Annotated in this window: 53 protein-coding genes and 1 riboswitch (2 of these 54 only partly in view); of the genes, 28 read left to right on the top strand and 25 right to left on the bottom strand. The window is 40.4% G+C overall.

Annotation, left to right across the window (positions count from 1 at the left end; genetic code table 11):
- A protein-coding gene (locus ACH11B_RS18930; protein WP_013666676.1) for a response regulator transcription factor crosses the window boundary here: on the top strand, positions 1-194 show its 3' portion. 481 nt of this gene lie to the left of the window's left edge; 194 of the gene's 675 nt are visible here — the last part of the coding sequence; its start codon lies beyond the left edge, outside the window; the stop codon is at positions 192-194.
- A 7-nt stretch (positions 195-201) separates the two neighbouring features.
- Here the strand turns inward: ACH11B_RS18930 and ACH11B_RS18925 are convergent, their stop codons facing one another.
- Together ACH11B_RS18925 and ACH11B_RS18920 are read right to left on the bottom strand one after the other, a co-directional pair.
- The gene (locus ACH11B_RS18925; RefSeq protein WP_377609023.1) at positions 202-936 is read right to left on the bottom strand and encodes a LytR/AlgR family response regulator transcription factor; all 735 of its coding nucleotides are present in this window, start codon (positions 934-936) and stop codon (positions 202-204) included.
- Positions 933-1,985 (bottom strand): sensor histidine kinase, encoded by a 1,053-nt coding sequence (locus ACH11B_RS18920; protein ID WP_377609025.1) that lies wholly within the window; start codon positions 1,983-1,985, stop codon positions 933-935. Before ACH11B_RS18920 ends, ACH11B_RS18925 begins: the two co-directional genes overlap by 4 nt.
- 248 nt (positions 1,986-2,233) lie before the next feature.
- Here ACH11B_RS18920 and ACH11B_RS18915 point away from each other — a divergent pair, with 248 nt between their 5' ends.
- The 4 genes from ACH11B_RS18915 to ACH11B_RS18900 are packed head-to-tail and all read left to right on the top strand — an operon-like array spanning position 2,234 to position 6,760.
- Positions 2,234-3,568, top strand: coding sequence for a TolC family protein (locus tag ACH11B_RS18915; RefSeq protein ID WP_377609027.1), 1,335 nt, complete (start codon positions 2,234-2,236; stop codon positions 3,566-3,568).
- A 23-nt stretch (positions 3,569-3,591) separates the two neighbouring features.
- Entirely contained in the window at positions 3,592-4,764 is a 1,173-nt protein-coding gene (locus tag ACH11B_RS18910; RefSeq protein WP_013666672.1) for an efflux RND transporter periplasmic adaptor subunit, read from the top strand.
- Positions 4,764-5,510 carry an ABC transporter ATP-binding protein gene (locus ACH11B_RS18905; protein ID WP_013666671.1) on the top strand — a complete coding sequence of 249 codons (747 nt, stop codon included), beginning with the start codon at positions 4,764-4,766 and terminating at the stop codon, positions 5,508-5,510. The genes ACH11B_RS18910 and ACH11B_RS18905 overlap by 1 nt, the downstream gene beginning before the upstream one ends.
- A gap of 23 nt (positions 5,511-5,533) precedes the next feature.
- A complete protein-coding gene (locus ACH11B_RS18900; protein ID WP_013666670.1) occupies positions 5,534-6,760 on the top strand; it encodes an ABC transporter permease in 1,227 nt (408 codons plus the stop codon).
- Positions 6,761-7,005: 245 nt separating this feature from the next.
- Here ACH11B_RS18900 and ACH11B_RS18895 read toward each other — a convergent pair whose 3' ends face one another.
- Both ACH11B_RS18895 and ACH11B_RS18890 read right to left on the bottom strand, forming a co-directional pair.
- On the bottom strand, positions 7,006-7,185 hold the full coding sequence (locus ACH11B_RS18895) for a histone H1 (RefSeq protein WP_013666669.1): 180 nt from the start codon (positions 7,183-7,185) through the stop codon (positions 7,006-7,008).
- Between the two features lie 258 nt (positions 7,186-7,443).
- On the bottom strand, positions 7,444-8,193 hold the full coding sequence (locus ACH11B_RS18890) for a DeoR/GlpR family DNA-binding transcription regulator (protein ID WP_130857751.1): 750 nt from the start codon (positions 8,191-8,193) through the stop codon (positions 7,444-7,446).
- Positions 8,194-8,280: 87 nt separating this feature from the next.
- On the opposite strand from ACH11B_RS18890, the gene ACH11B_RS18885 reads away from it, so the two are divergent.
- On the top strand, positions 8,281-8,817 hold the full coding sequence (locus tag ACH11B_RS18885) for a 5' nucleotidase, NT5C type (protein ID WP_377609029.1): 537 nt from the start codon (positions 8,281-8,283) through the stop codon (positions 8,815-8,817).
- Here the strand turns inward: ACH11B_RS18885 and ACH11B_RS18880 are convergent.
- From ACH11B_RS18880 to ACH11B_RS18860, 5 genes are all read right to left on the bottom strand, one after another.
- Positions 8,814-9,560, bottom strand: a complete 747-nt coding sequence (locus ACH11B_RS18880; protein ID WP_377609031.1) for a LytR/AlgR family response regulator transcription factor — start codon at positions 9,558-9,560, stop codon at positions 8,814-8,816. The genes ACH11B_RS18885 and ACH11B_RS18880 overlap by 4 nt on opposite strands.
- Positions 9,561-9,568: 8 nt before the next feature.
- A complete protein-coding gene (locus tag ACH11B_RS18875) occupies positions 9,569-10,660 on the bottom strand; it encodes a histidine kinase (protein ID WP_041387498.1) in 1,092 nt (363 codons plus the stop codon).
- A 20-nt stretch (positions 10,661-10,680) separates the two neighbouring features.
- A complete protein-coding gene (locus tag ACH11B_RS18870; protein WP_377609034.1) occupies positions 10,681-12,687 on the bottom strand; it encodes a BamA/TamA family outer membrane protein in 2,007 nt (668 codons plus the stop codon).
- A 107-nt stretch (positions 12,688-12,794) separates the two neighbouring features.
- On the bottom strand, positions 12,795-13,442 hold the full coding sequence (locus ACH11B_RS18865; protein WP_130857756.1) for a class I SAM-dependent methyltransferase: 648 nt from the start codon (positions 13,440-13,442) through the stop codon (positions 12,795-12,797).
- A 7-nt stretch (positions 13,443-13,449) separates the two neighbouring features.
- Positions 13,450-14,358, bottom strand: coding sequence for a UbiA family prenyltransferase (locus tag ACH11B_RS18860; protein ID WP_377609036.1), 909 nt, complete (start codon positions 14,356-14,358; stop codon positions 13,450-13,452).
- Between the two features lie 159 nt (positions 14,359-14,517).
- Here ACH11B_RS18860 and ACH11B_RS18855 point away from each other — a divergent pair, with 159 nt between their 5' ends.
- The 5 genes from ACH11B_RS18855 to ACH11B_RS18835 all read left to right on the top strand — a co-directional run bounded on the left by ACH11B_RS18855 (position 14,518) and on the right by ACH11B_RS18835 (position 20,204).
- Positions 14,518-15,351 carry a universal stress protein gene (locus ACH11B_RS18855; RefSeq protein WP_013666661.1) on the top strand — a complete coding sequence of 278 codons (834 nt, stop codon included), beginning with the start codon at positions 14,518-14,520 and terminating at the stop codon, positions 15,349-15,351.
- Positions 15,352-15,772: 421 nt separating this feature from the next.
- Positions 15,773-16,372, top strand: a complete 600-nt coding sequence (locus ACH11B_RS18850; protein ID WP_198140273.1) for an RNA polymerase sigma-70 factor — start codon at positions 15,773-15,775, stop codon at positions 16,370-16,372.
- Positions 16,369-17,385, top strand: coding sequence for a FecR domain-containing protein (locus ACH11B_RS18845; protein WP_377609038.1), 1,017 nt, complete (start codon positions 16,369-16,371; stop codon positions 17,383-17,385). Before ACH11B_RS18850 ends, ACH11B_RS18845 begins: the two co-directional genes overlap by 4 nt.
- Before the next feature lie 60 nt (positions 17,386-17,445).
- Positions 17,446-19,056 (top strand): LA_2272 family surface repeat-containing protein, encoded by a 1,611-nt coding sequence (locus tag ACH11B_RS18840; protein WP_377609041.1) that lies wholly within the window; start codon positions 17,446-17,448, stop codon positions 19,054-19,056.
- Between the two features lie 62 nt (positions 19,057-19,118).
- The gene (locus ACH11B_RS18835; RefSeq protein ID WP_130857759.1) at positions 19,119-20,204 is read left to right on the top strand and encodes a hypothetical protein; all 1,086 of its coding nucleotides are present in this window, start codon (positions 19,119-19,121) and stop codon (positions 20,202-20,204) included.
- Here the strand turns inward: ACH11B_RS18835 and ACH11B_RS18830 are convergent.
- Both ACH11B_RS18830 and ACH11B_RS18825 read right to left on the bottom strand, forming a co-directional pair.
- Positions 20,176-21,405 carry a PepSY domain-containing protein gene (locus ACH11B_RS18830; RefSeq protein WP_149105700.1) on the bottom strand — a complete coding sequence of 410 codons (1,230 nt, stop codon included), beginning with the start codon at positions 21,403-21,405 and terminating at the stop codon, positions 20,176-20,178. The two genes, ACH11B_RS18835 and ACH11B_RS18830, sit on opposite strands and share 29 nt — an antisense overlap.
- A gap of 11 nt (positions 21,406-21,416) precedes the next feature.
- On the bottom strand, positions 21,417-23,867 hold the full coding sequence (locus ACH11B_RS18825) for a TonB-dependent siderophore receptor (protein ID WP_377609043.1): 2,451 nt from the start codon (positions 23,865-23,867) through the stop codon (positions 21,417-21,419).
- 582 nt (positions 23,868-24,449) lie between these two features.
- Here ACH11B_RS18825 and ACH11B_RS18820 point away from each other — a divergent pair.
- Positions 24,450-24,977, top strand: coding sequence for a YceI family protein (locus ACH11B_RS18820; RefSeq protein ID WP_377609045.1), 528 nt, complete (start codon positions 24,450-24,452; stop codon positions 24,975-24,977).
- 197 nt (positions 24,978-25,174) lie between these two features.
- Here ACH11B_RS18820 and ACH11B_RS18815 read toward each other — a convergent pair whose 3' ends face one another.
- Positions 25,175-25,612 (bottom strand): acetyltransferase, encoded by a 438-nt coding sequence (locus tag ACH11B_RS18815; protein ID WP_130857763.1) that lies wholly within the window; start codon positions 25,610-25,612, stop codon positions 25,175-25,177.
- Positions 25,613-25,710: 98 nt separating this feature from the next.
- On the opposite strand from ACH11B_RS18815, the gene ACH11B_RS18810 reads away from it, so the two are divergent.
- Entirely contained in the window at positions 25,711-26,400 is a 690-nt protein-coding gene (locus ACH11B_RS18810; protein ID WP_130857764.1) for a YafY family protein, read from the top strand.
- A gap of 20 nt (positions 26,401-26,420) precedes the next feature.
- Here the strand turns inward: ACH11B_RS18810 and ACH11B_RS18805 are convergent, their stop codons facing one another.
- Genes ACH11B_RS18805 through ribD form a run of 4 tightly spaced genes read right to left on the bottom strand, consistent with a single transcriptional unit; the run spans position 26,421 to position 29,833 of the window.
- Positions 26,421-27,278: a nucleoside phosphorylase gene (locus ACH11B_RS18805; RefSeq protein ID WP_377609047.1), complete on the bottom strand. Its 858-nt coding sequence runs from the start codon at positions 27,276-27,278 to the stop codon at positions 26,421-26,423.
- Positions 27,279-27,281: 3 nt separating this feature from the next.
- On the bottom strand, positions 27,282-27,899 hold the full coding sequence (locus ACH11B_RS18800) for an IMPACT family protein (protein WP_377609049.1): 618 nt from the start codon (positions 27,897-27,899) through the stop codon (positions 27,282-27,284).
- Between the two features lie 21 nt (positions 27,900-27,920).
- Positions 27,921-28,784: an EamA/RhaT family transporter gene (locus tag ACH11B_RS18795; protein WP_377609051.1), complete on the bottom strand. Its 864-nt coding sequence runs from the start codon at positions 28,782-28,784 to the stop codon at positions 27,921-27,923.
- A gap of 2 nt (positions 28,785-28,786) precedes the next feature.
- Complete coding sequence (gene ribD, locus ACH11B_RS18790; protein WP_377609053.1) at positions 28,787-29,833, bottom strand: bifunctional diaminohydroxyphosphoribosylaminopyrimidine deaminase/5-amino-6-(5-phosphoribosylamino)uracil reductase RibD; 1,047 nt, start codon at positions 29,831-29,833, stop codon at positions 28,787-28,789.
- Between the two features lie 349 nt (positions 29,834-30,182).
- On the opposite strand from ribD, the gene prmC reads away from it, so the two are divergent.
- Positions 30,183-31,043, top strand: a complete 861-nt coding sequence (gene prmC, locus ACH11B_RS18785; RefSeq protein WP_377609055.1) for a peptide chain release factor N(5)-glutamine methyltransferase — start codon at positions 30,183-30,185, stop codon at positions 31,041-31,043.
- A complete protein-coding gene (locus ACH11B_RS18780) occupies positions 31,044-31,832 on the top strand; it encodes a glycoside hydrolase family 25 protein (RefSeq protein WP_377609057.1) in 789 nt (262 codons plus the stop codon). It abuts the gene before it with no gap.
- Between the two features lie 206 nt (positions 31,833-32,038).
- Here the strand turns inward: ACH11B_RS18780 and ACH11B_RS18775 are convergent, their stop codons facing one another.
- The gene (locus ACH11B_RS18775) at positions 32,039-33,307 is read right to left on the bottom strand and encodes a serine hydrolase (RefSeq protein WP_377609059.1); all 1,269 of its coding nucleotides are present in this window, start codon (positions 33,305-33,307) and stop codon (positions 32,039-32,041) included.
- A gap of 245 nt (positions 33,308-33,552) precedes the next feature.
- Between ACH11B_RS18775 and ACH11B_RS18770 the strand changes: the two genes are divergently transcribed.
- The 3 genes from ACH11B_RS18770 (at position 33,553) to ACH11B_RS18760 (ending at position 37,005) form a co-directional block, all read left to right on the top strand.
- A complete protein-coding gene (locus ACH11B_RS18770; RefSeq protein ID WP_377609061.1) occupies positions 33,553-34,641 on the top strand; it encodes a hypothetical protein in 1,089 nt (362 codons plus the stop codon).
- 100 nt (positions 34,642-34,741) lie between these two features.
- Positions 34,742-35,797 (top strand): oxidoreductase, encoded by a 1,056-nt coding sequence (locus tag ACH11B_RS18765; protein ID WP_377609063.1) that lies wholly within the window; start codon positions 34,742-34,744, stop codon positions 35,795-35,797.
- Positions 35,798-35,808: 11 nt separating this feature from the next.
- Positions 35,809-37,005: an NAD(P)/FAD-dependent oxidoreductase gene (locus ACH11B_RS18760; RefSeq protein ID WP_377609065.1), complete on the top strand. Its 1,197-nt coding sequence runs from the start codon at positions 35,809-35,811 to the stop codon at positions 37,003-37,005.
- A gap of 154 nt (positions 37,006-37,159) precedes the next feature.
- Here the strand turns inward: ACH11B_RS18760 and ACH11B_RS18755 are convergent, their stop codons facing one another.
- The 4 genes from ACH11B_RS18755 to ACH11B_RS18740 all read right to left on the bottom strand — a co-directional run bounded on the left by ACH11B_RS18755 (position 37,160) and on the right by ACH11B_RS18740 (position 41,893).
- Positions 37,160-38,341, bottom strand: a complete 1,182-nt coding sequence (locus tag ACH11B_RS18755) for a homoserine dehydrogenase (protein ID WP_013666641.1) — start codon at positions 38,339-38,341, stop codon at positions 37,160-37,162.
- A gap of 31 nt (positions 38,342-38,372) precedes the next feature.
- Positions 38,373-39,431, bottom strand: coding sequence for a homoserine O-acetyltransferase (gene metX / locus ACH11B_RS18750; protein WP_377609067.1), 1,059 nt, complete (start codon positions 39,429-39,431; stop codon positions 38,373-38,375).
- A gap of 34 nt (positions 39,432-39,465) precedes the next feature.
- Positions 39,466-40,770 carry an O-acetylhomoserine aminocarboxypropyltransferase/cysteine synthase gene (locus tag ACH11B_RS18745; RefSeq protein ID WP_041388382.1) on the bottom strand — a complete coding sequence of 435 codons (1,305 nt, stop codon included), beginning with the start codon at positions 40,768-40,770 and terminating at the stop codon, positions 39,466-39,468.
- Between the two features lie 255 nt (positions 40,771-41,025).
- Positions 41,026-41,134: riboswitch (SAM riboswitch) on the bottom strand.
- A 216-nt stretch (positions 41,135-41,350) separates the two neighbouring features.
- Entirely contained in the window at positions 41,351-41,893 is a 543-nt protein-coding gene (locus tag ACH11B_RS18740; protein WP_013666638.1) for a GNAT family N-acetyltransferase, read from the bottom strand.
- A 250-nt stretch (positions 41,894-42,143) separates the two neighbouring features.
- Here ACH11B_RS18740 and mqnE point away from each other — a divergent pair, with 250 nt between their 5' ends.
- The 3 genes from mqnE (at position 42,144) to ACH11B_RS18725 (ending at position 45,255) form a co-directional block, all read left to right on the top strand.
- Complete coding sequence (gene mqnE / locus ACH11B_RS18735) at positions 42,144-43,340, top strand: aminofutalosine synthase MqnE (RefSeq protein ID WP_013666637.1); 1,197 nt, start codon at positions 42,144-42,146, stop codon at positions 43,338-43,340.
- A 549-nt stretch (positions 43,341-43,889) separates the two neighbouring features.
- A complete protein-coding gene (locus tag ACH11B_RS18730) occupies positions 43,890-44,519 on the top strand; it encodes a histidine phosphatase family protein (RefSeq protein WP_013666636.1) in 630 nt (209 codons plus the stop codon).
- Between the two features lie 16 nt (positions 44,520-44,535).
- Positions 44,536-45,255 carry a menaquinone biosynthetic enzyme MqnA/MqnD family protein gene (locus tag ACH11B_RS18725; RefSeq protein ID WP_130857775.1) on the top strand — a complete coding sequence of 240 codons (720 nt, stop codon included), beginning with the start codon at positions 44,536-44,538 and terminating at the stop codon, positions 45,253-45,255.
- A gap of 245 nt (positions 45,256-45,500) precedes the next feature.
- Here the strand turns inward: ACH11B_RS18725 and ACH11B_RS18720 are convergent, their stop codons facing one another.
- Together ACH11B_RS18720 and ACH11B_RS18715 are read right to left on the bottom strand one after the other, a co-directional pair.
- Positions 45,501-46,454: an aldo/keto reductase gene (locus tag ACH11B_RS18720; protein ID WP_377609069.1), complete on the bottom strand. Its 954-nt coding sequence runs from the start codon at positions 46,452-46,454 to the stop codon at positions 45,501-45,503.
- A gap of 95 nt (positions 46,455-46,549) precedes the next feature.
- Positions 46,550-47,668 (bottom strand): AI-2E family transporter, encoded by a 1,119-nt coding sequence (locus tag ACH11B_RS18715; RefSeq protein ID WP_130857777.1) that lies wholly within the window; start codon positions 47,666-47,668, stop codon positions 46,550-46,552.
- Positions 47,669-47,791: 123 nt separating this feature from the next.
- Between ACH11B_RS18715 and ACH11B_RS18710 the strand changes: the two genes are divergently transcribed.
- The 4 genes from ACH11B_RS18710 (at position 47,792) to ACH11B_RS18695 (ending at position 52,564) form a co-directional block, all read left to right on the top strand.
- Positions 47,792-49,621: an alpha-L-fucosidase gene (locus tag ACH11B_RS18710; RefSeq protein WP_377609071.1), complete on the top strand. Its 1,830-nt coding sequence runs from the start codon at positions 47,792-47,794 to the stop codon at positions 49,619-49,621.
- Between the two features lie 11 nt (positions 49,622-49,632).
- Positions 49,633-51,081 carry an alpha-L-fucosidase gene (locus ACH11B_RS18705; RefSeq protein ID WP_377609073.1) on the top strand — a complete coding sequence of 483 codons (1,449 nt, stop codon included), beginning with the start codon at positions 49,633-49,635 and terminating at the stop codon, positions 51,079-51,081.
- Positions 51,082-51,259: 178 nt separating this feature from the next.
- Positions 51,260-51,865 (top strand): DUF6580 family putative transport protein, encoded by a 606-nt coding sequence (locus tag ACH11B_RS18700; protein WP_377609075.1) that lies wholly within the window; start codon positions 51,260-51,262, stop codon positions 51,863-51,865.
- 6 nt (positions 51,866-51,871) lie between these two features.
- Positions 51,872-52,564 (top strand): NAD-dependent deacylase, encoded by a 693-nt coding sequence (locus tag ACH11B_RS18695; RefSeq protein WP_377609077.1) that lies wholly within the window; start codon positions 51,872-51,874, stop codon positions 52,562-52,564.
- Between the two features lie 392 nt (positions 52,565-52,956).
- Here ACH11B_RS18695 and ACH11B_RS18690 read toward each other — a convergent pair whose 3' ends face one another.
- A complete protein-coding gene (locus ACH11B_RS18690) occupies positions 52,957-53,205 on the bottom strand; it encodes a hypothetical protein (RefSeq protein WP_130857782.1) in 249 nt (82 codons plus the stop codon).
- Positions 53,206-53,842: 637 nt separating this feature from the next.
- On the opposite strand from ACH11B_RS18690, the gene ACH11B_RS18685 reads away from it, so the two are divergent.
- The 3 genes from ACH11B_RS18685 to ACH11B_RS18675 are packed head-to-tail and all read left to right on the top strand — an operon-like array spanning position 53,843 to position 57,192.
- Positions 53,843-55,288, top strand: a complete 1,446-nt coding sequence (locus tag ACH11B_RS18685) for a circularly permuted type 2 ATP-grasp protein (RefSeq protein WP_013666628.1) — start codon at positions 53,843-53,845, stop codon at positions 55,286-55,288.
- 13 nt (positions 55,289-55,301) lie between these two features.
- Positions 55,302-56,237 carry an alpha-E domain-containing protein gene (locus ACH11B_RS18680; protein WP_013666627.1) on the top strand — a complete coding sequence of 312 codons (936 nt, stop codon included), beginning with the start codon at positions 55,302-55,304 and terminating at the stop codon, positions 56,235-56,237.
- A 10-nt stretch (positions 56,238-56,247) separates the two neighbouring features.
- Positions 56,248-57,192: a transglutaminase family protein gene (locus tag ACH11B_RS18675; RefSeq protein ID WP_130857783.1), complete on the top strand. Its 945-nt coding sequence runs from the start codon at positions 56,248-56,250 to the stop codon at positions 57,190-57,192.
- Here the strand turns inward: ACH11B_RS18675 and kdsA are convergent, their stop codons facing one another.
- Positions 57,193-57,671 carry the 3' portion of a 3-deoxy-8-phosphooctulonate synthase gene (gene kdsA / locus ACH11B_RS18670; RefSeq protein WP_377609079.1) on the bottom strand. Its footprint extends 337 nt past the window's final position, so the window shows 479 of its 816 coding nt (coding positions 338-816); the start codon falls outside the window, past its right edge; its stop codon occupies positions 57,193-57,195.

The raw sequence follows: 57,671 nt of genomic DNA, 5'->3' as shown, positions 1-57,671 counted from the left end.
TCAAAATGCTCTACGAAAACAAAAATAAAGTCATTCACCGCCAAGATATTATCCATGCCGTATGGCCTCATGATCGTTTCTTCACTGGCAGAAGCTTAGACGTATTTATTAGTCGAATTCGGACCTATTTACAAAAGGATGATCGTATTTCTATCGTAAATGTTCGTGCAGTAGGTTATAAAATGATTGTATAATGGAGAATTAAGCCCATTGGTTCAATAATTTTTTAAACGACTCTCTGTACAGATCGCCAACGGGTATTTCTGCTGAGCCAACATATACACTATTTCTTCCCAACGCATCTATTTTGTTAACGGCAATAATAAAGGAACGATGTATGCGGATAAAATCCGCTTCAGGAAGCCGTTCTTCGATACTCTTTAAAGTTGTTAACGAACTGATAGCTTGTTCTTTATTGAGCAGATGGATCTTTACATAATCTTTGATAGATTCGATATAGGCGATATCATTCAAATCAATCCGAATCAGTTTATAATCCGACTTAATGTATAGATAACGCTCTTTTTTACCTTTATCTTGGTCGACTGGTAACGTTTCCATTGATTCAAAGTAACTTTTCGCCTTGTTAGCCGCCTGTAAAAACTCATTATAATTGAACGGCTTTAATAGATAATAAAGCGCATCAACTTGATAACCTTCGATAGCGAATTGATTGAAAGCAGTTGTAAATACAATTCGACAGGTACTTTTTTGATTTGATTGTGCCATTAACTTCGAGAATTCCATTCCTGTTAGTTCAGGCATATAAATATCTAAGAATATCAGTTGGACGGAAAGTTTATCTAATACATCCAAAGCCTCTATTGCACTACCATAAGAGCCTACCAGCGTTAAAAAAGGCGTTTTCTCAATATAGTTGCTAATTAGCCCCAATGCTAGCGGCTCATCATCGATTGCAATGCAATTCAAGTTCATGATAATATAAGCGTTAAATCGACTTGATAAATGGTATCGTTGGCAATTTTGTTAATCGTTAAAAGATGCCTGCCCGGATACAACAAATTAAGACGTCTTTTTGTGTTCTGTAAACCGATACCGCTTTCTTCTAAAGGATTGCTTGTTTTCTCTTGTAAGGTATTGCTTACCTTTAAGTGTAAAGTTTGGTCCTTTACCGAGACTTCAATCCGTATTTCGCTTGCTTTCGTTGCACTAATACCATGCTTGAACGCATTTTCAACAAAGGGTAATAACAGCATCGGTGCTATCTTGTAATCATGGGACAAAACAGGCTCCTTATAGATTACCTGATTATTGACATGCAACCGTAATTGCATCAACTCAATATGATCTTTCAAAAACTTTAACTCCTCTACTAAGCTAGTTTCGTTTTGCGCTGTTTCGTATAGCAAATAACGCATCATTCTCGATAATTTATGCAAGGCCTCTCGGGAGAGCTCCACATCGGAAAACGATAAAGCGTAAATATTGTTAAGTGTATTGAAGAAAAAATGTGGGTTGATCTGTGCTTTAAGAAAAGAAAGTTCGGATGCTATCTGCTGTTTCTGCAACTCGTCTTTTAAACGTGCCTCTTGCTGCCATTGTCTTACGGCTGCCACTGTTGTACTTATTCCCAGTACCAGTAAACTGAACATCAAAGTGAAACCATCGATAAGTTCTTCATGTTTTGGCGGCCGCTGTCTTGCATTCGCCATCACTACCTGAAAATCCAGCCATCTTTCAAGTAAAAGGGCAAGCCCTTGCCCAAAGAAAAGTGCAATCAATAACCATATAAGAAAAAGCAATCGCTTGTTCCTAAAAAGGAGTCTAGGGGTAAAGAGCAGGTAATTACTGTAAAAAATAATAACGAAAAAAAAGATAATGCTGACATGCTTTATCCAAAATGCAGCAGGTAACTTAATTCCCCAGCTAAGTGGAGGATAAACGAGTAGGGTAAACCCTAACAGTACCCACAACAAAATATGCGTAAAAATAATACCAAGTGTTCTTCTATTTGCTTTCTCCATTATTTCGCATTTGACTTACAATGTTAAGGGATATCCCAAACTCTGTAAAGATTAACCGATAGAGAGTCAGATTTTCTCGTCCAAACCGACAAAATCATCTTTTAACGCCTTTTTAGACAACACAATTTAACAATGCTGGTTTTATCTGCAAAATAACACTTTCTGTCGAGCATACCGTCCTTTCAATCTAGAAAGCTTTTTTATATCTCGTAAAGCTTGTCTTTTTGTGCCGTTCCAAAACATGAAATATGGCAATTAGATGGTTAAAATATATGAGTTTTTTCGCGCTCATATCGTGCACATTGGCTGGTAATGCCCAGCAAGAACAAACACATATCAAACAATGGTCTTTAAAAGAATGCTTGGCTTATGCCCAACAACATAATATAACCCTCAATAATTTACGTTTGGCCAAACAAAGTGCGGATCAAAACCTCATCAGTGCCAAAGCTTCTGTATTGCCCGATTTAAATGCCTCAGCTTCACAGAATGCGACTCACTACGGGACAGCCCAGGGGGATGCCGGTAAATCGATCAATTTAAATGGAAGTGCGGGTTTAAACTCTTCCGTAACGCTTTTTAATGGGGGAACCCTAAGAGCCGATATTCGCCAATCACAATTAGCTACTGAAATGGCTGATTTGGACGTTTCTGAGGCAGGTAACGACTTATACTTACAGATTATTCAAGCTTATACCAACATTATGCTTGATAAAGAAACCATTGTTTATGCGCAGGACCTGGTACAAACATCCCAAGCGCAAACTGAACAAATGGATCAACAGTATAAGGCCGGTGCGGCAGCGAAAAAAGATTTAATTCAATTGCAGGCGCAACTAGCTTCTGATCAATATACATTAACCAGTGCTAAGAATGCGGAAAGACAAGATAAAATTACCCTGAAACAATTGCTTCAGCTTCCGGTGGACAGCGCTTTCGATATTGTAAAAGCCGATACGACTTTTGCCCTTGCAGCCATTCCTTCGTTACATGAAGTGATCCAGGACGCAATAAACAAGCGGCCCGAGATAAAAAATAGCTTACTCAATATCGAAAATTCAAAGCTCGATCTCAAAAAGGCAAAAGCGGGTTATTTGCCGGTTATATCTCTGAATGGCGGGATAGGCACCAATTACAACAACGGCACCAATATAGGTACCTTTAGGCAATTTGACAATAATTTCTATCAACAAATCGGCATTACTGCGACCATCCCCTTGTTCAGCAGAAAGGTTAATCAAACCAATGTAGCAAAGTACAATATTGCCATTAAACAAGCAGAGCTTGATCTGTTGAATACAAAAACTATTCTTTCACAAACAGTGGAAAAGGCTTACATCAACACGCAGAATGCATATAGTCAATACGATGCCTCCGCCGAACAGTTAAATTATAATAAGGAAGCATACCGGATAGCAGGTGAAGAATTACGTGTAGGATCGGCTAATACAGTAGAATATATACAGCAAAAAAATCTATACATACAAGCATTACAAGCATATACGCAAGCAAAATATAGTGCCATGCTTTCGCTCAATGTATTCAATTTCTACAAGGGCGATTTTTTGGAAAATCAACAATAAGTGCAAACTCTTGAATTATATATATGAATCGTAAAAAAATAATCATTATTGGTATCCTGATTTTGATGCTCGCTGTTTTACTTTATTTCTTTTTCGGCAGGAAAAAGGAAAACGGAGTAGCTTTTGAAACAACAGTGCCTGAAAAAGGCCCCATTGCATCCATCATTACCTCAACGGGTACTATTCAGCCGGTTGACACGGTAGCCGTGGGAACGCAGGTTTCCGGTATTATAGCCAGCATCTATACCGACTACAACGCGCAGGTAAAAAAAGGTCAACTATTAGCGGAGCTAGATCCGACCTTAATGCAGGCAACGGTTGATCAAATCAAGGGACAGCTGGCGCAGGCGCAAAGTAATTTTAATTATCAGCAAATCAATTTCAATCGCCAACAGGAGCTTTTCCAAGTAGGGGCGATCAGCAAGGCCACTTACGATCTGGCAACTAATTCGTATGAAACGGCGCAGGCAAGTGTCAACAGCATTAAGGCACAGTTGCGATCGGCGCAGCAGAATTTATCTTTTACTAAAATCTATTCACCAATTGATGGGGTTGTGCTTAATCGAAGTGTCAGCGTTGGGCAAACAGTGGCCGCCAGTTTTAATACGCCTACTTTATTCAGTTTAGCCAAAGATATTACCAAAATGCAAGTACAGGCCAAAGTAGACGAAGCCGATATTGGTGATGTCCAAATGGGTGATCGTGTTACTTTTACGGTGGATGCCTATATCGATCAAACTTTTGAAGGCAAAGTTTCTGAAATTCGTTTACAACCCAGTACCTCCAATAATGTTGTCACGTACACAACGATTATTGAAACCAGTAATGCTGATATGAAGTTAAAACCAGGTATGACCGCTACAGTAACGATCTACACAAAAGAAGCTAGCAACGTACTTACAGTTCCTGTCAGTGCCCTGAAACTCACCATCGAACCAGGGCAGGTTACACCACCGTATCGACTCATCGAAAACCAAGCCGCCGATACGGCCCAGAATGCCGTATGGGTACTGAAAGGAAATCAAGTGTTTAGGCAGGCCATCAAAGTAGGCATTAATGATAATACAAAGGTTCAGGTAGAAGGAGGGGTAGGCGCCAAAGATAGCATTATAACAGCTATTGTGAGTACCGGACAAGGTACACCGGAAAATATGGGGTCAAACCCTTTCTTGCCGACACCAAGGAGAAGACGATAATGGCAGCGATATTAAATATTAAGGATCTGAAAAGAGAGTTTCTCGTCGGATCGCAGGTGGTACGTGCCTTGAAAGGTGTAAACTTCGATGTAAATACGGGTGAATTTGTTACGATCATGGGAAGTAGTGGTTCGGGTAAATCCACCATGCTTAATATCTTAGGCTGCCTGGACAAAGCGAGTTCGGGTGAGTATTTTTTAGATGGAATTAATGTTAAAAGTTTAAATCGGGATGAATTAGCCAAATTGAGAAACAATAAAATTGGTTTCGTTTTTCAGGCCTACAATTTATTGCCTAGAACGTCGGCATTGGAAAATGTGGAACTACCCTTATTGTACCAATCCGGCATTTCTCATAAAGAGCGGCAGGAAAAAGCGATGCATGCACTGGAAATGGTAAAACTGCAAGACCGGTATGATCATACGCCGAGCCAGCTTTCAGGTGGGCAGCAACAGCGTGTGGCTATTGCCCGAGCTTTAGTGAATGAGCCTGTGATGATCTTAGCAGATGAAGCAACGGGAAATCTCGATACGAGGACCTCGTACGAAATTATGACCTTAATGCAAGAGTTGAATCAAGAGCAACAAAAGACCATTGTATTCGTCACACATGAACCTGACATTGCATCGTTCAGCAGCCGAACCATCCTATTGCGGGATGGAAAGATTCAACGCGATACGCCAAATACAGCGATTCGTTCCGCTAAAGAGGCCTTGGCTGCCTTACCGACAAATGATGATTATTAACGCATTTGCAGAAAATTCAATTTATGAATTACGTCAATTTATTACGCATAGCGCTCCGGGCGATTCAAAGGAATAAACTGAGAGCCTTTCTTACCATGCTGGGCATTATCATTGGTGTCGCCGCTGTGATTACCATGATGTCTATTGGCGAAGGGTCCAAACAAAGTATACAGAATACCTTCTCAAGCATGGGTTCTAATATGATTACGATTATGCCTTACAACAACAGTCCGATGCCGGGCGGTGTTCGTCTAGGCGCAGCCAGTGTGCAATCGCTCACCCTTAGCGACGTTAACAAGATCAAGCAGGAGGTAAGTGAAATTAACGCGCTTTCACCTGGTGTTTCCAGTAGCGGACAGGCAATTCGGGGAGCCAATAACTGGCCAACATCGCTACAAGGTGTTTCCAGCGACTACCTACAGATACGCCAATTAAGTATAAAGGATGGATCAAACTTTACGGAAGAACAAGTGAAGGCTTCTGCCAAGGTCTGTTTAATAGGCCAAACCGTTGTTGATAATTTGTTCAAAGAAAACGAGAATCCTGTGGGCCAGATTATCCGTTTTGGAAAAATTCCTTTTCAGATTATTGGTGTACTTAATGCAAAAGGGCAAAATACTTTCGGACAGGACCAGGATGATATCATCATTGCTCCTTATACAACCGTCATGAAACGTATCTTGGCTACAACCTATCTTCAAAATATTTATGCAGCAACACCGAACGAAGCTTTGTCAAATCAAGCAATGGAACATATCACAACCGTCTTAAGAGAAAATCACCGTATTCGGGAAGGTACTGAAAATGATTTTGAAGTACGCACCATGGCCGAACTTATACAAATGCTCAGTTCAACAAGCGGCATGATGACCTCCTTATTGACTGCAGTAGCCGGTATCTCACTTCTCATTGGCGGAATTGGTATCATGAACATTATGTATGTATCGGTTACAGAACGTACACGGGAAATTGGATTACGGCTGTCAATAGGGGCTCGTGGCCGGGATATTTTGTGGCAGTTTTTAACGGAAGCCGTCGTTATTAGCATGACAGGCGGTGTAATGGGAGCAATACTTGGAATTATAGCCTCCTTCACGATATCCAGTCTCGTTCATTGGCCGATCTTGATTTCCGAATCATCAATCGTCATTTCATTCTTTGTCTGTGTTATTACCGGTGTCTTTTTTGGTTATTATCCTGCGGTAAAAGCCGCAGCACTGGACCCTATAGAAGCTTTGAGATATGAGTAGTATCGTAGGGTTTTTAGTGGTGGATGAGCTGTTGAATCGTTGGTACTACATAAGATAAAAGACATCGGATATAAGACATAAGACACGGGATAGGAAATCCTGATACTTGCCTGCCTGCCGGTAGGCAGGCCTTGTACCAATGCCCTTATAGTCGACACTGCCTAAAGCTTATAGCCTAATGCTTAAAACAAAAAAGCCCGATTTCCTCGGGCTCCGGTATTTCATAGGTAATAATTTTTTAATGATTATTTACCCGAATTTTTGATAGAGGTAACATCATTGCGAATCTCTTGGGCAAGATTCTTTAACTCTTGCATTGCTTTACGTACCCGTGTACCGGCAGCTGCATTTCCTTTGTTGTAGAATTTGTCGGCATCAACTTCAACTGAGCTAATAAGCTCTTTTAACTTTCCAAATTTGTCCATTGTAGTAATTTTTTATTTAAGTGATAATTTGACGACAAGATGATCTTGCCCTAATGGGCTACAAACCACATTTTTCGTACCAAATCGCTTTAAATGAGCTAAAAACACAGTTTTTTTTAAAAAAAGTGGTAAAAAGCAATAAAAATGCATTGATTTATCTAAAATAGGCCATAAAACGTCATGGAATCAATTCGGCATGACCGATCCCAAAAGAGTCTTCATTACATTTATTGTAGCGTTTTATATACGCTATCGGTTCTACTGTATAGAAACGCCTTCATCTTTAAACGCGGCTTGCAGTGTGGCGTCGAGTTCTGCATCGGTCAAAATCAAATCGATCGAATGAACCGGTCCTACGAAAAAAGGTTCGGCCGTAGCAATTTTATTAACGGTTGACAAGGCTATTACATATTTCGCATTGGCTACAATATTTCGCTTGATAATACAATCATCATAATCACGCGTAGTGATCCCGGCTACTAAATCAATGCTGCAAATTCCCAAAAAAGCCAGATCTGATTTAATCGTACGAATCGCATCTACGGTATCAGCACCGACAGTCGTAAAGGCACCTTTATTTAAACGCCCCCCTAAAAATATAACTTCTGCTAAGGGGTGATCCTCCAATGCGTTGACAATGGGAAAACTGTTTGTAACAACAACAATGTTCCGCTCGGGGGGGAGGGCAGCGGCCACCGCCAAACTTGATGTTCCCCCGTCAAAAAACACTACTTGTCCATCCTCAATAAAATTTAACGCTTTTTCAGCAATTAATCGCTTTTGTTCCAGTTGTAAATGTTCCCGATCGCGATAGTGATGGGGAACCGGCGAGTGAGCAATGGCACCTCCCCGCACAGCTTTCACAATCCCTAGGTCGGACAACTCCTTGATATCTCTCCGCACGGTATCTTCCGAAACATTTAGTAACTCACTTAACTCCTTCAGTTGCGCCGACTGTTTGTTCTTTATGTGCTCCGTTAATCGCTGTTGCCTTTCTGCTTTGATCATCTTTTTGCAATTTAATGCAAAGTTAATAAAAATATATTGCAATAAATTGCAAACATTATGTATTTTTGTTGCATTAAATTGCAATATATGAAAAAACAATCAATTGCTATTGACATGGATGGCGTCTTAGCCGACACGGAAAGTCAGTATTTACATTATTATGAGCAGGAATATGGAAAGCGTTTAACGAAGGACATCTTCCATAATGTCCCCGAGGCGGAAGCTTTGCCAAACGGATCTATATTTAAATACCTTTATACACCGGGTTTTTTTAGAACGATACCGGTAATGGCGGGAGCAGTGGAAGCTGTAAGGAGGCTTCAGAAGCGATATGAAGTTTACATTGTTTCTGCCGCGATGGAATTTCCACTTTCTCTATTTGAAAAGAAGGAATGGCTTGCTGAACATTTTCCATTTATTCACTGGCACAACATCATTTTTTGCGGAGACAAAAGTATTATTGATACCGACTTTATGATTGATGACTATTGTAAGAATCTGGATTTCTGCAAAGGAAAACCCATTTTGTTTAGCGCTGGTCATAATGCCGGTATAACCCATCATCTTCGCGCTAATAATTGGCAGGAAATACTTGATATACTGGACGTAGTCCCTACAAATTAACGAGACAAGGTCTTTTTATCTAGCCAAGCTGAAAAAGCGTCCTTAAAGATGTTTCCAATAGGAATACTTCTTTGAGGATAATAAGCTAACCTAATTTGGTTTCCCTCTATCGCACGAACATGCTTTAGTGCGATAATATAGGACTTATGAATTCTCATAAAAGCCGTTTTGCTTAAATGCCTTTCTATTTCCTTCATGGTAATGAATGCAATGATTCGTTCGCCATGATCTAAATAGATAGAAATATAGTTTTTAAGTCCTTCAATGATGACAATCTTACTTACGTCTATTTTAAATAGTTTTCCTTTGCGATCTGTTTTTATAAAGAGGTACGGACTACCTGGTAGTTCAACTTCGTTTTTGTTATCTTGATGATTTTGAACTTTATTAACAGCCTGCAAAAATCGGTCAAAGGAAATAGGTTTAAGCAAATAATCAACAACCGCAAATTCATAGCCCGCGAGTGCATACTCCGTGTAAGCTGTTGTGAGAACAACTTGTACATCCATATTTAGGACGTTAAGTAACTCTATTCCGGTAAGGTAGGGCATCTGCACATCCAAAAAAAGTAGATCAACCGGCTTTGCTTTGATTGCCGACAAAGCGCTCACTGGCTCCGTAGACGAGCCAACTAGCTCCAGAAATGGAACTTTTCCGATATGATGTGTTAAAAGATCAATCGCGTGTTCTTCATCGTCAATTATAAAGCAGCTCATCCTTTGGCGGGTCTCTTCTTTTATCATGGCTAAAACTATTGTTCGATCGGAATTTGCAATAATACGGAAAATGTCGCTTTATCTTCCTGCACTACAAATCGATGTTTATCTCCATAGATTAAATGTAACCGCTGCCGGATATTACTTAAGCCTATACCATTCGAAAGTTCCTTGCGTCCTTCTCCCTTTTTATTTTTTATGGAGAAAAAGAAATGTTGGTCTTGCTCTAACAAGTTGATTTCCAGTGGATATTTAACATCCAACAAATCGCCATGTTTAAACGCATTTTCTACCAAGGTTATCAAAACTAACGGGATAACCTTGAGTTGCTTATTCTTCACCTGATCGTCATACTTAATATTCAGTCGATTATTGAGTCTTTTCTGGTTAATTTCAATAATGTTCTGCAAGTGTACAATCTCTTTTTCGAGCACCACCTTTCCTTCCTTATCTTCCTCTACGGTTAAAGCATAGCGCATAATATCAGACAACAACAATACAGCCTTGGCCAGATCTTCATCGAGTCGAATACTCTTTGAATAAATAAAACTTAAGGAATTGAATAAAAAATGAGGATTAATCTGATGTTTAAGAGCGCTCAATTCGGCCTGTGCCCTTTGCTTTTCTAAAACTATTTGCTGCCTTTTCCGATGCCACCACTCGATGGTTAAAGACGCGCCAATGCAAATGAGTATATCAAAAATGGAAAACACAATGAACCATAGCATAAACCATGCAAAGCTATCTTCCGGAATGAGTGTTTTGGAGTCTTGTATATGACGAACCGAATGCATGGAGTTGGTTTCCAAAGAATCAAAATATCCATAGCTAAATTTAATAAGGTAGAGGATAATAAAACAGAGGATTGGTTTTTTCCATTTTCCTTCGCGAATAACCGGAAGTATAATATAAAAAATTAGAAAAAAGTACGACAATACATTTTCTGTTATAAAAAGGATGGCATTTATAACAAAACCGTAGCGTCTACCAAAGTAAAATACCGCCTCCTGCGGATTAGACACATAAGAAATAAAAAAAACAAAACAGTATAAAAATACACCAAACAGGGAAAGAACAGCAAAACGTTTCCACTGCTTGTGAATCAATATTTTAAGTTGCTGCATCATCCTTTCCTTAAAATTTCGTTTTAGAACGCAACACCGGTGCCCGCAAAAGCGCCAAAATCGCCCTTACTTGTTAAACCGAAATCGACACGGGTATACAATCGATATCTTGGAATAAGCTGTTGCCTAAAGCCAACACCATAGAATGCCTTAATGGAGGCTTTGTAATCTTTAAAGAAATTTTTTGCACCATCTCCCAAACCGGCGAAAATGGCATATCCAAAGCGACGGTCGGCGCTCGAAAAGTAAGATCGATACTCCGCTTGCACACTAAACACCTGCTCTGCGATATATAAATTTCGCCAAACGCCCCTAAATGCTCTATCGGCGGTTATATAAGGCAGCTGATAAAAAGGAGCTTCACCTCCCCACGTTGCGTTAAACATTCCTTGGAAAGCTAATACATCGCCTTGTACAAGCCAATCTACAGGTATAAATTTCCGATAATCAAATTTCAATTCCTGATACTGATAATCGCTGATAATTTCTTGATTAAACCAGTAATAATTAATCTCTAACCTACTTCCCTTTGTGGGAAATAGAACATCATTTCGCTTGTCCATGCGTAGGGTAGGACCGATACCAAAAAGCCAACCTCCTTGGCCGCCGTGAAAATTGGACGAGGGCTTTTCCTCAAAATCCAATTCATTATCTTTTCTCAATTTATAGTTAATTCCTACAAAGAACTGATCGGATAAAATCCTGCTCACCGATCCTTCTAACACAAAATTGTCCGAAACATAGGCCGTTTTATGACGATCGTTGCTTTCTCTTCCAATGCCGAAAAAATAGTTTTTTGCATTGTTTGTAAACAAGAAATTGTTCGTAAAATACCACTTTTCTTTATAGTAAGCTTCCATATAAGCGCCCACTGCTAATTGCTTTCCATTGAAGCCGTAAGTGACAATTGGAGCAAAGATGGTTGGTTGTGAAAATCGGGAAGCATGACCGGTCTTTGGGTACCAAATCATCGTAGCGCCCGCACCTACAATAAAACCTGCTTCTCGCTTGAACCCAATGATGGGTTGTGGCAAAAATTTCAGCCTTTTCCCTTCATGGTTTTTAGAAGAAGACAAGCGATCATGTATTTCCTGTGAAGCTTCTATGTCTATGGGAACTGTTGTCCAACCTTGTTCTTTTTTTATGAGTATATTATTATCTTTAGTAAAACCTGGAGGAGTAAAAATATTTGATAGTTCTTGCTCCTTGTTTTTTTGAACGGGATTCCAAATGGATAGGCGACCGTCCACATCAACGCTAACTATATTTTCGCCGACACGATCGTAACCCAACCAAGTAATTTTTGATGAGCCTGTTTTGATTTCCCGAATTAAGGTATCTTGAAAATCGCGAATCTGTATGTTATTTTCTGCCGTTACACTTGCTATTTCTTGCTTGTTGGGATGGAAGATCAATAAGCGTTGCTTTTCTTTTTCCCAGTTAACGTTTATTTTGGTTAGCGACTCGTAATCTAATAACTGGATAAGCCGATTGTTTGTAAATCCAATCAACTTACCATCGTAACTGATACCGACCGCATTAATGTCGGATGCAATATTCCTAGTCGCAATCGCTTTCCATGTGTTTGTATCATACTTGGTCATTTTTGCATTAAAAGTTTTCACGGAATGAACAAATACGCATTCTTTTTTTACAGGGCTAAAAGCAGCCAATTTCGTTTTAAAAGGAAGCCGCGCAAGCCGGCGTATGGTATCTCTACTTAGTGCGTAAATTGTGGTTAGTCCGTCATTCCCCGAGGCTACCAAAAACTGTCCGTCCGGCGAAAAGGTCAACAAACCGCCTACACCTCTTCCAGGCACCAATAATTCATTCACTATAGCCTTTGTACGCATGTCCTGAAATAAGATCCGGTCGGGTAGTTCGCTCACGGAAAGGGACAACGTAGGATTGACACGCTCTTGCAAGGTGATTGCCTTTTGGCCATGTACCGTAAAGACACTGATGAGTGCGAGTAGGAAACAAGCAATCTGTTTTATAACTTCTTTTTTTAAACTCAACGAAAAAATCATGTAAAATATGTTAATTCACAGCATGGAAACCGGACTAAAATAAAAGACATTTACCGAATTGCGAAATAGAATACACCAACTTAAGCACTAATTCTACCAACAGCTATTTATTCGGGACCAGTTTTGGATTTCTTATAAACAATACCCTTTATAAAACCGGCATAGTGTAGGGAAGAGAAAAGCATCTGATACCGGTTGCGCTGAAAATAGGGGCTCATATCGATGAGATTGCGTGCTTCAACTTGGCACAGATACCCAAAAAATTTATACATAAGTTTGAGCATTCCCTTTTTCCAGCCGTTTTTCTTATTCGGATCAAGATAAAAATCAGCATAAAGCCAGAGGCCTTCGCTTGCCAGTAATCTCGTCAAATGACCAAATACTTTTTCCGCTTTTGGTCGCAAAAAATTATCGAACAAAAAGGAAGTGATGATCACATCATAAGAATTTTGAAGTGCCTCAAAATCTTCAATGGCTTGCTCAACAAATACAACCTTGTTATTAGCACAATTACGATCTCGGGCCATTCGCAACATTTTTTCTGAAATTTCCACATAGGTTATCGTTAAACCTTCGGGATGTAACTTGGCCAGCGCCTCCAGTATCCATCCCGATCCACCTCCAACAATCAAAATACGACTATCCGCTGCAATGCTGTGTATCAGATCTAATTGAACGTTGACCTGCGCCCGCCCGAACACCAATCGGCTTAACCTATCATATAAGGGCGCAATATTATCATAGTTATTCTTCATTGTATTGTTACACAAATTGCATGGCAAATATTCCGCAAATTGCTTTCACCAGTAACAAACCGTCAATAACAATTAGGTAATAAAGTATCCGATGCCGCTTATGCATAGAATAAGCCACTACCAAAGATAAGGCGAAAGGGAAAATATTGATCACTAAAGGAATGAAGCTAAAATGCCTATAATAGCCGAAAATGACCATGGATAGGACACCTACGGATAGCAATGGAATTAATAGCTGAAAGATTGTATTTCGAAGGCCAAATCTCACGACAAACGTTTTTAATTGCTTATTGGCATCCTCTGCATAATCTTTAATATCGAACATAATGGCATTTACCGTACAGAACATAAAGGTTTTAACAAAAAGCCATAGCACAAGAAAGGGATCGACCGAATTTAGCGGGTGCTGTATTTTCAACATAATAATAGGAAAAAGGTTGACGCAACATGCCCAGACGAATCCGATGATAAAGGCCTTCAATAAACCCGAATTTCGAATATTCAGCGCCATAAATGATCGCGGTAAAAGTCCGTAATATAAAATAATTGCAACGAGTACAATAATAAGGATCAACCAATAAATCCAATGTAGGGAGCTCAACGACTGTATGTTTTGCCAAATCAGCCCTAAAGCAAGCAGTAGGCTGATCAAAATGGAAAATCCTAAGTTTCCTTTAGCAAATCGGATATTTTGTTGATACCATTGGGTGCGCGGATTGTTATGTCTACTGCTTACTGTTACATTGATATAAGCATATGTATAGTATGCCATCGTTGCAAAAAACAAAAGCAGATAATAAGCTGTATTATTAAAAGGAATGGCAAGTTGAACGGTGGTTTCCAGCGACAAGGCGATGGCCAGAATACCGACAAAAATGTTTCCAAAAAACACAAATTTAATAAAGCGATCTATCATGCCCTCAACGGATATGGAAGCTAAAATACAGTTTTTGTATCTGATTGACCGGAGTTTTTCATCATACTTTTGCGGAAATTTAATCGGATGACTTGCATATTAACTTAGCTTATTAGTATATTGCTTTAAGTGTTAGCGCTTGAGTTTAAATTTAATTTTATGAAGACGCTTTTAGTACTAACGGATTTTTCTGACGCAGCCACACATGCTGCGAAATACGCTGCTATCTTAGCGAAGCAGTTGAAAATCGCACGTATATTATTATTCAATAAGTTGCCGAGTATTACATCAATTCCCAGCAGTCCGTTGGTAGTAAATAAAACACACGAAACCAAAGAGGAATCGATGACGCATTTAAAGCGATTGGTTAATGAACTGAAATTTTTAAAACATACGGACACCGAATTGACCTACTTAGCAAAAGAAGGTGATTTGGATGAGCTTACCAATGATTTAATCAACAAATATCAGGTGGACTACGTGGTGATGGGTTTAACCGGTAAAAGTAAACTTGAGCAAACCCTAATAGGAAGCAATACCATAAAGATCGCTAAAACTGTCAACCGGCCCCTATTAATTGTGCCCGAGTCTGCAAAGCTTACACCTATCACTAAAATCGCATCGGTGATCGATCTGCAAGATCCTAAACAGGCGCAAACAATAACCAATTTATTGAATCCTTTGCATTTCCATAACCACCTCGAACTCTACGTGCTCAGTCATGAAAGCGAAGGCATACCGCTACAAACCTTGCACAATCATAATTTTACCGCTGTAAAGGAAAAAATTAGTCGATACAATCCCAAGTACTATGCCATCAGCGAAATTGATATTGTAAGGGAAATATTGGAGTTCTCCAAGTCGCATGACATCTCGTTAATCGTCCATATTGAGAAGAAAAGAAACTTTTTTGAAAGCCTCTTCTTAACAGACATTACCGAGCGGATGGCTTATGTAACCCATATACCATTACTTTTAGCAAAGCAGGCGTGAATTAGGCTTTAGGCGATAAGCTATAGGCATTAGGCTTTTAGGCATTAGGCTATAAGCAGTAAGCTTTAAGCCCACAAAAGCCCATCATCACATCAGCTAACCGACCGTAGGGAGCTCATGAATGCCTTTAAAGTGAACACGAATGAATAATTATCACATTGGCTAATTGGCTCATCATCACATTGGCTAATAAACTACTTTTCTACTCAACCACTCAACTATTTCCCTAATAAAAAAATAATTGAAGCCATAGGGGTAGATGAAGGAACGGTTGTCATAGTAGCAAAGAAGGGAAGCGGAATGAGGAAGGTTATCGGTATTTCATAAAAAAATAGAGGAAGAAAATGATAAACGTGCTAGGATACGCGCAAGAATTGTATATGACAGCGAGTTTATCTAAGTTTGACTTGATATAGCTTATATGCTAACACAATTAAATATGCAGAGCGACAACGTCACGCTTAACCTGTTGCAACAGGGGAATGAAGAAATTTTCGAAAATGTTTTTAAACAGCACTTCAATAGTCTACATGCTTACGCTTTTACAATTTTAAAAGATGCCGTTGCAGCAGAGGAGATCGTACAATCACTTTTTTTAAAACTCTGGGAAAAAAGAGAGAATCTGGACATACGAAGCTCACTAAAATCGTACCTATATCGAGCTACTTACAATGATTGCATGAACACCATTAAGCATTGGCAGGTAAAACAAAGACACCAAGATCATATTACTTATGTAAATGATTTCACCTACGAACATACTGCTAATCAGCTGCATGAAAACGAACTAAAAAGGGAACTTCAAAAGGCCTTAAACGTATTACCGGAAAAATGTCGAACAGTTTTTCAGATGAGTCGCTTTGAGGAGTTAAAGTATCAGGAGATCGCAGACAGACTAGAGATATCGATTAAGACCGTGGAGAATCAAATGGGAAAGGCACTGAAAATATTACGGACGGAATTGGCTGATTATTTGCCGCTTATGGTTTATTGTTTACTAAAATTATTTCTCGGGCAATGAAAGATGAATTACTTATAAAATTCCTTCTTAAGGAAGCATCTCCTGAGGAAGATCAAGATGTACAAGCTTGGCTTGCAGAGGACCAGGCCAACCGGAAAAAGTTTGAACAATTCAAATTGATTTGGGATACCAGCAAGCAGCTTGCGTTGCAGCAACCTATGGACGAAGATATAGCATGGAAAAGGTTTCAACTGCTGAGAGATCAACGCTTTGAAAGACCCCCAGAAGATGTCGACGAGGGCGATTCAATACCACATCTTCAAGAATATCAAGGTAAGGGTACGGGATGGTTAAGGGTAGCGGCAAGCATCCTAGCGGTTATGGGTTTAATGACAGGTATTTACCTTTACATTATAGCACCAAAGCATCCGTATTTGCATAGCATTGAGGTGACGGCTAATGAAACGCCCCTAACCGATACTTTACCGGACGGAACCGTTGTAACACTTAACAGTCATGCTAAACTCAGCTATACCGAAGATTTATTTAACGGCCAACGCAAAGTACATATGTCGGGGGAGGCTTTTTTTGATGTGGCCAGCGACAAGAAACGCCCTTTCAATGTAGCCGTAAAAGATTTGACGATCAACGTACTGGGCACTTCGTTTAATGTAAAAAGCAACAGAAAATTGACGGAGGTTATTGTGGAGACCGGAGCTGTTCAAGTAAGTCGAGAAGATGTAATTATCAAATTAAAGCCAGACGAAAAAGCCATTGCAATGGTAGAACAAAAGGGCCTTAAACAGGAAAAGCAACACGATAAACTGTATGACTACTACAGAAGTAGGATGTTTAAATTAGACGGGACCCCTTTGTGGCGATTTGTAGAAGTACTCAACGAAGTTTATCAAGTGCGGATTGTACCGGAGAATATAGCCACAGGCAATTTGCCAATAACTACTACCTTTGACAATGATTCTTTACCCGGCATCTTGCATACGTTATGTAAAACATTACGATTGGAAATGGAAAAAAATGGTAAAACAATTATATTAAAAAAAGAAACGTTATAATATAACATAATCGCTATCCCCTTGGAGAACCAATTATTGCATTCTTGTAAAAGCCTGCTATTGACATTCGTATTGTCTTTAGCGGGTTTCACCGCTTTTAGTCAAAACTATCTTTTTAAGCCGGTTAAACTTCATGTGAGCCAACAAAAACTTGTAACCGTACTGGAAGATATCGGAAGGCAAGGTGGCTTTCATTTTTCTTATAGCAGCGGCATTATCCGAAGTGACAGTTTGGTTAGCATCCAGCATTTCAATGGCGACGTAAAGACGGCACTCAATACATTACTGGGTGATAGTTACGAATATCAAGAGAGTCCGAATCATTTAATTATCCGTCCGGCTCCATTTCGTTTAACGCTCATGCCTGAAGAATTGGGCGAAGGAAAAAAAATATATACCATTAAAGGCTATGTAGTGGATGAAAAAACCGGAGCAGGAATCCATAATGCCAGCGTTTATGAAAAACGGCTACTCGTGGGAACGATGACCGATAGAAAGGGTTATTTTAAATTAAAGCTGAAAACCAAGGACGGAAATCCCATGATTTTAACGGTTAGCAAAGAACTTTACAAAGATACCACCACCGTTTTCTTGCCTACCGTCAACCTAGGAAAAAACATCAATAGTAGTGGGCATTATGGATATATGGGAGATGGGGAAGAATCTGTCTCCAATACCGCGCTCGCTCGTTTATTTTTAAGTTCTAAACAAAAGCTAAATGCATTAAATCTGGGAAACTTTTTCGCCTATACCCCCGTACAGGTTTCGCTAACTCCCGGCTTAAGCTCACATGGCATGATGAGTGGTCAGGTCGTCAACAAGTTATCGGCTAATCTCATTGGTGGTTACACCGCGGGAGTCAATGGCGTAGAGTTGGCTGGAATATTCAATATCGATCGCTATCACGTGAAATATGTTCAGGCGGCGGGTGCTGTCAATATGGTAGGGGGTAATATGTCGGGGGTTCAACTCTCCGGAATTTATAATACGGTTATTGATAGCTTAAAGGGTTTTCAAGCCGCCGGCGTCTTTAACTTTGTTAAAAAACATGCAAATGGCGTTCAATTGGCCGGCATAATGAACTATGCTGAGGAACTAAGGGGCGTACAAATTGCCGGAATTCTCAATAGGACGAAAACGAACCACGGCTTACAATTTGGTTTAATAAATATGGCTGATACCTCTTCGGGAATCAGCATTGGATTGGTTAATATTTCAAAAAACGGAATGAAACGACTGAGTGTATCAAGTAATGAGGTCCTGTATACCAATCTGGCATTTAAAAGTGGAAACGCAAATTTATACAGCATTCTTTCTGCGGGCTACGGAAGCTGGAATGGTGAGCAAACTTTTGCTACGGGCTTCGGATTGGGGCATGAGTTTAGAAGAAGAAATCAAGATAATTATTTTGCGGTAGAACTTTTGAGCCAGCAATTACACCGATCAGTCTATGAAAACGTGAGCAGTTGGACTAAGATGAATATCCTTTACAATTATTCTTTAGGTCAAAAAACAAAATTGTACGTTGCGCCAACGATTAATTTCCTTAGCAAGAATAAACAGGTTATTGAAAACGCACAAGACATTCCTTCGGCCGGATATCCATACCTTCTAAACAAAGAACGCTTTAAATGGTGGGTAGGACTTGAATTGGGTGTTGCTTTTTTCTAAAAAGAATAGGGGGGAAGTCTAGCTAGCTTGTCATTAGTTAAACGAAGATAATGACAAGATTTATGGAAAGAAAACTATTTAGCTACAAACAGACCCTGCTGGCACTTACTTTATTAATAGTAGGATCTTTTAACCTCTCTGCTCAAGAAGATAGCCCTGCTCACGTAGGCATCATATATCCATTAAGTACCCATGGTGGCAAAGCAGCCAATTATAGCAACACCATTAGCTTACATGCTATAGCAGGTCTATCTGGTGGAGAGAAAGCGTTCGCATTATATGGTGTTGCCGGAATTGTTAAGGGCAATGCTTCCGGATTGCAAGCTTCCGGTGTATTCAACCAGGTTTCCGGCACGCTCCATGGCGTACAGTTAGCCGGTGCCGTCAATTTAGCAGGCGATGCAGCTAAGGGTTATCAATTTGCGGGCTTGTTCAACCAAAGTAGGGGAAATGTTCATCTACAATTGGGCGGTGTGCTCAATACAGCGATTTCTACCAAGGGCTTGCAAGCAAGTGGTGTAAGCAACAGGAGCAAGCAAATGGATGGTGTGCAGATGGCAGGACTTTACAATCAGGCTGACAACGTAAAGGGTGTCCAAATAGCTGGGGTCATCAACAAAGCAAAAAACGTAAGGGGCATACAATTCGGGGTGCTGAATATCGCGGATAGCAGCGATTATACCCTCGGCTTGGTGAATATCGTGAAAAATGGGGAAAAGAGTATCCGCATTGGAACAGATGAAGATCTGTCGACTTTTGCCAGCTTCCGCTCCGGTGGCCAAATTTTATATGGAATCCTCGGAATTGGGTTCAATCCGCAATATGAGGCCATTCGCTACGGCGTAGAAGGAGGTATCGGTGCGAATCTGTTAAATCGAACCAACTTTAGGCTCGCTGCTGAAATCTCATCCATCACGCTAACTGATTTTGATGGCAATTACTTTAATAAAAATGGTTTACGTATTCTACCTTCCATCAAAATAGGACCTAATATATATCTATATGGCGGTCCATCGATTAATTACATCAATACTGATAATGAGGATGGCAAAAAGCTGGTTAAAATGAAAATTTGGGACAAGCAGAACAGCAAAGATTATCAAGCGCTGAATGTAGGCTTTACCGCAGGTCTACAGCTGGTACTGTAAATCGTTTTCCTTTTGGTGGTATGGCCGGCCTGCTTTTTCGCTTCCGGCCATACCATATAATAAAGCCTGTGACCGGTAAAGAAGCGGCAATTAGGCTAGCGATAAAAGCGAGGATTTTCCCGGGTAAACCTAAAATGGCGCCTACATGAATATCGTAATTCATAGCAATAAGCTTCTCACCATTGTTTTTCTCTGCGTAATTACGACGATAAAGTCTTTTCCCTGTATACTGATCTAGTTGTATTTCGTCTGTGTTATAATAGAGCTCTGCGCCTCGATAACCAGCTGCATAGATTACACCTTCTTTGCCGAAAGCCGGTGATAAACCAATACGATCATACCCTTTATCAAATTCCTTATTGGCCGTAGCGAATGCAACATCCAATGGGGAAAGTACGGCGACTGCTGTGGTATCCGACTGTTTCGTAACAAAGGGCGGTGGTGTGGTTGATTGCGAAGCGGTTACATAAACCGCCGTTTCGAACCACTTCATGGCCCAAACCATTCCTGTTAATGCCAAAATCAGTGTAATTAGCAAGGCATAAAAACCGGGCACATTATGTAAATCGTAATTCAGGCGCTTAAATCCTGCTTTCCATTTGATCTTGAAGCTCTTATTGACATTCGATTTTTTTAGATTTTTAGGCCACCATAATACTAAACCTGTTATTAAAAGAATGACGAATAGGAGTGTAGCATATCCTACGATTGGCTGACCATAGGGTGTATTCAGCAGCAAACTCCAATGGATATATTTCACAATGGTAAAAAATTCCCTGGTGTAATCAATACGACCGGTAATCTCACCGGTGTAGGGATTGATAAATACGGATTCGTAACAGTTAATGGCGCCGAAAAAGGTGAGGGCTTGTTGGTTGCCCGCCTCATAACACATGAACTCCCATGCTTTCTCCGGTGCGCGATAGCTTGTGATATAGGTTGCCGACTTGCCCAGCGCTTTGTCAGCAGTTGCTTGTAAACTACTTAAGGGCAGCACCTTTGCGTTTTCCGGCACTTCAACATAAAACTTGTCGCGATGAATCAGGTTGCTAATTTCATGTTGGAAGACAAAAAGACAACCCGTAATGGCTACAATAAAAACAATGATGCCTGAAATCAAACCGAGCCATAAATGCAGAAATGCAGCGATTTTTTTGATCGCTCCTTTTTTCTTCTTTGCTTTCGTCTTACCATGTGCCATTAACCCGATATTTAGAATTTATACGTTAAATTAGCCAAAAAGCTTCTCGGCATCTGCGGTTCGATCGTTGTCCACCCTTTAAAGTATTCCTTATCAGTCAAGTTATCCATCTTTAATCCGATCCTAAATTTAGGATGATCATAAAAAACAGAGGCATTCAACACCGTATATCCCGGCAAAGTAAAAGTACCGGTCCGCAAATCGTTGGTAATAATATTCTCGCTGGCAGAATTGCCGCCGAAACCTAAACCAATCCCTTTAATTGCTCCTTGATGAAAACGATAACTAACCCAGTAATTAAGCAAATGTTTGGGGCCTGCCGAAACAGGTCGGCGATCATTAACATTCACATCGGCATTGGTAATTTTACTGGTATTATTACTATAGCCGAAAATAATATTCAAGCCCTCTACCGGACGTGCAGTTAAGTCCAATTCAAAGCCTCGTGACAACTGTGTACCATTCTGAACGGTGATGTTGTATGTAGTGTCATCTCTGATGATTGATTCAGTTCGCGTAATATTTTTAACGGATATATCATAGTAACTGGCAGTAAAGCTCAATCGATTATCCAGTACATCCAATTTAACGCCGCCTTCCCATTGATTAGCTTGCTGCGGTTTAAACGTATTGGGTATATCCGGGAGCGGTTGCGTAACCGGAGCCACATTCCGAAAGCCATTCATATAATTGGCAAAAATCGATATTTGGTTAGGGATCACTTGGTACACGACACCAAATTTCGGTGAAACAGCCGTCTGTCCATAGTCGCCCGTTACCACACCTGTATTTAAGTTCTCCGTTCCACCGCTCTGAAAGCGATCGACGCGCACACTCGCCATGGCGATCAACTGATCGGTTATATTAAGTACGTTAGACAAGTAAGCTCCGTATACATTACTGCTGGCGCGATTGTAGGTATAAGAACCGGTACTGGCGGCCAGTCGCTCATCAATTGCCTCCTTATTGTAATTGTAGTAATTTGGATCATCAATACTCGAATTCAGTCGATCAAAAACAATATAAGGAGCATTATTATTTTTATTCACCTGTCTTAGGTAGTCTAAACCAAAAACCAAACGATTCCGTAAACCACCAATCTTAAAGTCGCCCGTAAAATTCTGCTGAATATTAATCACTTCACTTACTGCGTTTTGTTTGGTAACATAACGGCTCAATATCGTGTCGTTTGCAATGGTGCCTAACCGTTCATTATCAACATCCGTATACATCACATACTGATAATAACCATCGGTTTTTCTTCGGTTATAATTGACTTGGGTTCTAGATGTCCATTGATCGGATATCTTATACAAAGCTTGTCCTCTTAGATTAATTGTAGGGGTTTTAAACGTTACATCATCATGTGTATATGACCGATTATAATCAAATTGTAATTCGTCCGGTGTATTTGCATGGAGAGGTCGTGTTCTATTCAGAAAAATCATTAGCGGGTTTGTTCCTTCATAATGATATAATTCAGCATCTAAGTTCAAAGTCAATCGACTAGTAGCTCGATATTCCAGTGAAGGTGCGATGAAAAATGATTTCCTGAACCCCGCATCCTGAAAACTGTTTTGCTTATGATATGCCGCATTTACACGTCCTAATAGATTCTTTTTTTGATTGAGCGGACCGTACAAATCTAAGGTTGCCCGATGTTGAGCATAATTGCCTATGGTGTAAGAAACTTCTCCACCTACCGTATCCAAGGGTCTTTTAGTAACGATATTGATCAGACCTCCAAAATTAACCAGTGCTCCACCATATAACGTGCCCGACGGCCCTTTGACCACCTCTATTTGCTCGATATTAGCGGGGTCTAAATCGCCATTGGTCAGTGCAGCAACTCCATTAATCAAATTTGGCTGTGTAGAAAAGCCCCTTAAGGTGAAGTACGCGGCCCCATCGCCGCTTCTACCGGTCGAACTCCATAGCTTATCTAATCCTGAGCTATTTTTTAACGCATCGTTAAAGTTTGTGACTATTTGATCTCTCAGCACTTCTTTGGTAATCGTCGTATAAACTTGGGGGTTTTCGAGGTTGTTAAGCGGTAGTTTGGAGACAAAATTGCTTTTTCTTCTCGTATACGGATTAGCGCCTACACCATTAACCACCACCTCGCTGAGCGTGGCGGCACTTTCTGTTAAGATGATCGTCTGTACATCCACTTCAAGGTCGTCCACCTTAATTTGCAACTCTTGGGTATTCAATCCTAAGGCCGTTACGCGAAGTGTGTAAGAGCCGAAAGGGACTTGCTTGATCTCATAGTGTCCATCAACATCGGTCGATGCGCCACGATTTAAACCTTTTAAGGTAACGGAAACGCCTTCAGCACCTTTACCGTCAGCGGTCAACACCACCCCCTTTAGGTTAGCAATCTGTTGTGCTTGAATAATTGATGGTAGAAATAAGGATTGAATAGTGACAAATAAAACAGTTAGGTAGGAGAGCGGTCTCATTCTTATTTGGACTTTATCTAAATTTCTGCAAAGAAAAGAACTAAAACCTGAAAATACAATTCTTATTAAAAATTATTCTAAAGAAGAGTTGGGGAGGGGGAAGTGGAGTAGGGAAGTAGTTTATTAGCCAATGGGGATAATTATTCATTCGTGTTCACTTTAAAGGCATTCATGAGCTCCCTACGGTCGGTTAGCCGATGGGATGATTAGCCAATGAATGATTAGCCGATGTGATGATTAGCCAATTAGCCAATGAATGATTAGCCGATGTGATGATTAGCCAATTAGCCAATGAATGATTAGCCGATGTGATGATTAGCCAATTAGCCAATGGGATGATTAGCTAACGTTATCATGGGCTGATTGCTGATTTCCGATAGCTTAAAGCTTACTGCTTATAGCTTATACCTTAAAACTTACTATAAAGCTTACTGCTTATAGCCTAAAACCTAATGCCTAATGCCTAATGCCTAATGCCTAAACCGTCATAGCAATTTCACAATAAATGTTTAAACATTAATTTAATATTAAAGTATTTATCTTTGATTCATCAAGACAGAAATGTATTAAAAATTTAAAAATATGGCAACAACATGGGTAGTAGATCCTGTACATTCGGATGTACAGTTCAAGATCAAACATTTGGTAATCTCCACCGTTACCGGTGCGTTTAATCAATTTGACGGTCAAGCGACAGCAACAGATGGTTTTGAAGAGGTAACAGCGAATTTTAGAATTGATGTAAAAAGCATAGACACTAAAAATGCTGATCGCGATAACCATTTAAGAACCGGTGATTTTTTTGATGCAGATAGCCATCCTGAAATTTCGTTTAACTCCACTTCTTGGAGAAAGATTGGGGATGATGAATTTGAATTAACGGGTGACTTAACGATGAAAGGAATAACTAAACCTGTTACGCTTAAAGCTGAATTTGGCGGGATTGAAAAAGATGCTTACGGCAATACCAAAGCGGGCTTTGAAATTACCGGAAAAATTAACCGTAAGGACTTCGGTCTTACTTACAATGCACTAACTGAAACAGGAGGCCTTGCTCTTGGTGAAGACATCAAATTAGTGAGCAATATACAGCTTGCAAAACAAGCATAATTGGTGACGCTAAAACAATGTAAGAAAGTGTTTAAAAGGTAGTTAACACCTAAAAAAAGTGTCATTGCGAGCGGTCAGTTTTTAAACAAAAACAAAGGAGCCCAAAGGACGATTTAGTTATATCCTCGCTCTGTAGGACTCGAAGGTCATTGCGAGGAACGATGGTGATGGACTTTTTAGACACTTTTTTTATATTATTAAACATTTCCCCATTCCATACTTAAGATGGGATAGGGTTTTCCTGCATCATCTACAGCGGTACGGCCGACAACCACAAAACCCATATGCTTGTAAAAGCCGACCGCTTGCTGATTCTGCTCATTGACATCAACGGTTCTTGCATCCTTTTCATCCAAGGCATACTGCACTAATTTTTTACCTATTCCGATCCCGCGTTTGGTTGCATCTATAAATAGCATTTGGATGGCTTGGCCGGAGATCCCAATGAAGCCGGTTAGTATGCCATCTTGCCTGATGTGACCGTATAAATCTACTGAGTCGAGGTATTTATTATAAATCAGTTCTTTATAATACAAAATATCTTCTTCTTTAAGAAAATGATGAGTCGCTCTTACCGCACTTTCCCAAATCTCCATGACACGTTCATAGTCGTGCCGGGTTAAACTTTTAATCATCGCTATTGGCTAAATTTCAAAGATAAACTTTTACTTATCTTAAATGACTTTTTTCTATACTTGTCAATCTTTTTCTAGAATTAGGTTCTCGAACTCACATGAATAGAATTGACAGACTTTTTGGTATTGTAACGTTACTTCAGTCACGCAGATATGTCGGAGTAGAGGCGATCGCGGAAAAATTTGAAATTAGCACCCGAACAGTTTACCGAGATATCCGAGCAATTAATGAGCAAGGTATTCCTATCAGTTTTGAAGCGAACAAAGGTTATTATATTGTTCAAGGCTACTTTCTGCCACCGATATCTTTCACAAATGACGAAGCCAATGCACTGATCCTTATGGAACGTTTTCTAGCGGGTTTCGCTGATCGTTCTATACAAAAACATTATACCGCAGCATTAAACAAAGTCAAAAATGTAATGCGAGGTCAACAAAAAGAGCAATTGGAGTTCCTGAACGAGCATATTAAATTACAAATTCCATCCCGCCTCCAAAATGATTTTGAATATTTATCCACCATTCAGCATGCCATCACCAATAAATCAATCTTGCGTATCGATTATGAAAAGGAAAATGGTGAGCGAAGTTGTCGTGAAGTGGAAGCAATCGGACTTATTTTTTACGCCTTTAGCTGGCATCTCATCGCTTGGTGCCACCTTCGCCATGAGTATCGCGACTTCAGGGTATCAAGAATTAAAAAGTTGTTTGATCTAAAATGTCCTTTCAGAAAATCAGATCACATGCCAGTGGCTGACTTTATGAAGAAGCTACCTGTGGATTATTAGCTAAAAGTCGTATCCGGGACTTAGAAATGCGCTAATACTAAACGTATTGCCTTTTCAACGGTCTTCTGCGGTTCTTTGCTAAAGACGGCCTCTAAGCGACTTGCCAATATCGCATTTACGGAAATCGCTTGATGCCCCAACGATTTAGCTAAGCCATATATACCCGCTGTTTCCATCTCTAAGTTGGCGATGCGCATTCCCTTATAACGGAAGGAACAAAGCTTGTTTAACAAATTCGTTTGGTGTTGTTCTGCACGTGTAACTCGCCCCTGCGGTGCATAGAACCCCGGAGCCGTCAAAGTGATTCCTTGCGGAAGGCCTTTGGCCAGTTGATGCAACAAATTGTCGGAACAAGCAGCCACATAGGGATGTATATATTGGGTTGATAAATGCGTTTGAAAGGCCGTCTGCAATTCCAATTCAACCGCAGCTTCTTCTTTTCGATAATAATGCAACAGCGGATCGAGCCCGATACCGAAAGTGGATATCAAAATGGAATCTAAAGGAATATCATTGTGTAGGGCACCTGATGTGCCAATCCTTATGATATTCAATGATCGTAACTGCGATTTAACTGTACGACTACGCAGATCGATATTTACCAAAGCGTCGAGCTCATTTAATACAATATCGATATTATCTGTGCCGATTCCTGTTGAGATAACACTCAGCCTATTTTGTCCCACATAACCGGTATGTGTAATAAATTCTCGCTTACCTTTCTTCACTTCAATCCGATCAAAGTACTTGCTTACTTGACCAACACGGTCAGGATCGCCTACGGTAATAATGGTATCGCCCAAATCTTCAGGCAATAAATTCAAGTGGTAAACGCTGCCATCGGCATTCAATATAAGATCGGTATCCGTCATCTTCATATGCTAGTTGGTCCGCAGGTATTTTACTTTTACGTTCGTTAAATGTTGTAATTTACTTAAGGTATGATTGACTTGTGTTTGGCGGATCTCAAAAGTCAGTGAACAGTTATTATCGAAAGCCTGCTGCTGCACAATTAGATCGTCTTCTTTAACAATGCGCATCACATCATTCATCTGCATGTAATCGAAACTCACCTCATATACGTCATTGACTGTTTTTTCTATTATCCGGGCCTGACTGACGGCGTCTTGTGTAGCGCTTTTATAAGCATTGATCAATCCTGGAACGCCTAACAGTGTACCACCGAAATAACGTACTACCACTACCATTAGGTTCGTCAAATCATGTGATAGAAGTACATTTAATATGGGGCGACCGGCCGTACCGGAAGGCTCCCCATCATCGTTTAAGCGGAATACGGAACGATCTGTTGTTAAACGGTAAGCCCAGCAGTGATGTCGTGCTTTCGGATGGAGATCTTTCACTTCGGTTATCACATTTTTGAGATCTTCCGGATCACTAAAAGGGTAGGCATAGGCAATAAATTTACTTCCTTTGTCCTTGAACAGACCTTCAGCCGGTTTTTCAATCGTTTTATAGGTATCTTCAAATAAATTCATGAATAATAATTCGCTTAAAGCTTATAATAGGCCAATGATAATTACTGAGATCACTGCCAATACCAATCCAACTTTGTTTAAAGTACTTAATTTCTCCTTAAACAGGAATAAACCAACAACTGCACCTACAACAATGACACCTATATTCATTCCTGAAAACACAACAGAAGGATTGTTTGGTAAAGCCTGATGAGCTTTCATATAAAAGAGGATATTTCCAAAGTTAAAAAGTCCCAGCCCCAATCCCCAAAGGGTTCCTGAAAGCGAAAATTTTTCCTTTTTGGTACTTGCTAAAAAGCCGAGGTACAAAAACGACACTAAGGTACAGAGTACGAAAACCAAAAAAATCGAAGTTCTATACGAAACTGCTTGGTATTGGGCAATATGTTTAAAAAGAATATCGATTATTCCCATACCGAAAAATACCATCAGCGGATACTGCCAGGCATTTCTGCTTGTAAGGCTGTGTTGATTGCGTGTCTGCCATTTAATAGAGCATACGATGGCCGCTAATCCGATGGCTACGCCAAAAAGTTTGGTAGCACTTGGATGTTCATTAAAGATAAAGAATGCAGCCAGGAGTGGAATAAAAAGAGACAGACGTTGAGCCACTTCCGTTCGCACAATGCCCGAATAGCGTATAGATCCCGCAATGATAATAAAGAGGGAGGGTAGTAATAATCCCAATGCTAAATAGCTTATTAATGGCGCCTCTGCGATGGAAAAATTACTTAGATCGGGCTTCAGGTAATGGTAGCTCAATAAGACAGTCATCGGATAATTCCATGCAATCATTTGCGGGGTGTTAACCGAATAGCGCCTAGCCAATTTGATAATCACCGATACCGTGACGCTGCACAAAACACTTAAAAGGACTAAGAGCATCTCTATTTGTTAAAATAAACGGTAAGTGAATCATTCCCTATGTTTTCCTTGATTTGAGGTATAACCTGCAAACGGGGAGCGTCTAAACCATCCTTCCAATAAGCCTGTCCTCTAAACACACGCGCTTCATCCCACAAACCCGCCTTTATAAATAGATTGAGCGTTTTTATACCGCCTTCAACAATAAGTGATTGAACATCCATCAAGTGAAGCTGATATAGAATATTTTGTGGCAAATACCAGTCGAAATTTTCCAACGCAATCAACTTTAGTCTGTCTTGCCAATCGGTTTTTTTCGCGTTGAATACAATTGTTTCCGCTTCTTTATCAAACAAATGAAGATGAGGTGGGAGCGAAAGCTCTTTATCAATAACGATCCGTTTGGGATTTCTTCCAAACCAGTGGCGGACAGTCAATTGTGGATTATCGATCAACGCCGTATTGGCTCCTACTAAAACCGCATCTTCTTCGCTACGCCACCGATGGTTGACCACCTGTGCAGCGCAGCCCGTGATCCATTGCTGTTTTTCACCTTTAGGAGCAAAATAACCATTTGCTGTTTCTGCCCATTTTAGTATAACATAAGGTCGTTGGTGCTGCACCCGAGTAAAGAAACGACGGTTTACAAATTTTGCTTCTTCTTCCAGCACACCTTCAAGTACGTCAATTCCCGCTTCACGCAATTTGGCAATACCACGACCGTTTACTTGTTCAAACGGATCGTTACAAGCAACAACCACTTGTTTTACTTGATGCTTGACGAGCAGATCGGCACAAGGGGGCGTTTTCCCATGATGGGAGCAAGGCTCTAAAGTAACGTAGACGGTCGATTCTCTCAATAGATCAGCAGCGTTTGGATAACGGTTAAAAACATCGGCAATAGCATTCGGTTCGGCATGGGCCTCTCCGTATTTTCGATGCCATCCCTCGCCAATGATGGTATCATGATGTACAACCAAAGCCCCAACGATCGGATTTGGACTGACACTACCCTGACCGAGCTCAGCGAGTTCCAGACAACGCCGCATATAGATTTCGTGATTAGGCATGCACAAACCTAATGAATTTTAGTAGCTGTCGATCAATAGGCCGATTTTTTTTACAGTTTTATGTTATGTTGAGTGGAGTTTTAAATGATGAATGTTGCCTGCCTGTCGATAGGCAGGAATGATGAGTGATGAATAAGTTTTTTTTGTGCGTTGCTAGGAAGTTTAAAGTGCGGATAGTTGAGTAGTAGAACAGGGAAATAGCAAGAAGACAAAGAAAACTCGCAACGCACAACTAAAAAAGTCTTGATATCTACCTGCCTGCCGGTAGGCAGGTGTCTTGATACCTGATACCTCACGGCAGGCTTTTTACTTTTGAATTTTTACTTTTGAATTTTTACTTTTGAATGCCATGCAACTCGAAACCGTCAAAAAACGATTCATAGAAAAATTAGCTGTTTTATACGAAGCTACCGAAGCGGAAAGCATCTTTCTCGTTGTGTTGGAGGATCTGTTAGGGTATAGCAGAAGAGACTTACTCCTTCACAAATCCATGAACTTGAACGACGAGCAACTGGACCAGCTAGAAGATGCCGCCAGCCGTATAAGTGCCGGTGAACCGGTTCAGTATATCATAGGGCACACACCTTTTATGGGATTATCCCTCCATGTGAATCAACATGTCTTGATTCCTCGTCCCGAGACCGAAGAACTTGTAGATCTTATCATTCAGGATTTAAAACTGTCCAATAGCTCGGAATCTAAACTAATAGACATAGGCACGGGTTCGGGCTGTATTCCAATTGCTATTAAAAAGTATGTTAATCAAGCACAGGTTTACGCCTTGGATGTATCGGTTGAAGCACTGGCCGTAGCAAAGCAGAATGCAGCGGACAACCAATGCCCTGTTCACTTTATGCTGGCCGATATCCTGGAATGGGATATTATCTTTGCAGAAGAGGTTAAATTCGACGTGATTGTCAGTAATCCGCCTTACATCACCAATAGCGAGCAGAAGGGAATGCATCCGAATGTATTACAATTTGAACCACATTTGGCTCTCTTTGTGGAAGATCAGGCACCGTTACTCTTTTATGAGACGATTGCCGCATTCGCCTTAGCGCATCTGGAAAAAGGGGGGAAGCTCTATTTTGAGATCAATCGAAATTTCGGGCAGGAAGTAAAAGATTTACTAACAAAAAAGGGATTCAAAAATATCCTACTTAAACAGGATATACATGGCGCAGATAGAATGGTGAGGGCCAGCTTATAAATGAGTGCGACTAGAAGAAAGAGAAGAAAAGGAAAGAAAAAGAGTAGCGAAAGACCCACTCGCTGGAAATGGATATTAGCCCTGTGCTGTGGGTTGGCATTAGCCTGCATTGCAGTCGTTAACCATTTTCTATTCCATAAATGCACGCATTACGGCATTAAAATACCCGCAGGATACCATACACACGGCATCGATATATCCCAATATCAAGGTAAAATTGATTGGGATGCTTTATCTATGCCTCAGGATAGCGATATTCATATCTCCTTCGTTTATATGCGCGCCTCGATGGGGATGCGTACTGATAAAAAATTTAAAACCAACTGGCAAGAAGCAAAGGCACACGGTATAAAACGAGGTGCCTATCTCTTTTTTCATCCGAATAAAGACGGTGTAAAACAAGCAGAACTTTTTATTAAACGAGTGGGAAGGTTGGAAGGCTGTTTGCCTCCCGTTGTTGATATCGAAAAAACTTATCGTACCGATAAAACAGTTTTGAAAAAGCGTTTACAAGACTGTCTGAATACCCTGCACAACCACTACGGTATCCGTCCCGTTATTTATACCTATATCACTTTTTACCGCGATTACCTGGGTGAAAAGTTTGATAAATACCCCTTATGGATTGCACATTACGAGCGTGAGGATAAACCTGATTATATCAATCGCCCGTGGGATATCTGGCAACATAGTGAACGCGGAAAAATCGCCGGCATCACTGAGTTCGTCGACTTCAATGTCTTAAACTGCAATAATAATATTATGCCTTGTGAGGTTTGTGGTTATTAGTTATTGGTTATTAGTTATTAGTTATTGGTTATTGGTTGTTAGTTATTGGTTATTCGTTGGTTTGCGCTTTATCACTATTACTGAACCATCATTAGCCGTATAAAAACTACTCGATTAATTGACGATTTACAAGGTATAAATCATGGTAAATACGCTTAAAACGCGAAACTACCTATCGCGATAGTAAGCCGACATTATCACATTGGCTAATTGGCTAATTTCTGACTCAACGATTCACCAAAAATAAACTTTCCCAAATCCGGCTTCACCTTCTTTTCCCGTTTTAGCTCATGTTCATAAACCAACCTACCTAGGTTTTTCAGAAAAGGGTAGGTGACCTCTTCGTATTCATAAACACTGTCATTATAGATTTCGTTATTGTTGGATTGCACAACAGCTGTTAGCAGGAATTCGACACCGTTTTTAAAATCTATGATATAAGCGTTGTCGATATTGTAGCCGTAGGAATCACCATACTTATTGAAACTGCGGATACCACCATCCGGATGGACACCTTTTTCCCGACCGAAAAACAACAACTTACTATAGGTAGGCCAGAATTCAGTGCTGTCATATTTAGGAAAATCGGATTCCTGTGGAAAACGCGACATATAGTAGTAGATGAAGCGATAGTCTTCATCCCTCAGATGAAATCGTTCTTTCTTCGGGAAGGCTTCGGGAAAAAGCAGTTTTTTCATGATCAGCTGCTGATCGGCTAGCGCATATGCATTGAGCCCTTCAAAGCTGTAGGGCTTATGAATGAGACTGTCATTGGCATCCCTATAAGCTTTACCACGAATTAGATTTTGTAGATCTAAGGGGTAATCTTGCGGATCGTATTGGGCCGCTTGTTGATAGATAAGCTGATCATCTTTATAAAAAGTAATTGGGTTCGTATGTTTCGCCCATTCACCCTTATCGCCAATCGCTAGGCGATTGATAATGCGACTATGACTGGCCCCATATTTCTTCAAGCGGCGATTGATATCAGCCCGTCCCAAGAATTCGTAAAGACGATTGAAGGCATCGTTATCACTGGTCAGTAAGATTTTTTTGATATAATGCCCGATACTGGGCAGTCCATTGGCGGAGGAAGAGTCGATCTCAACCGTTGTTTGTCTTTCCCAAGCGCTATCGATTTTCAGCGGGGTATTTTTATCCAGTCCTTTAATTTTCAGCTCATTGATTTTCTCCAAGGCGAAGATAGATGCCGGGAGCTTAACCGTACTGGCGGGATAGAAATACCAGTTAGGATTTAATCGGTAGCTAAAAGAAGTAAAATGTGGTTTATTATGTTTATCGCGATCTATTTGGGTATAAAGAATTTGCACCTGCTTTCGTTGCGGATCATCGAGAACAGCTTTAAAAAGTTCGGGATGACTTTCAATTAAATTCTTTAAAAATAGGGTATCCATCGGTTGGGCATAGATTTTATAAGAAATAAACAATAGGCAGAAAGAGAGCAGTATTTTCATCCGTATTCAGGTTTGTGCAACTAAGGTAACAAAAAACTCATAAACTTGCATACAAAATCAAAGCCTGGCAAGTATTACTTTTGGATAATCATCCCGAATGGCTATTTTTGTCAACAGAAGGAAAATATCAGCTTATAGATCTAAGACAATATACACACCAATTAAATTTCAGCTTAAGAGTAGCAATTTTACTTGTTAAGCCGTTATAACAAGCATACAATAAAAATTCACCTTATAAACAACAAATGAAGACAAAAATCAACTCTCTTTACCTAAGCTTATTAGCCGGAACCTTACTTACACTGGGAGCGTGTAGTAAAAACGATGATCCTCAACCGTTGCCGACTGGCCCTGAAGAGATAGGTTATTACTTTTTGAACGAAGGTTCTAATTTAAACTCTTCGTTGGATTTCCTCGGGTTTTACAATGGTAGCTACACGGAAAATGCTTATTCTGGAACTATTGGAAAGGGTGGTAATGATATGATCATTTATGGATCGAAGTTATATATCACCGCAACTGACGCTAACAAAGTAATTGTATTAGATGCGGCATCGAAGGAAGAACTAGAAGTAATCAACATCGCTTTACCCCGTTATCTGCTAGGTTATCGCGGAAAAGTATATGTAACTGCTCATGGCGAAAATAAGGTTACCGTATTGGATACTACAAGCTTTTCTACTAACGATATTCCTGTTGGACGGTCCCCTGAACAATTAACGGCAACTGGTGGCAAAGTTTATGTAACCAACTCGGGCTGGAGAGACGCTGCAACGCAAGGTTATGACAATCGCATCTCTGTAATCAATCCAACAACATTGACAGTCGAGGACAACATTAACGTGGCCGAAAATGTTCAAAAGATTGCGGCGGACACTGTCAAAAATGTTCTGTACATCGGAGCTTCCGAAACATTTTACGGTGAAAAGAAACCTGCCAAACTTTATGTATATAATACAGCCAATAGGCAGCTTTCTCCAATGGAATTTGGAATAGAGGATATTGCAATTGTCCGCATATCGTCATCGATGACTCAAGCTTATATGATCAGTTCTAACTATAATGGTGCAACGAAGCCAACTTGTTTAGTTATGAATTTGTCCAATCAAACGGTTCAGGAACTTACAACAGGTACTTCAATACAAACACCTTATAGTATTGACTTTCTTCCGCAATTGGGTTTTATAGTCGTTGGAGATGCAAAGGATTATCAGAGTAAAGGCACTATGCACTTCTATCAATTATATAATGACGGTAGAGCTACGTTTTCGGCCAGTCAAGCTGTAGGGGTAAGTCCTAAAGCTGTAGCCTTTAACGTAAATTTGAAGAAATAAGTTATATCAATCAGTATAGCAGAAAGTCCCGATCGAATAATCGGGACTTTTAATTTTACACCCTTGCCCATCTCTCCTCAATTCCCTATCTTCGTCTCCCATGCAACTCAATGTAGGATTGATCGGTTTTGGCATGGCAGGACAAGTGCTTCATGCCCCTCTTATAAGCTCCGTAGTAGGTTTAAGATTAACAAAAGTCTATGCCCGTCGGGAAGAACAGCAACATATATTACGGACTAAATATCCGGACGTAAACATCGTAACCGATGTACAGGATATCTTTAATGATGAACAGATTGACTTAGTTGTTATTGCGACTTCCAACGATGTACATTTTAGTCTTTGCAAAGCTGCCTTATTGGGGGGCAAACATGTGGTAGTAGAAAAACCTTTTACCAATACATTGGAAGAAGCAAACGAACTGATTGCAATAGCAAAAAGTCAAGGTAAAGTATTATCCGTCTTCCACAGCGCTCGTTGGCATAGCGATTACCTGACCGTAAAAGACGTGATCGCTAGTGGCGAACTCGGGCGATTGGTAACGATGGAAATTCGCTATGACCGTTTCCGCAACTACCTCCGGCCGAATGCCTGGCGTGAGGATGACCTACCCGGTTCGGGGATTTGGTTCGACCTTGGAGCACACCTCATCGATCAGACCTTACAATTATTCGGCAAACCGCAAGCACTCTTTGCGTCACTACGTAAAATGCGGGAAGGAGTAGGGGCGGTGGATGATTTCGAAGTCTTATTATATTATCCACAATTAAAAGTTTCCCTCAAAGGAAGTATGTTGGTGAAAGAACCGACGCCACGTTTTGCTTTATATGGTACGGAAGGTGCCTTTGTAAAACCGGGTGTCGATCCACAGGAAGCGGCACTTCGGGAAGGAAAAACACCGGCCGATCTACCGAATTGGGGCGAAGAACCGGAAGAAACATGGGGCATCCTCAATACAACGGCTGAAGAACCGGAAAATCGGAGAAAGATTCGCAGCCAAAAGGGAAATTATCCGGGTTATTACGAAAATGTGCGTGATGCCATCCTCGGAAAAACAGAATTAGCCGTAACGGCTGAACAGGCTCGGGATGTGATTTATCTATTACAATTGGCGGAACGAAGCTGGGACGAGAAACGTGTGTTATCTGTTGACTAAAATTATTTTCCATGGAATATGATGTCCTAATCATAGGTGGAGGTGCCTGCGGTCTCATGTGTGCGGTGCAGGCTGGTTACTTAGGCAAAAGGGTAGCAGTGCTGGAACGAAACGACAAGTTAGGCGCCAAAATATTGATTTCAGGAGGGGGCCGTTGTAATTACACCAATTTATACACAGCTCCCACTAATTTCATCTCTGAAAATGAACACTTTTGTGTTGCCGCACTCCATCAATGGAGCGTCGATGATACCATCCATTTTTTTGAGCAACAGGGTATTGCAGGGCAGGAGAAGACCTTAGGACAGTTGTTTCCGAATTCCAACAAGGCTAAGGATGTGGTGGCTGTATTTGAACGCTTACTTAAGGAACTGGGGCAACGGGTGATTTTAGAGGCTGAGGTTAAATCTATCGAAAAGAATCCGGCAACCGGATCTTTTCAGGTCATGTTCCATCATAAAGGCCGTTTGGAAAGCTTGGAGGCTCCCAAGGTGGTTATGGCCAGCGGTGGACTCCCTATTGCTAAATTGGGGGCTAGTGATTTTTCGCTTCGTATAGCAAAGCAATTCGGCTTGGCCGTGACCGCCACAGCACCGGCACTGGTTCCGCTGACAATCACCGGAAAGGATACCGAATGGTTCAGTGCTTTGGCGGGCAATTCGATTTTCAGTAAAGTCTGGAACAATCGAGCAAGCTTTGAAGAAAATATTTTATTCACGCATTGGGGCCTTAGCGGCCCTGCCATTTTACAGATTTCCTCCTATTGGAATCCGGGCGAGCTGATTTGGATCGACTTACTGCCGAAACAACGCATTGCCCAACTAATTCAGCTAGAACGCGAAAAAGGGGGGAAGCGACTCCTTGCACAGCTATTGCAAGATCACTTTACTAAGAAGTTTACTGAAGCATTAGGCAAATTTCTACCTATCGATAAGAAAATCGCATCCGTCGGCAAACAAGACGTGAAACTAATGGAACAGGTGATTCACCGCTTTGAAGTGAAACCGGCAGGTAGCAAAGGCTACGACAAAGCTGAAGTAATGCGTGGAGGTGTCAGCACGGAAGAACTATCTTCGAAAAGTCTGGAAGCAAAAAAATGCAAAGGACTCTTTTTCGGTGGCGAATGTGTTGACGTTACCGGCTGGCTAGGCGGCTATAACTTCCAATGGGCCTGGGCAAGCGGCTATGTAATTGCGCAGCATTTGTAATCGTTATTTGTTGCTCGTTATTAGTTATTAGTGATAACTAACAACCAATAACCAATAACCAACAACTAAAAACCAATAACTAACAACTAAAAACCAATAACTAACAACTAATAACTAACAACTAATAACTAAAAACGAATAACTAACAACTAACCTAAGGTACCTCAACCACAAATCCCTTATCGGCGGCCAATAAGTCCTTATTGGCGATCAAAGACTCCAGATTAATGTCACCGATAATGTATTTGAATTCGCGGGCATAGTGTCTTTCTGATACCTTTAGAAAGTTTAGCTTTTCCAAAATAGATTCATCATTATACCGTAGGTATACGGTGATCTTATGGTTATTACTATGATTCAACTGGGTTGCTTCCAGGTGCTTTTTATATTCATAGCGGTAGTCATACCGTAAAGCAGCGATATCTGACAGCACAGCTGAACCGGTTGGATGCCCTCCGGCACCTTTTCCATAGAAAAACTGTTGATCGGCAAACGCAGCCTGTACCACTACACCATTATATTCGTTCTCTACAGAATAAAGAATGCTTTTCTCATTCACAAACTTAGGGATTACGTAGAGTATTACTTTTTCATTTCCAATTTCCTTAGCCGTCGGCACTAATTTAATTTTGTAGTTTTTCTCCCGTGCAAAACGAATGTCGTAATCGGATAATTGATCGATACCAATGTTAAGAATTTCTTCCGGTTTCACATATAATCCGTACGCATGAGAAGCAACAATAGCAAGTTTAAATTTTGCATCAAAACCACCCACGTCCAAGATGGGATCCGTTTCAGCAAAACCTAGATGCTGTGCTTGTTTTAACGCGGTGTCATAGTCCATATGCTCGTTAAAGATCTTGGACAATATGTAATTGGACGACCCATTAAAAATACCGGAAACGGAATGGAGTAGCTCATTGTCGTAGTACTCCTCTAAGTTACGGATAATAGGAATACTACCACATACCGCCCCTTCATATAAAAGACTCGTTCCATACGCCTGCTGAATATCTACCAGCTCTTCCAAATGTGTGGCGATCATTTTTTTATTAGCTGAAACGACGTTTTTGCCGTTCTTTAGGGCTTTCGATACGATATGGAAAGCGGCATCGGCGTCGTCTATGAGCTCTACAATGGTATTGATCTCCACGTCATCCAATAGTTCATCTGCTTGGGTAGTAAATAATTCCAGGGGTAGTGTTCTTTTTTTGTCGGGGTTTTTAATAGCAAAACGTTTGATTTCCAGGTTTAGCTTTTTGGTTTTAATGATATCGTATAAGCCTTGGCCTACCACGCCAAAGCCAAACAATCCTAGTGTAAGCTTTTTACTCATTGTTCTGTTAGATCTTCTTCTCTATATATTATTAAATAAGTGGTTGCAAGGTTCTATCCAAGCGATTGGGATAACTTTGTTTCAAAAAAGCAGCGATTTCTTTACTGATCTGCTTGGTTTCGATCAGAAATCCGTCATGTCCATAAAAGGAGTTGATGGCCGCAAATTTGGCGTTTCTAATATGTTTGGCCAAATACTTTTGTTCATCCAAAGGAAATAATATATCGCTTGTAATACCAATAACCAACGTTTTTGCACGGATATGCTGCAAAGCCTTCTCTGCGCCATCACGACCCCTTCCCACGTTGTGGGCATCCATGGCCTTACTCAGAAACCAATAACTGTAGGCATTGAAGCGCTTCACTAATTTCTCTCCCTGATAATTTTGGTAGGAAGAGGCACGGAAATCATCTATTTTCTCATCCGAGCTTTCCAGTTGCGTGGCGCCGTATGTTTCGTAAGTCCTGTAAGAAAGTAAGGCGATACTCCTAGCTACTTTCAAACCTTTCGCTCCGCCATTAGGTTTATTCGCATAAAAGGTCCGGTCGGCACTGATCGCCAACCGCTGGCTTTCATTGAAGGCAACGCCCCAAGGCGAATGTTGGGCATTCGTAGCCAATAAGACAAGATTCTCAATCCGATCAGGATGGATAATAGCCCATTCCATGGCTTGTTGCCCGCCCAACGAGCCTCCAATTAGTACTTTAATCTTATCAATGCCCAGGTGCTGCGCTAAAAGCTCATGTGCCGCCACCAGATCCCGAATGGAGAACTGCGGAAAAGATAAATAATAAGGTTGATCGGTACTTGGGTTGGTTGTCAACGGATTGGTTGTCCCATAATGAGATCCGATAATATTAGCACAAATAATAAAATGTTCCTGCGGATTGAACAGATCTCTTTCCCCAAACAAACCGGGCCACCAGTCGAACACATCCGAATTTGCAGTCAGCGCGTGACAAACCCATACCACATTATCTTTACGTGTATTTAATCGACCATAGGTATGGTAGGCTATCTGTAAACCCCTCAATCGCTTCCCGTTTTCAAGCCGGAAGGTTTTATTATAATTGAATTTATGGATACTCATATATAATAGGCGCCAAATGCGCTGTTAAATTTTTCTATTTAATCTTCTCGAAAGCTTGCTGTAAATCAGCTATTATATCATCTATATGTTCAATACCAACGGCCAAGCGCAAGGCTGTTGGCGTAACACCGGCAGCCAGTTGTTCCTCATCCGAAAGTTGTTGATGGGTTGTAGCCGAAGGCTGAATAATCAGCGTCTTTGTATCACCCACATTGGCTAAATGGCTGATTAACTGCAAACTATCCACAAAAGCTGTTGCACTTTCCTTTTCGCCTTTCAGTTCAAAAGACAATACTGCTCCAAAACCATGCTGTAGATACTTCTTAGCACGAGCATGCGCCGGATGTGATTCCAAACCCGGATAATTAACCGATTGGACCAAGGGATGCTGCTCCAACCATTTAGCTACACTTAGTGCGTTGTCAACGTGTCGTTGTACACGCAACGAAAGCGTTTCTAATCCCTGAAGCAATAAGAATGAATTAAAAGGGGAGAGGGCCGGACCGAAATCCCGCAGTCCTTCTACACGGGCGCGGATTGCAAACTGTATATTACCAAAAGGCCCATTTACACCGAACACATCCTTAAATACCAGGCCATGGTATCCCTCGGAAGGTTCGCTGAACTGCTTAAATTTACCATTGCCCCAATCATAATTGCCACCATCAACGATTACACCACCAATGCTAGTTCCATGACCACCGATCCATTTTGTTGCCGATTCGACCACCACGTGTGCCCCATGTTCCAGGGGTTTAAATAGGTAACCTCCGGCACCGAAGGTGTTATCAACAATCAGCGGAAGCTCAAATTTTCGCGCCACTGCGGCAACCGCCTCAAAATCGGGGATGTTGAAACTTGGATTACCGATTGTTTCAATATAAATAGCCTTTGTTTTATCGTCAATAAGCGCTTCAATAGCGGCTGCCTCATCATTTTTTGCAAAACGCGCCTCAATACCCAAACGTTTGAGAGACACCTTAAATTGGTTATAGGTGCCGCCGTATAAATTGGAACCGGTCACAAAGTTCTCACCACTTTCCAAAATATTTGTTAAGGCCAAAAATTGTGCTGCCTGTCCGGAGGCCACCGCAACCGCTGCTACCCCTCCCTCAAGCGCCGCAATACGCTTTTCAAAAACATCCGTTGTCGGATTCATGATTCGCGTATATATATTCCCGAACTCTTTTAAAGCGAATAAATTCGCACCGTGCTCAGAATTGTTAAAGACATAGGAAGTCGTTTGATAAATAGGAACCGCCCGTGCATTAGTAGCAGGGTCTACTTCTTGTCCCGCATGGACTTGTAAAGTATCAAATTTTAGATTTTTAGTTGACATTGGATTCTTCTTTAAAATGTTTAATCGTTTGTTTATTAGTGTAGACGTATGCGCATACAATACATCAAAACGATGTATGTTTAGCATCGGTTAAAAAGAGTGTTCTTTTTAACAACAGCACATACACATGCAAGAGCAATGTATATAAGAAAAAGACTGCTTTTTGCCAGTGAAGGTATGATCGAATGATTGCCGGTAAAGTACTGCACCGGACTTGAATGTGCTGATAGTTGAATACGATTTCATTGTCTTATTCATTTATATGCTCCCATTTATCTGGGACAGGATTTGGCACCTTTTCCGAACGCTTCGGATGGTTGCCAGTGGGTCTTAGAGCCGGTCTCTCGCCACTTCTTTATAAATCAAGACTCTTTTAAAGAGGAATTGATCAATACATTGTTGAATGTATGGCGCAAATATACATTTTATTTTAAAATTCAAAAGTAAAAAGTAAAAATTCAAAAGCCTGACTGCCGTAGGGATGGTAAAAATTCAAAAGCCTGCCTGTCGGTAGGTGCTACCGCCACTACTCGTTCATCATTCAAAATTCCTGCCTACAGGAAGGCAGGCATCACTCACATTAAATTGCTTGCTGAAATCCCTTATCCTTATGAATCAACTTAGCCGTAGAGGCCGGTAGATCGATGGGACGGGTATAGGTTACAAATTCTTCCTCTTTTAATGCGTTAAAAAAACCTAGCTTCTCTACCATTCGAGTAGCCGGCTGATTATCCTCATTAATGCATATTTTTATAAAGGAAGCGCCCAAACAATATTTCGCCATCTCGATCATTTGATTGAAAGCAGCTGGCATAATTCCTTTTCCCCAATATTCCGGTAATAGAGAACCTCCGAAAAAAATGTCTTTTTTCTTTTTATTCCAGTTATACAACACACAACAGCCGATTACCTTTTCCGGTTCATTTTTCAACCGAATCGTATAAATGTACTTACATAACCAAAGCATTCTTTTAGTAAACTCTTCGACCGTCTCATCACCAACTTCATCATTGATATTGATTTTCCAGAACAGGTCCGGTCTCGTATAGACATTGTCGAAGATTTCCGCGTCTTCAATGGTTAGTTTACGCAAAACAATGGGCTCTACCTTTAATGTATCCATAACTCAAGAAATTAGAACAAAAAACGGAGGTTGTTATTTGTTGATTTAAAGCTACCTCAATCTTTCCAATAAAACAAACAAGTGAGTTTTAAAATTGTTTGAGGCGAGTTTTAAGTCGTAAGTTATACGTAATACGTGCCTACCGCTTACCGCGGAAACCCTACAGCCCGTAAATCTTACTTTAACGAGACGGTTACATGTTTGCATATCCAGCCAAGTTTATCTAAGTTTGTCGGTAAGATATTTGTGTATGGAAGCAGATAATAGGTTACAGCTGGTCATCGATGATCCCCATTTAGATGCAGAATTAAAAGAAATAGCATTAAAAGTTCTTAACAATGAGCGCATAAGCTTCGAAGAAGGGGTAGTACTTTACGAGAAAGGCGAATTAGGCTATTTAGGCGTATTAGCAAACTATATTCGGGAGAAAAAAAATGGCAACTACACCTATTTCAACCGGAATTTCCATATAGAACCGACCAACTTATGCGTGTATGACTGTAAGTTCTGTTCCTATTCGCGTTTAATTAAAGAGCGGTCAGAAGGATGGGAAGCAAGCATGGAAGATATGCTGTCAACCATCAAAAAATATGATAATGAACCGGTTACAGAAGTCCATATAGTAGGAGGGGTGCTCCCGCAATACAATATGCAGTTTTATATGGATTTGTTTTCTGCTATAAAAAAACATCGTCCACAACTTCACGTCAAGGCATTGACACCGGTTGAATATCATTATATTTTTAAGAAGGCAAAAGTAGATTACGCTACGGGTATGCGCATGATGAAGGAAGCGGGATTGGAGTCCATGCCGGGCGGCGGAGCGGAAATTTTCCATCCGGAGATACGAGACCAGATCGCTAAGGATAAATGTAATGCAGAACAATGGTTGGCCATTCATGAGGAGTGGCACAAACTGGGCATGTATTCAAACGCAACGATGCTTTATGGCCATATAGAAGCATTTCATCACCGCGTTGATCATATGGAGCAACTGCGTCAGTTGCAAGACAAAACAGGCGGATTTCAAACATTTATCCCCCTCAAGTTTAGAAACAAAGACAATCAAATGTCGCACATTCCTGAATCTTCGGTCATCGAAGATTTGAGAAATTATGCGATAGCACGCATTTACCTCGACAACTTTCAGCATATAAAGGCATACTGGGCTATGATCAGTAGAGATACAGCGCAGCTGTCTTTGAGCTTTGGTGTGGACGACATAGATGGCACCTTAGATGATACTACCAAAATCTATTCAATGGCAGGAGCTGAAGAGCAAAATCCAGCCATGAGTACGCAGCAACTGGTTGAGCTGATCAAGCAGGTAGGACGGCATCCGATTGAACGTGACACCTTATATAATGTGGTTACGGATTATCAGGATTATCAGTTCGAAGAAAGCAATCCTAAAAAAAGCTATTACAGCTTGCCGGTGTTGAATTAGGGAAGAGGAAACTAGTGAATAGGGAGTAAGGCAATGGGGTGCTAGACTTGTTCACTGTTAACCGGTTCCCAAGATCACTGGACTTAGGGAGTAAGGGAATGGGGTGCTAAACTTGTTCACTGTTAACTGGTTCCCAAGATCACTGGACTTGGGGAGTAAGGCAATGGGGTGCTAGACTTGTTCACTGTTAACCGGTTCCCAAGATCACTGGACTTAGGGAGTAAGGGAATGGGGTGCTAAACTTGTCCACTGTTAACTGGTTCCCAAGATCACTGGACTTGGGGAGTAAGGCAATGGGGTGCTAGACTTGTTCACTGTTAACCGGTTCCCAAGATCACTGGACTTGGGGAGTAAGGGAATGGGACGCTAGACTTGCTCACTACTCCATAATCAGGCTTGGATGATGTCTTGATACTTTTGTCTTGATACTTTTATCCCGAACTACTAAAGAACAAATTACTTGAATGAAACCTGCATAAATTGCCATATACCGAAGAAAAATGAATAATTTATGCAAGCTTCATCACCGATAAAGAACAAATTACTTGAATGAAAAAATTATTCTATATAATCAGACACGGAGAAACCGATTTAAACAAACAAGGAATAGTACAGGGCAGGGGTGTCAACACACCGTTAAATGACCTGGGAAATCAACAGGCGCAGGCTTTCTATGAAGCTTACCAAGCAATAAAATTTGATAAAATATATACCTCTACCTTAATCCGAACCCATCAAACAGTCGCTAATTTTATTAATCAAGGTATTCCTTGGGAACAGCTCGAAGGACTGGATGAAATTAGTTGGGGAATTTACGAAGGTAAAGAGCAATCCACTAACATTATCACAGGTTTCAACTCGATTACGCAGCAATGGAGCGAAGGGAAATTAGATATCGCCATAGAAGGAGGCGAAAGTCCTAATCAAGTACAGGAAAGGCAAAAAAAGGCTATGGATTATATCACCTCCCAACCCGATGAACGCAATGTGCTTATCTGTATGCACGGTCGCGCAATGCGTATTCTACTTTGCTTACTGATAAACAAACCTTTATCTCAAATGGACGACTTTCCTCATATGAATACGGCTCTATATTTAGTTTCCTATAATGAGGGTACCTTTACGATTGAAGATCATTACAACATAAACCATTTAGCACAGCTTCAGGACGTCGAATAGCATTTTATATTAACACATGAACAAAATTAAAGTATCAGCCGTATCCTATACAAATACGACTCCATTTATCTATGGTATAAAAAACACCCCACTGATTGATGAAATAGAATTAAGCTTGGATATACCAAGTACCTGCGCACAAAAGCTAATTGATTGTCAGGTGGACGTAGGCTTGGTACCGGTAGCCGCTCTATTGCAGATACCGAAATATGAAATTATTTCAGACTATTGTATCGGCGCTACCGGCGCAGTTAATTCAGTATTTATTTTTAGCAACAAACCGGTTCACGAAATAAAAACGCTACGACTTGATAAGCAGTCACGCACTTCTAACAACCTTGCTCGCGTACTGTTAAAAAATTACTGGAAACAACCGGTTGAACTTACGGAAGACCAAAATGCCGATGCATTCGTCGAAATAGGTGATCGGACGTTTGGAAAAAAGGAAAGCTTTCCTTTTGTTTATGATATGGGAGCTGAGTGGATGAACTTTACGGGTTTACCTTTTGCTTTCGCCGTATGGGCCGCTAACAAATCTTTACCGAGCAGTTTTATTGAACTTTTCAATAAATCAATGAAATTCGGATTGGATAATCGAGATAAGGTTATCGACAACTTGCCTAAAAGGGACGATTTTGATATCGCTCATTACCTTAATCACGCTATCGACTTTGCGCTTACTGATAAAAAAAGAGAAGCGATTCAATTGTTTCATCAGTACATTCAAGCACTTTAAGGGAACAGTGAACCGGTTAATAGGGAACAAGGGAACAGTGAGTAGGGAACAGTGAACCGGTGAGTTGGAGCTAGGGAACTAGTTAAAGGCTAGGTAACAGATAAGAAAAAAGTTCTCCCTATTAACTATTTCCCTAATAACTACTCCCTATTAACTACTCCCTAATAACTACTCCCTATTAACTACTCCCTAATAACTACTCCCTGCTAACTACTCCCTAATAACTACTCCCTGCTAACTGCTCCCTAATAACTACTTGCGTTATCCAATATTTTTATTTCCTCCGAACTCAGTGCGATGTCTGCCGACGTAATTAAATCATGCAGCTGTTTCTCATTGGTTGCGCTGGCAATAGGCGCGGTAATAAAAGGTTTATGGAGCAACCAGGCAATGGCTATTTGCGCCTTCGTTGCACTTTTATTGGCGGCGATTTCTTCCAAGGCAACCAGAATTCTTTCACCGCGTTCATTCAAGTATTGTTTTACCGTTTCACCTCGCTGGCTTTTGCCTAAATCAGCTTCCGTTCGATACTTGCCGGTAAGAAAGCCACTGGCCAATGCATAATAATTTAGCACGGCCAGATTTTGATCTTGTACCAACGAAAGATACTCCGTCTCAAACGTCTGCCGGTCGTATAGATTATAAAGGGGTTGGATGCTGACATAAGGCTGCAAATTGTTTTTTCTTGCAAATTCGTTCGAAGCAGCAATACGTGCAGCCTTGAAATTAGAGGCGCCGATATAGCGTACTTTACCCTCCTCAATAAGGGTATTTAGCGCCTCCATAGTTTCTTCAATCGGCGTCGCCTCATCGTCATAATGGGTTTGATAGAGATCAATATAATCCGTTTTTAGTCTTTTCAACGAAGCCTCTACCGCTTCTTTTACATAAGCGGCTTTTAGCCCCTTTCTGTCTTTATCCATCTCAGCACCTAACTTGGTAGCAATCACTACATCATCGCGTTTTCCCCGTTTCGATAACCAATTCCCAATAATCGTCTCTGATTCGCCACCTTTATTTCCCGGAACCCATTTGGAATATACATCGGCAGTGTCTATAAAATTATAGCCGCCATCTATCAATGCATCCAATAACTGAAAAGATGCTGTTTCATCTAAAGTCCATCCAAAAACATTACCTCCAAAAGCAATAGGGGAAACCTCTAACGCTGTTAAACCTAACTTCCTTTTATGTGCCATTTACGTAAATTTATTTGTTACTAACAATAAACGGTAACTGACGGGATAAGTTTTAAATCTTGTCTATACGACGCCAAATATGACATCCCATTTACTCAATCTAACAGATTCTCTATTTTTTGCTTTCGTGTTCGCTTGGGGATCTTCATATAACTACCTTCTTCACTGCTTTCGTCTCCTAACAACATGCCCCAAGGCTTAAGCTCCGGTATTCTATCAAAAACCACTTTCATAATGGCAATGATGGGTATTGATAAAAACATCCCGGTAATTCCCCAAAGCATTTCGCCCAGCACGAGACCAATTAGGGCAATCAAGGTATTAATTTGCACTTTCGAGCCAACGATTTTCGGCATAATGTAATTTCCATCTACTGCATGAATAACGACCAATGCGATCACAACAAAAAGGACATTCGTTGCTGTCGAGGTAGCAAAAGTGATTAGAACCGTGATCACTAAGGCAGTAAAAATCCCCACGTAGGGAATAATATTGAAAATGCCTGTAATCAACCCTAGGAGGAAGCTGTACTTTACGCCAATAAAGTAAAATGCCAAGCACGCCAGAATAGTGACTATCAGCATTTGTAAAAAAAGTCCCACGACATAACGTTTTATAATATATTGGATCTGGTAGACAATTTCATACACAACAGGGCTATGATTTTCTTTAAATGAATTCACTAAAAACCTAACAATCAACCTTCTATGAAAAAGAATAAAAAATGTATAAAGAAAAGAGAATAGCAACAGTAAAAACAGTGACGATAAGGACATCAATGTTTTGCTCAACAAGGTAGTCCCGGTACTAAGTGATTTTGAAGCAGCTTGATTGATATAGTCAATCTGTGCTTTGTTGTTTACATGAAAGGTATCGGAAATCCAAAACTGCAGGTCAGCTGCTGATTTCAAGAGCTGTTGCTTAAAAGCCGGCCAATCATTTGCCAAAGACGAAAGCTGAGTACCTAACAAGGTGAACACCGCACCAATGAGTATGACCAGCGCAATGGATGATAACAACGAAGATACGGAACGAGGCATTTGAAAATTGCGTTCCAGAAGATTAGCCAGCGGCAACAGCAAAACCGAGCATAAAAATCCAAAGATCAATGGAGCCAAAATGGTATGTCCTAAAATCGCCAGGTAGCCCAATAATAGGATACTCAATAAGACGCAGGCCAGTTTAACATAAAAAGGGAGTACAACTGTTTTCATATAATGTACATAGGAGTAAATAAAAATAAAGTTAACGTATTTTTAAATCCGTGGTACAATTTCTTTGCCTAAAATGATAAATAGATTATCTTTATCAAAAAAATTAAAATCTAACCACAACTTATGCCAATAAAATATATAGTCGTTAAGCTTTTAGCGTGCTTTCTTTTTCTTTCCACATCTGCGCAGAAAAAGCAAACAACCAATCAGCAAAAAATGGAATGGTTTAAGGATGCCAAATTGGGTATATTTATCCATTGGGGAATCTATTCGGTAAATGGTATTTCCGAATCATGGTCTTTTTTCAATAATTATTTAAATCATGAAGCCTATATGCGGCAATTGCAGGGCTTTACGGCATCAAACTACAAGCCGGAAGAGTGGGTAGATCTCATTTCTCTCAGCGGTGCTAAGTATGCCGTTATCACTTCTAAACATCACGATGGTGTAGCATTATGGGACAGTAAGGTTGATAAGGCTATTACGATTGAGAAGCACGGTGCGGCTAAACGTGACGTGCTCAGTCCTTTTTTTAAGGCGCTGAAAAGAAAAGGGATCAAATCAGGAATTTATTTTTCTTTGCCCGACTGGAGCCAAGACGATTATGATGTCTTCACTCGCCTCAGAAAGCGATACAATTTAAAAGATGACCCAAACCGATGGCAACGATATCAAAACTACATGATGGGCCAACTGGAAGAGCTTTCCGATCGCTTCGACCCGGATTTATTATGGTTTGATGGCGATTGGGAGCATAGTGCCGGCGAATGGCAAGCTGAAAGTATATTAGCAAATCTTCGAAGACACAATCCAAATATTATAGTCAATGCACGATTAACAGGCCATGGCGATTATGACACCCCCGAACAAGGCGTACCCGTGCTTAAACCATCCAATCCGTATTGGGAATTATGCTATACCATGAACGATTCTTGGGGTTATCAGCCGTACGACCGGCATTATAAATCATCGAATATGATTATCCGAACCTTGATTGATTGTATTAGTATGGGAGGGAACCTACTCTTGGATATCGGCCCACAGGCGGATGGCCGTATCCCGACTGAACAAATTGCCATTTTGAAAGATCTTGGTCGGTGGACACAAAAAAACGAGGAAGCCATTTACGGAACCCGAGAAGGGCTGCCGCACGGTCATTTCATAGGAAAATCCGCTTTATCGAAAGACAATAAAACAATTTACTTATTTCTCGAGAAAAAGGACAATAAAACAATATATATCAATGGCTTAATAGCTAAAGTAAACACCGTGCGCATTTTAGGCCACCAAGGAAATATTTCGTTCCAAGAACAGGGGCAACAACTAGCTATTGACATCCCGGCCGCCGCGGAAGACAAGGATGCTACAGTTGTAGCCGTTCAACTTGCTGAAACATTAAAGCTAAGTACGCCGCAACTGAACAAAATCGCTCACGAGAATTTACAACGCCCTGAAACAAGTTTAGGCCAGCAGATTCACACAATTATCAACAACATCAATGCAGGCAATAATATTTTCGATAACAGCCAGTTAGCAGCAGATGGATACAATTATCGTTTATCTGAAAACCCTTCTTTGCAAGCTTGGATAACGAAGCATGCCGAAGCGCTGTATCATGCGAAGAGCGGCCTTCCGGAAGGGCACTATACCGGACTTAGTGCTTTATCGGAAGATAAACAAACCTTATTTTTGTTTATTGAAGGCAAACCAACCGGCCCTATAGCTATTAAAGGACTTAGAAACACAATACAACGTGCGCGAATTGTGGGTGAGGGTACTTTATTAACACCACTGATTTACAACAAATTATATTGGAGCAAAGTACCGGGGATAACCTATATACCCGTACCGGAAGATCGTCTAGATCCGCAAATGACAGTTATTGCGCTGTTGTTGGACGGACCTTTAGATCTTTACCGAGAAAATGTTGGTGCTATTGAAAATAACTTGTAATATCATATAATATGAAAAAATTTTTAGTGGGGTTACTGAGTTTATACTTCGGAACCCAGGCTATCGGCCAGGAACATAACACATCGGCCAATTATATTAAGCCGAAAGATCCATTGGTCGTGAAAAACCTGTCTGAATGGCAAGAATTGAAATTCGGCCTTTTTATGCATTGGGGCACTTATAGTCAATGGGGAATTGTTGAAAGTTGGAGCCTTTGTCCCGAAGACGAAGGGTGGACGCAACGTCGGGGCCCACATGCAGCCAATTATTATGAATATGTTAAGGCCTACGAAGATTTACAGAAACAGTTTAATCCGATTGACTTCAATCCCGGAAAATGGGCTCTGGCGGCGAAGGAAGCTGGCATGAAGTACGTGGTATTCACCACCAAGCATCATGATGGTTTTGCCATGTTTGACACAAAGCAAAGTGATTATAAGATTACCGATAGCAAATCACCTTTTTCAGGTAACCCTCGTGCCAATGTAGCCAAAGAGATTTTTAACGCTTTTCGACAAGATCAGTTCAAAATAGGAGCCTACTTTTCCAAACCTGATTGGCATACACCGTATTATTGGTGGCCTTATTTCCCGCCAAAAGATAGAAATGTCAACTATGACCCAAAAAAGTATCCGGATCGCTGGCAGCAATTCAAAGACTTTACTTACAACCAGATTAGCGAATTAATGACTGACTATGGTAAAATTGACATCCTATGGTTAGACGGGGGGTGGGTGCGACCATTAGCGACTGTAGATACTACCGTCGAATGGCAACGAGGCATTAAAACAGAACAGGACATAGACATGCCAAGAATCGCTAACATGGCGCGCAAAAAACAACCGGGCATTATTATCGTAGATAGAACTGTCCCTGGTGAATATGAAAATTATGTCACACCGGAACAGTCGATCCCCAACAAGCCGCTCGGTATTCCCTGGGAATCATGCATGACCATGGGCAACTCATTCAGCTATGTTCCGAACGATCAATATAAGCCGGCGAGAGAAATCGTGCACAATCTAATAAAAATAGTATCAAGAGGGGGGAACTACCTACTCAACATAGCTCCCGGGCCCAAAGGAGACTGGGATCCTATAGCCTATCAGCGTTTAAAGGAGATCGGAAAATGGATAAATAAATACGGAGAAGGCATTTATGCTTCGCATAGTATTGCTCCTTATTCAATCGGCAATATTTTTTTTACACAAAATAGGGAGGAAAATACCGTTTATGCTTTTGTTTTACACAAAGAGGGAGGGGAGAACTTACCCGCTAAATTGGAATTGCCATTAAAAGAGGACGCCAAACTACATGATATAAGCCTGGTAGGTTCAAAAGTCAAGCTTCGCTGGAAGATTGTTGATAAGCATATTCAAATTGAGATTCCACAAACAGCGAGAAATTTGCAGTCGGACGACTATGCGAGCATGATTAAGATCGGATATGTTTATTTGTGATAAGAGACATAGGACATGGGACATAAGATGAGAGACACAAGAGCTAAGATTTCCTATGTCTGATACTTGATACTTACATCTTGACACCTACATCCTGGTACTTGACACCTACGTCTTGATCAACTAAATTAGTAAATAACACGCATTTTAGTTAAGTTTGTAGACAAATAATTCAAGTATGAACACAAGCGAAACCGGCAGAGTCAACACACGGAATGCCATGCTCATTTTAATCATCGTTAGCACCGCGCTTTTGCGGATTCTTAATGTAGGTAAATTTGGAGACTGGGCCAATTTCACACCCGTTGGAGCTACCGCCTTGTTTGCAGGAACTTATTTTCGCAATAGGTGGGCTGCTTATTTTACACCCCTGTTAACACTTTTTATTTCCGATATCATCGTTAATTATGGTTATTACGGAAAAATCACTTTATTTTATGAGGGCATTGTGTACGTGTATATTGCTTTCGCACTTATGGTATTTATTGGTAGCCTAATAAAAAAAGTGACGACCTTGCGTGTTTTCGGAGCGGCCATAGCTTCGGTGTTAATCCATTGGATTGTCACTAATTTTGGTGTCTGGATAAGTGGTCAAATATATCCCTTAAACGCCCAGGGCTTTATCGATTGTTACATTAAAGCCATTCCATTTGAAAAGAATCTCTTGCTGGGCAATTTAGCTTATGGAATTATTCTCTACGGAGGATTTGAATGGGCGAAAAAACATTTCCCTCTTCTTGCCGTACCTCATGAACTAAGCATAAGCAAGCCAAACTACAAATAATCAGGCATGAAGGTTGTCGTATTCACGGGAGCAGGTATATCGGCGGAAAGTGGATTGAAGACCTTTCGCGGTGAGGATGGTTTATGGGAAGGATATAAAGTAGAAGACGTCGCTACTCCCGAAGCTTGGCGAAAAGACCCCGAATTAGTACAACATTTTTATAATATCAGGAGAAAAGCCGTGCTGGATGCAAAACCCAATGCGGCTCATCAAGCCCTTGTCAAATTAGAAAGCAAATTTCAGGTCACCATAATTACCCAGAACATTGATGACCTGCATGAGCGGGCAGGATCAAAACATGTTATCCATCTCCATGGAATAATCACAAAAGCACAATCTTCTCTTGATCCATCATTGATTTATGACATACAGGGAACAGAGATAAAAATGGGGGATCGTTGCGCCAGGGGTTCCCAACTAAGACCTCATGTCGTTTGGTTTGGCGAACCCGTTCCAATGATGCAAACGGCTATTGATGAATGCCGAAAGGCTGATATCCTCCTGATTGTAGGTACATCGCTACAAGTATACCCGGCGGCAGGTCTGATAAATTTCCCTCCTCATTATGCACAAAAGATTTTAATCGATCCCGAGGCTCAACAACTTAATCGAGTGGATTCAGAAATTCAAAGTGTTGCAGCGAAAGCTAGTATCGGCGTCCCGAAGGTGGTCGATCAATTGCTCAGTGTGGTTAAATAGTTGAGTAGTAGAATAGTTGAGTAGACCATAAGCTTACGGCTTAGAGCATATGGCTTATAGCTTATAAATAGGCCTACAAAATTAGTATTAGATCTATTTGATCACCAAATAATATTTTATTTACAACTATATTTACCTGAAAATAATATATTTAACGTCTTTTATATAAAGAGTTGATACCGTAAAGATCGAAGATGTTAGCCCTTGATCGCAAAAGAAGCAAAATATAATTCGGTTTCGATCAAAAACAAATCATAACAAGCTGCTTATTAATGAATTTGACATAGTAAAGAAAAGAATAAATTGAGGAAGGATAGAAGCAAAAAGGATGATCTGGGACGATCAAGAAGAAATCCTACAGAGAGTCACAAAATATAGCTTATCGTTTATAGCTAATATTCATGACGTTCATAAGCCTTTTTAAAATCTGCACGCATAGTAGCAAAGCGTGCAACGATAGCCTGCACAAATTCTTCATCCAGTATTTGAAAAACACCGTTTACGCCGTCCGTGACATCCATTTCAGTAATCTTGTAAACTTGTTCAAGAGAACCTTGCTCAAATTTAATAATAAACTTTTGGTTCATGGAAAAGATGCTGATTTTGCATTCTTTATGCGGAAGTTCGGCAATTGCTCTCATAAGAATCCGTGAAAATATAGAAGCTTAGTTTAACTAGGCCAAAGTTACAAAATACCAACCATATGTTAATATGGGGAGAGGGGAAAACTTTCTATTTAACATAATATAAATTATAAGATAAAATAGTTTGCCTTTTAATGTTTACTCTGATAAAGAGAAATGGCTAAATATGTGCTAACAAATAAAGCTGTTGATAACCTTACAAAAATCTGTGATTACTTATGAAGTGTGGTCGGAAAATCAGGCCGATAAATATATCATAAATTGCAGGCAGTTACTATTCCTCACATACCAGATACAACTAAAATTCCTACTATAAAAGCATTTTTATTATTTTGTGCATATTTTATATTGCTTAAATAAAATGTATAACTGCTTTTATGCCAAAATAATGTGATACAGTAGAAATATTTTATTATTATCTATTATGTTTTAATGATTTTAATAAGTAAAACAATACAATATCAATTCTGTATGTGTATTTGCTTTTTTCACATATTTTTTAGTTTAATTTTTAAATGAAAAACGTAAGAAAAATGATATTTTGAAATTATTTCAATTTTTTTCGGCTTATATTGATATATTTTTATTGCAAATGCGATTTTATTTGCTTAAAATTAGCAAAAAATAAGAATATATGTCAAATGATCATTTTCTGAACGAATATGTGTATCATGAAAATACTTGGGATGAGATGTATGACTCTAAAAACATCCGTCATCAATATAGTCATGTTTTCTCGATGCTTAAAAACCTTGACGTGGATAGCATGAGCAATCGGCATCGTTTAGCGGGAGAATTGTTCTTAAATCAAGGCATTACTTTTACAGTTTACAACAATAATGAAGGAATTGAGCGCATCTTTCCTTTTGATATTATCCCCAGGATTATCACGGGTGCTGAATGGGAAGAAATTGAAAAGGGCATTATTCAGCGTTTAAAAGTGCTAAATCTATTTCTAAAGGATATTTATCATGAACAACAGATATTACGTGACGGTATCGTTCCTGCGGAGCTAATTGCCAGTTGCCCACATTATACCAGAGAAGCTTACGGTATCAGGGTCCCTTACGATATCTATGTTCACATTTCCGGGATCGATTTGATACGCGGAAGCGATGGCAAATTTTATGTATTGGAAGACAATCTTCGTACGCCTTCCGGGGTGAGCTACATGTTAGAAAACCGTGAAGTAACGAAGCGAATTTTTCCTGATATTTTATCCTCATCGAATGTTCGGAGCGTTACCCACTACCCTACGCTCTTACATGAAGTTTTACTTAACTTGATTTCTTCTCAAGTATCTGATCCATATATAGTTATATTAACACCTGGGATTTTTAATTCGGCTTATTACGAACACACCTTCCTGGCAAAACAAATGGGCGTTGATCTTGTAGAAGGCCGGGATTTGGTAGTCGATAATCATAAAGTATACACGAAAACGACCAAAGGTCTTAAACAGGTAAATGTCATCTATCGAAGAGTGGATGACGAGTTTTTGGACCCACTCGTATTCAAGCAAGACAGCTTACTTGGCGTGCCTGGTTTACTGAGTACTTACCGGAAAGGCAATGTGGCTATCGTCAATGCAGTGGGAAACGGCGTAGCCGACGACAAAGCAGTATATGCTTATGTCCCCGAAATGATTAAATATTACCTGAATGAAGAGCCGATATTAAACAACATTCCTACCTATCAGCTCAGTGATCCGGAAGTGCTTAAATATGCTATTTCAAATATAGATAACCTCGTTATAAAAAACACCAATCAATCGGGCGGCTATGGTATGATTATGGGAAACGCGATCAGCGAACGAGAATGGCTAAAAGCCAAAAGCGAGATTGAAAAAAATCCCCGCAATTATGTTGCCCAGCCCATTATTCAATTAAGTACGGTTCCATGTTTTATTAATGGCAAGATTCAACCTCGCCATGTCGACCTTCGCCCTTATGCCTTATACGGTCCACAGGGAATCAAATTAGTTCCCGGAGGCTTGACTCGCGTTGCCTTAACGGAAGGGTCGCTTGTTGTAAATTCGTCGCAAGGTGGAGGTAGTAAAGACACGTGGATTATTGACTAATTAATCATCCGATATGTTAAGTCGCATTGCAGATTCATTATTCTGGTTAAGTAGATATATGGAGCGCGTTGAAGAAATGCTTCGTGTTGCCAGAACTCATTATATCTATTCTTTAGATAAGAACATCAACAGTGGAACATGGAAACCGATTTTGCAGGTATATACTGATTTACCGGAGGATAAGGCTCAGGTATTTGAAAACGACACCTATGCGGCACTTCATTATTTGCTGTTAGATAACAACAACGAAAATTCCGCGAAGAACATCATTCAAAAAGCACGTGAAAATGCCCGTGGTATACAAGACCATATTACTCGAGAAGTTTGGGAAGAAGTTAATTCCATTTATCATCTTATCAACCGGCCTTTCGTAAAACTAAAACTTGCTAGTGCAGACGCGTTGGAGATTATCGATTTATTTTTAAAGCACAGCATGATGTATGCAGGTGTTGCAGATGTAACGATGCAAAGAGGAATCGGATGGAACGTCATGAAGCTCGGCAAATTTGTTGAAAGAGGAATCGAAACTCTTATATTAACCGATAAACAATGTGCGCTTCATAACTACGATTTATACAAGGAACTTGATATCACCAGTTGGAGATTTCTCCTCTTATCTCTTGCGGGTTATGAAGCATATCTAAAAACCTATCGAAGCACCAAACACAATCAACAAATTCTCCATCAGGTCATCTTTAATGCGGATTTTCCACATTCGGTATTGTATTGCCTAAATCAGATTGAACGATCGTTAGCCGTACTTGTGAAGGAAAACACCAATCCTGAAGTACCTGAACTGTTACGAAGTTTCGGGCGAATTCACAGTCGCATACGCTTTATGGATCCCGCATCGCTACCATCCACGGATATCCAATCTTTCTTCTTAGAGCTTAAACGTAAGCTACAAGACTTCAACGCCAAACTCAAACTGTTATTTTTTTCCTATTAAAAGATTCATCATGGCAATATACACCATTTCCCATATCACCAGGTACACCTACGAAAATCCGGTTATTGAGAGCATTAATGAGATACGGATCTTTCCTTTCATCTGCAAAGAGCAAGAGCTGTTGAATCAGGAACTCAACATCAGCTTCTCCCCGATCCTTCATATTTATACAGATTATTGGAAAAATAAAGTCGCTACTTTTTCAATCCTACATCCGCATCAGGAGCTTATTATCGAAAATCAGTTAACAGTTCGCACCACTTCATCGAATCTAATTCAGGTAAATTTTCATAGCGGTTTTGAACAACTCCATCATGAAACAACTAACAATTTGAATTTAATTGAACTGACAAAACCGGAAAAAATACGGAATCAACACCTTATCGACGGGATTGTAATTAAATTGACAAACGAAGGTTTAAGTGTTGCTGAAACCATCGAACGATGCAGCAGTTACATTTTTAAACATTTCAAATATGTTCAGGGTATTACGGACATTGAGACGACTGTAGACGAAATATTACAGCACAAAGCAGGCGTTTGTCAAGATTTTGCGCACGTAATGCTTCAAATCTTAAGAACTTTAAAGATCCCTTCCCGATATGTAAGTGGTTACATCTGTCCAAACAAAACCGGGATGCGCGGTGAAGGTGCAACCCATGCTTGGGTTGAAGCTTATATACCACAGTTTGGATGGGCCGGTATTGACCCAACCAATAACACATGGGTAACCAATTATCACGTTAAATTAGCAATAGGAAGAAACTTCAAAGATTGCTCACCGGTTAAAGGTACTTTCCGTGGTAATTGCCATCAATCGCTTTCCGTTCGTGTATCCATTCACTATGAAGACGGAAAGCTATTCGAGCAAACGAACGCAGTAAAAAGACGCGATCCCCTGTTTATAGCCGGCTATGAAGATACCAACTTGATGGGAAACCAGCAACAACAATAGCTACCGAATCGCCTCCCTGATTCGGGTCAGTTGTATTAACAAATCTTCCAGATAATTCAGGTGCAGCATATTAGCTCCATCCGACTTAGCGTTAGCAGGATCGGGATGCGTTTCAATAAACAAGCCATCGGCGCCTACCGCTACGGCCGCTTTGGCTATGGTGCCAATCAGTTCCGGCTTTCCTCCCGTTACGCCGGATGCTTGATTCGGCTGTTGCAATGAATGCGTACAATCCATCACTACGGGAACGTTAAACGATCGCATTGTAGGGATTCCTCTGAAATCTACAATCAAATCCTGATAGCCAAAGGTATTCCCTCTATCAGTTAATATTACTTGTTGATTACCGGTTTCGATAACCTTGTCAACCGCAAACCGCATGGAATCAGCTGATAAAAACTGTCCTTTTTTAATATTAACCGCTTTACCCGTTTTTCCGGCAGCGACTAACAATTCCGTTTGTCTACATAGAAAAGCAG

Origin of the sequence: Olivibacter sp. EAT-5, from assembly GCF_044784325.1 — a bacterium.
In the GTDB taxonomy this organism is placed as follows: Bacteria; Bacteroidota; Bacteroidia; order Sphingobacteriales; family Sphingobacteriaceae; genus Olivibacter; species Olivibacter oleidegradans.
Note: the sequence above shows the minus strand (reverse complement) of the source record. Positions and strands in the feature narration are given on the sequence as shown.

What these genes read in the sequence shown, in the direction of transcription:
- ACH11B_RS18925 (WP_377609023.1), bottom strand. Translation starts at nt 936, where the DNA reads ATGAACTTGAATTGCATTGCAATCGATGATGAGCCGCTAGCATTGGGG.
- ACH11B_RS18920 (WP_377609025.1), bottom strand. Translation starts at nt 1,985, where the DNA reads ATGGAGAAAGCAAATAGAAGAACACTTGGTATTATTTTTACGCATATT.
- ACH11B_RS18915 (WP_377609027.1), top strand. Translation starts at nt 2,234, where the DNA reads ATGGCAATTAGATGGTTAAAATATATGAGTTTTTTCGCGCTCATATCG.
- ACH11B_RS18910 (WP_013666672.1), top strand. Translation starts at nt 3,592, where the DNA reads ATGAATCGTAAAAAAATAATCATTATTGGTATCCTGATTTTGATGCTC.
- ACH11B_RS18905 (WP_013666671.1), top strand. Translation starts at nt 4,764, where the DNA reads ATGGCAGCGATATTAAATATTAAGGATCTGAAAAGAGAGTTTCTCGTC.
- ACH11B_RS18900 (WP_013666670.1), top strand. Translation starts at nt 5,534, where the DNA reads ATGAATTACGTCAATTTATTACGCATAGCGCTCCGGGCGATTCAAAGG.
- ACH11B_RS18895 (WP_013666669.1), bottom strand. Translation starts at nt 7,185, where the DNA reads ATGGACAAATTTGGAAAGTTAAAAGAGCTTATTAGCTCAGTTGAAGTT.
- ACH11B_RS18890 (WP_130857751.1), bottom strand. Translation starts at nt 8,193, where the DNA reads ATGATCAAAGCAGAAAGGCAACAGCGATTAACGGAGCACATAAAGAAC.
- ACH11B_RS18885 (WP_377609029.1), top strand. Translation starts at nt 8,281, where the DNA reads ATGAAAAAACAATCAATTGCTATTGACATGGATGGCGTCTTAGCCGAC.
- ACH11B_RS18880 (WP_377609031.1), bottom strand. Translation starts at nt 9,560, where the DNA reads ATGATAAAAGAAGAGACCCGCCAAAGGATGAGCTGCTTTATAATTGAC.
- ACH11B_RS18875 (WP_041387498.1), bottom strand. Translation starts at nt 10,660, where the DNA reads ATGATGCAGCAACTTAAAATATTGATTCACAAGCAGTGGAAACGTTTT.
- ACH11B_RS18870 (WP_377609034.1), bottom strand. Translation starts at nt 12,687, where the DNA reads ATGATTTTTTCGTTGAGTTTAAAAAAAGAAGTTATAAAACAGATTGCT.
- ACH11B_RS18865 (WP_130857756.1), bottom strand. Translation starts at nt 13,442, where the DNA reads ATGAAGAATAACTATGATAATATTGCGCCCTTATATGATAGGTTAAGC.
- ACH11B_RS18860 (WP_377609036.1), bottom strand. Translation starts at nt 14,358, where the DNA reads ATGATAGATCGCTTTATTAAATTTGTGTTTTTTGGAAACATTTTTGTC.
- ACH11B_RS18855 (WP_013666661.1), top strand. Translation starts at nt 14,518, where the DNA reads ATGAAGACGCTTTTAGTACTAACGGATTTTTCTGACGCAGCCACACAT.
- ACH11B_RS18850 (WP_198140273.1), top strand. Translation starts at nt 15,773, where the DNA reads ATGCTAACACAATTAAATATGCAGAGCGACAACGTCACGCTTAACCTG.
- ACH11B_RS18845 (WP_377609038.1), top strand. Translation starts at nt 16,369, where the DNA reads ATGAAAGATGAATTACTTATAAAATTCCTTCTTAAGGAAGCATCTCCT.
- ACH11B_RS18835 (WP_130857759.1), top strand. Translation starts at nt 19,119, where the DNA reads ATGGAAAGAAAACTATTTAGCTACAAACAGACCCTGCTGGCACTTACT.
- ACH11B_RS18830 (WP_149105700.1), bottom strand. Translation starts at nt 21,405, where the DNA reads ATGGCACATGGTAAGACGAAAGCAAAGAAGAAAAAAGGAGCGATCAAA.
- ACH11B_RS18825 (WP_377609043.1), bottom strand. Translation starts at nt 23,867, where the DNA reads ATGAGACCGCTCTCCTACCTAACTGTTTTATTTGTCACTATTCAATCC.
- ACH11B_RS18820 (WP_377609045.1), top strand. Translation starts at nt 24,450, where the DNA reads ATGGCAACAACATGGGTAGTAGATCCTGTACATTCGGATGTACAGTTC.
- ACH11B_RS18815 (WP_130857763.1), bottom strand. Translation starts at nt 25,612, where the DNA reads ATGATTAAAAGTTTAACCCGGCACGACTATGAACGTGTCATGGAGATT.
- ACH11B_RS18810 (WP_130857764.1), top strand. Translation starts at nt 25,711, where the DNA reads ATGAATAGAATTGACAGACTTTTTGGTATTGTAACGTTACTTCAGTCA.
- ACH11B_RS18805 (WP_377609047.1), bottom strand. Translation starts at nt 27,278, where the DNA reads ATGAAGATGACGGATACCGATCTTATATTGAATGCCGATGGCAGCGTT.
- ACH11B_RS18800 (WP_377609049.1), bottom strand. Translation starts at nt 27,899, where the DNA reads ATGAATTTATTTGAAGATACCTATAAAACGATTGAAAAACCGGCTGAA.
- ACH11B_RS18795 (WP_377609051.1), bottom strand. Translation starts at nt 28,784, where the DNA reads ATGCTCTTAGTCCTTTTAAGTGTTTTGTGCAGCGTCACGGTATCGGTG.
- ribD (WP_377609053.1), bottom strand. Translation starts at nt 29,833, where the DNA reads ATGCCTAATCACGAAATCTATATGCGGCGTTGTCTGGAACTCGCTGAG.
- prmC (WP_377609055.1), top strand. Translation starts at nt 30,183, where the DNA reads ATGCAACTCGAAACCGTCAAAAAACGATTCATAGAAAAATTAGCTGTT.
- ACH11B_RS18780 (WP_377609057.1), top strand. Translation starts at nt 31,044, where the DNA reads ATGAGTGCGACTAGAAGAAAGAGAAGAAAAGGAAAGAAAAAGAGTAGC.
- ACH11B_RS18775 (WP_377609059.1), bottom strand. Translation starts at nt 33,307, where the DNA reads ATGAAAATACTGCTCTCTTTCTGCCTATTGTTTATTTCTTATAAAATC.
- ACH11B_RS18770 (WP_377609061.1), top strand. Translation starts at nt 33,553, where the DNA reads ATGAAGACAAAAATCAACTCTCTTTACCTAAGCTTATTAGCCGGAACC.
- ACH11B_RS18765 (WP_377609063.1), top strand. Translation starts at nt 34,742, where the DNA reads ATGCAACTCAATGTAGGATTGATCGGTTTTGGCATGGCAGGACAAGTG.
- ACH11B_RS18760 (WP_377609065.1), top strand. Translation starts at nt 35,809, where the DNA reads ATGGAATATGATGTCCTAATCATAGGTGGAGGTGCCTGCGGTCTCATG.
- ACH11B_RS18755 (WP_013666641.1), bottom strand. Translation starts at nt 38,341, where the DNA reads ATGAGTAAAAAGCTTACACTAGGATTGTTTGGCTTTGGCGTGGTAGGC.
- metX (WP_377609067.1), bottom strand. Translation starts at nt 39,431, where the DNA reads ATGAGTATCCATAAATTCAATTATAATAAAACCTTCCGGCTTGAAAAC.
- ACH11B_RS18745 (WP_041388382.1), bottom strand. Translation starts at nt 40,770, where the DNA reads ATGTCAACTAAAAATCTAAAATTTGATACTTTACAAGTCCATGCGGGA.
- ACH11B_RS18740 (WP_013666638.1), bottom strand. Translation starts at nt 41,893, where the DNA reads ATGGATACATTAAAGGTAGAGCCCATTGTTTTGCGTAAACTAACCATT.
- mqnE (WP_013666637.1), top strand. Translation starts at nt 42,144, where the DNA reads ATGGAAGCAGATAATAGGTTACAGCTGGTCATCGATGATCCCCATTTA.
- ACH11B_RS18730 (WP_013666636.1), top strand. Translation starts at nt 43,890, where the DNA reads ATGAAAAAATTATTCTATATAATCAGACACGGAGAAACCGATTTAAAC.
- ACH11B_RS18725 (WP_130857775.1), top strand. Translation starts at nt 44,536, where the DNA reads ATGAACAAAATTAAAGTATCAGCCGTATCCTATACAAATACGACTCCA.
- ACH11B_RS18720 (WP_377609069.1), bottom strand. Translation starts at nt 46,454, where the DNA reads ATGGCACATAAAAGGAAGTTAGGTTTAACAGCGTTAGAGGTTTCCCCT.
- ACH11B_RS18715 (WP_130857777.1), bottom strand. Translation starts at nt 47,668, where the DNA reads ATGAAAACAGTTGTACTCCCTTTTTATGTTAAACTGGCCTGCGTCTTA.
- ACH11B_RS18710 (WP_377609071.1), top strand. Translation starts at nt 47,792, where the DNA reads ATGCCAATAAAATATATAGTCGTTAAGCTTTTAGCGTGCTTTCTTTTT.
- ACH11B_RS18705 (WP_377609073.1), top strand. Translation starts at nt 49,633, where the DNA reads ATGAAAAAATTTTTAGTGGGGTTACTGAGTTTATACTTCGGAACCCAG.
- ACH11B_RS18700 (WP_377609075.1), top strand. Translation starts at nt 51,260, where the DNA reads ATGAACACAAGCGAAACCGGCAGAGTCAACACACGGAATGCCATGCTC.
- ACH11B_RS18695 (WP_377609077.1), top strand. Translation starts at nt 51,872, where the DNA reads ATGAAGGTTGTCGTATTCACGGGAGCAGGTATATCGGCGGAAAGTGGA.
- ACH11B_RS18690 (WP_130857782.1), bottom strand. Translation starts at nt 53,205, where the DNA reads ATGAGAGCAATTGCCGAACTTCCGCATAAAGAATGCAAAATCAGCATC.
- ACH11B_RS18685 (WP_013666628.1), top strand. Translation starts at nt 53,843, where the DNA reads ATGTCAAATGATCATTTTCTGAACGAATATGTGTATCATGAAAATACT.
- ACH11B_RS18680 (WP_013666627.1), top strand. Translation starts at nt 55,302, where the DNA reads ATGTTAAGTCGCATTGCAGATTCATTATTCTGGTTAAGTAGATATATG.
- ACH11B_RS18675 (WP_130857783.1), top strand. Translation starts at nt 56,248, where the DNA reads ATGGCAATATACACCATTTCCCATATCACCAGGTACACCTACGAAAAT.